General features: G+C 55.9%; 66 protein-coding genes and 1 tRNA gene (1 of these 67 cut by a window edge). 36 read left to right on the top strand and 31 right to left on the bottom strand.

Annotation, left to right across the window (positions count from 1 at the left end; translation table 11 throughout):
- The 4 genes from AC3Y7R_RS00955 to gph all read left to right on the top strand — a co-directional run.
- Positions 1–592 carry the 3' portion of a TRAP transporter small permease gene (locus AC3Y7R_RS00955; RefSeq protein ID WP_490040132.1) on the top strand. Its footprint begins 86 nt before the window's first position, so only the last 592 of its 678 coding nucleotides appear in the window; its start codon lies beyond the left edge, outside the window; the stop codon is at positions 590–592.
- Between the two features lie 3 nt (positions 593–595).
- Complete coding sequence (locus AC3Y7R_RS00950; RefSeq protein WP_490040131.1) at positions 596–1,972, top strand: TRAP transporter large permease; 1,377 nt, start codon at positions 596–598, stop codon at positions 1,970–1,972.
- 65 nt (positions 1,973–2,037) lie between these two features.
- Complete coding sequence (locus AC3Y7R_RS00945) at positions 2,038–3,069, top strand: L-idonate 5-dehydrogenase (protein ID WP_490040130.1); 1,032 nt, start codon at positions 2,038–2,040, stop codon at positions 3,067–3,069.
- The gene (gene gph, locus AC3Y7R_RS00940) at positions 3,066–3,713 is read left to right on the top strand and encodes a phosphoglycolate phosphatase (RefSeq protein ID WP_490040129.1); all 648 of its coding nucleotides are present in this window, start codon (positions 3,066–3,068) and stop codon (positions 3,711–3,713) included. The genes AC3Y7R_RS00945 and gph overlap by 4 nt, the downstream gene beginning before the upstream one ends.
- A 61-nt stretch (positions 3,714–3,774) precedes the next feature.
- Here the strand turns inward: gph and AC3Y7R_RS00935 are convergent, their stop codons facing one another.
- Positions 3,775–4,545: a transporter substrate-binding domain-containing protein gene (locus AC3Y7R_RS00935; protein ID WP_490040128.1), complete on the bottom strand. Its 771-nt coding sequence runs from the start codon at positions 4,543–4,545 to the stop codon at positions 3,775–3,777.
- A gap of 137 nt (positions 4,546–4,682) precedes the next feature.
- Here AC3Y7R_RS00935 and AC3Y7R_RS00930 point away from each other — a divergent pair, with 137 nt between their 5' ends.
- From AC3Y7R_RS00930 to AC3Y7R_RS00920, 3 genes are read left to right on the top strand one after another with little or no spacing between them, the layout of a single operon-like run.
- On the top strand, positions 4,683–5,423 hold the full coding sequence (locus tag AC3Y7R_RS00930) for an amino acid ABC transporter ATP-binding protein (RefSeq protein ID WP_490040127.1): 741 nt from the start codon (positions 4,683–4,685) through the stop codon (positions 5,421–5,423).
- 1 nt (position 5,424) lies between these two features.
- Entirely contained in the window at positions 5,425–6,183 is a 759-nt protein-coding gene (locus AC3Y7R_RS00925) for an amino acid ABC transporter permease (protein WP_490040126.1), read from the top strand.
- Between the two features lie 5 nt (positions 6,184–6,188).
- Complete coding sequence (locus AC3Y7R_RS00920) at positions 6,189–6,524, top strand: carboxymuconolactone decarboxylase family protein (protein WP_490040125.1); 336 nt, start codon at positions 6,189–6,191, stop codon at positions 6,522–6,524.
- 46 nt (positions 6,525–6,570) lie between these two features.
- On the opposite strand, the gene AC3Y7R_RS00915 is transcribed toward AC3Y7R_RS00920, so the two are convergent.
- Entirely contained in the window at positions 6,571–6,864 is a 294-nt protein-coding gene (locus AC3Y7R_RS00915; RefSeq protein ID WP_490040124.1) for a putative quinol monooxygenase, read from the bottom strand.
- A 135-nt stretch (positions 6,865–6,999) separates the two neighbouring features.
- On the opposite strand from AC3Y7R_RS00915, the gene AC3Y7R_RS00910 reads away from it, so the two are divergent.
- Entirely contained in the window at positions 7,000–7,893 is an 894-nt protein-coding gene (locus AC3Y7R_RS00910) for a LysR family transcriptional regulator (protein ID WP_490040123.1), read from the top strand.
- Positions 7,894–7,905: 12 nt separating this feature from the next.
- On the opposite strand, the gene comE is transcribed toward AC3Y7R_RS00910, so the two are convergent.
- The 4 genes from comE to AC3Y7R_RS00890 all read right to left on the bottom strand — a co-directional run bounded on the left by comE (position 7,906) and on the right by AC3Y7R_RS00890 (position 10,165).
- Positions 7,906–8,469 carry a sulfopyruvate decarboxylase subunit beta gene (comE, locus tag AC3Y7R_RS00905; protein WP_490040122.1) on the bottom strand — a complete coding sequence of 188 codons (564 nt, stop codon included), beginning with the start codon at positions 8,467–8,469 and terminating at the stop codon, positions 7,906–7,908.
- A 1-nt stretch (position 8,470) separates the two neighbouring features.
- Positions 8,471–8,968 (bottom strand): sulfopyruvate decarboxylase subunit alpha, encoded by a 498-nt coding sequence (locus AC3Y7R_RS00900; RefSeq protein WP_490040121.1) that lies wholly within the window; start codon positions 8,966–8,968, stop codon positions 8,471–8,473.
- A 72-nt stretch (positions 8,969–9,040) separates the two neighbouring features.
- Positions 9,041–9,919 (bottom strand): LysR substrate-binding domain-containing protein, encoded by an 879-nt coding sequence (locus tag AC3Y7R_RS00895; protein ID WP_490040120.1) that lies wholly within the window; start codon positions 9,917–9,919, stop codon positions 9,041–9,043.
- Positions 9,920–9,976: 57 nt separating this feature from the next.
- Positions 9,977–10,165, bottom strand: coding sequence for a hypothetical protein (locus AC3Y7R_RS00890; RefSeq protein ID WP_490040119.1), 189 nt, complete (start codon positions 10,163–10,165; stop codon positions 9,977–9,979).
- A gap of 183 nt (positions 10,166–10,348) precedes the next feature.
- Between AC3Y7R_RS00890 and AC3Y7R_RS00885 the strand changes: the two genes are divergently transcribed.
- From AC3Y7R_RS00885 to AC3Y7R_RS00870, 4 genes are all read left to right on the top strand, one after another.
- Positions 10,349–11,947, top strand: a complete 1,599-nt coding sequence (locus tag AC3Y7R_RS00885) for a tetratricopeptide repeat protein (RefSeq protein WP_490040118.1) — start codon at positions 10,349–10,351, stop codon at positions 11,945–11,947.
- 13 nt (positions 11,948–11,960) lie between these two features.
- On the top strand, positions 11,961–13,115 hold the full coding sequence (locus AC3Y7R_RS00880; protein ID WP_490040117.1) for a phosphatase PAP2 family protein: 1,155 nt from the start codon (positions 11,961–11,963) through the stop codon (positions 13,113–13,115).
- Positions 13,090–15,240, top strand: a complete 2,151-nt coding sequence (locus AC3Y7R_RS00875) for a S8/S53 family peptidase (protein WP_490040116.1) — start codon at positions 13,090–13,092, stop codon at positions 15,238–15,240. Before AC3Y7R_RS00880 ends, AC3Y7R_RS00875 begins: the two co-directional genes overlap by 26 nt.
- 239 nt (positions 15,241–15,479) lie before the next feature.
- Positions 15,480–15,845, top strand: coding sequence for a VOC family protein (locus tag AC3Y7R_RS00870; protein ID WP_490040115.1), 366 nt, complete (start codon positions 15,480–15,482; stop codon positions 15,843–15,845).
- A gap of 32 nt (positions 15,846–15,877) precedes the next feature.
- On the opposite strand, the gene AC3Y7R_RS00865 is transcribed toward AC3Y7R_RS00870, so the two are convergent.
- Positions 15,878–16,579: a M48 family metallopeptidase gene (locus AC3Y7R_RS00865; protein ID WP_490040114.1), complete on the bottom strand. Its 702-nt coding sequence runs from the start codon at positions 16,577–16,579 to the stop codon at positions 15,878–15,880.
- Positions 16,580–16,757: 178 nt separating this feature from the next.
- On the opposite strand from AC3Y7R_RS00865, the gene AC3Y7R_RS00860 reads away from it, so the two are divergent.
- The 4 genes from AC3Y7R_RS00860 to katG all read left to right on the top strand — a co-directional run bounded on the left by AC3Y7R_RS00860 (position 16,758) and on the right by katG (position 20,680).
- Entirely contained in the window at positions 16,758–17,105 is a 348-nt protein-coding gene (locus AC3Y7R_RS00860) for a TIGR02300 family protein (RefSeq protein WP_490040113.1), read from the top strand.
- A 98-nt stretch (positions 17,106–17,203) separates the two neighbouring features.
- A tRNA-Ala gene (locus AC3Y7R_RS00855) sits at positions 17,204–17,279 on the top strand.
- A gap of 227 nt (positions 17,280–17,506) precedes the next feature.
- Complete coding sequence (locus AC3Y7R_RS00850; protein WP_490040112.1) at positions 17,507–17,851, top strand: hypothetical protein; 345 nt, start codon at positions 17,507–17,509, stop codon at positions 17,849–17,851.
- 648 nt (positions 17,852–18,499) lie between these two features.
- Positions 18,500–20,680 (top strand): catalase/peroxidase HPI, encoded by a 2,181-nt coding sequence (gene katG / locus AC3Y7R_RS00845; protein WP_490040111.1) that lies wholly within the window; start codon positions 18,500–18,502, stop codon positions 20,678–20,680.
- Positions 20,681–20,869: 189 nt separating this feature from the next.
- Here the strand turns inward: katG and AC3Y7R_RS00840 are convergent, their stop codons facing one another.
- The gene (locus AC3Y7R_RS00840; protein WP_490040110.1) at positions 20,870–21,199 is read right to left on the bottom strand and encodes an ArsR/SmtB family transcription factor; all 330 of its coding nucleotides are present in this window, start codon (positions 21,197–21,199) and stop codon (positions 20,870–20,872) included.
- A gap of 106 nt (positions 21,200–21,305) precedes the next feature.
- Here AC3Y7R_RS00840 and AC3Y7R_RS00835 point away from each other — a divergent pair, with 106 nt between their 5' ends.
- From AC3Y7R_RS00835 to arsA, 6 genes are read left to right on the top strand one after another with little or no spacing between them, the layout of a single operon-like run.
- A complete protein-coding gene (locus tag AC3Y7R_RS00835) occupies positions 21,306–22,313 on the top strand; it encodes a succinylglutamate desuccinylase/aspartoacylase family protein (protein ID WP_490040109.1) in 1,008 nt (335 codons plus the stop codon).
- 8 nt (positions 22,314–22,321) lie between these two features.
- On the top strand, positions 22,322–23,302 hold the full coding sequence (locus tag AC3Y7R_RS00830; protein ID WP_490040108.1) for a threonine ammonia-lyase: 981 nt from the start codon (positions 22,322–22,324) through the stop codon (positions 23,300–23,302).
- Positions 23,292–23,957: an MIP/aquaporin family protein gene (locus AC3Y7R_RS00825; RefSeq protein WP_490040107.1), complete on the top strand. Its 666-nt coding sequence runs from the start codon at positions 23,292–23,294 to the stop codon at positions 23,955–23,957. The genes AC3Y7R_RS00830 and AC3Y7R_RS00825 overlap by 11 nt, the downstream gene beginning before the upstream one ends.
- Positions 23,950–25,155 carry a MalY/PatB family protein gene (locus tag AC3Y7R_RS00820; protein ID WP_490040106.1) on the top strand — a complete coding sequence of 402 codons (1,206 nt, stop codon included), beginning with the start codon at positions 23,950–23,952 and terminating at the stop codon, positions 25,153–25,155. Before AC3Y7R_RS00825 ends, AC3Y7R_RS00820 begins: the two co-directional genes overlap by 8 nt.
- Positions 25,152–25,550 (top strand): arsenite efflux transporter metallochaperone ArsD, encoded by a 399-nt coding sequence (gene arsD / locus AC3Y7R_RS00815; RefSeq protein WP_490040105.1) that lies wholly within the window; start codon positions 25,152–25,154, stop codon positions 25,548–25,550. The genes AC3Y7R_RS00820 and arsD overlap by 4 nt, the downstream gene beginning before the upstream one ends.
- Positions 25,551–25,586: 36 nt before the next feature.
- Positions 25,587–27,338 carry an arsenical pump-driving ATPase gene (gene arsA, locus AC3Y7R_RS00810; RefSeq protein WP_490040104.1) on the top strand — a complete coding sequence of 584 codons (1,752 nt, stop codon included), beginning with the start codon at positions 25,587–25,589 and terminating at the stop codon, positions 27,336–27,338.
- A 62-nt stretch (positions 27,339–27,400) separates the two neighbouring features.
- On the opposite strand, the gene AC3Y7R_RS00805 is transcribed toward arsA, so the two are convergent.
- Together AC3Y7R_RS00805 and AC3Y7R_RS00800 are read right to left on the bottom strand one after the other, a co-directional pair.
- Positions 27,401–27,697, bottom strand: coding sequence for a hypothetical protein (locus AC3Y7R_RS00805; RefSeq protein ID WP_490040103.1), 297 nt, complete (start codon positions 27,695–27,697; stop codon positions 27,401–27,403).
- A 258-nt stretch (positions 27,698–27,955) separates the two neighbouring features.
- Positions 27,956–28,192, bottom strand: coding sequence for a hypothetical protein (locus tag AC3Y7R_RS00800; protein ID WP_490040102.1), 237 nt, complete (start codon positions 28,190–28,192; stop codon positions 27,956–27,958).
- 166 nt (positions 28,193–28,358) lie between these two features.
- Between AC3Y7R_RS00800 and AC3Y7R_RS00795 the strand changes: the two genes are divergently transcribed.
- From AC3Y7R_RS00795 to AC3Y7R_RS00775, 5 genes are all read left to right on the top strand, one after another.
- Complete coding sequence (locus tag AC3Y7R_RS00795) at positions 28,359–29,783, top strand: circularly permuted type 2 ATP-grasp protein (protein ID WP_490040101.1); 1,425 nt, start codon at positions 28,359–28,361, stop codon at positions 29,781–29,783.
- Positions 29,784–30,725, top strand: coding sequence for an alpha-E domain-containing protein (locus AC3Y7R_RS00790; protein WP_490040100.1), 942 nt, complete (start codon positions 29,784–29,786; stop codon positions 30,723–30,725). It begins immediately after the preceding gene.
- Positions 30,726–31,523, top strand: coding sequence for a transglutaminase family protein (locus tag AC3Y7R_RS00785; protein ID WP_490040099.1), 798 nt, complete (start codon positions 30,726–30,728; stop codon positions 31,521–31,523).
- A gap of 34 nt (positions 31,524–31,557) precedes the next feature.
- Positions 31,558–32,289 carry a proteasome-type protease gene (locus AC3Y7R_RS00780; protein ID WP_490040098.1) on the top strand — a complete coding sequence of 244 codons (732 nt, stop codon included), beginning with the start codon at positions 31,558–31,560 and terminating at the stop codon, positions 32,287–32,289.
- A 182-nt stretch (positions 32,290–32,471) separates the two neighbouring features.
- Complete coding sequence (locus AC3Y7R_RS00775) at positions 32,472–32,840, top strand: hypothetical protein (RefSeq protein WP_490040097.1); 369 nt, start codon at positions 32,472–32,474, stop codon at positions 32,838–32,840.
- 16 nt (positions 32,841–32,856) lie between these two features.
- On the opposite strand, the gene AC3Y7R_RS00770 is transcribed toward AC3Y7R_RS00775, so the two are convergent.
- From AC3Y7R_RS00770 to rplS, 4 genes are all read right to left on the bottom strand, one after another.
- Positions 32,857–33,669, bottom strand: coding sequence for a division plane positioning ATPase MipZ (locus tag AC3Y7R_RS00770; RefSeq protein WP_490040096.1), 813 nt, complete (start codon positions 33,667–33,669; stop codon positions 32,857–32,859).
- Between the two features lie 114 nt (positions 33,670–33,783).
- On the bottom strand, positions 33,784–34,785 hold the full coding sequence (locus AC3Y7R_RS00765) for a hypothetical protein (protein WP_490040095.1): 1,002 nt from the start codon (positions 34,783–34,785) through the stop codon (positions 33,784–33,786).
- Positions 34,786–34,968: 183 nt separating this feature from the next.
- A complete protein-coding gene (gene rpmE, locus AC3Y7R_RS00760) occupies positions 34,969–35,190 on the bottom strand; it encodes a 50S ribosomal protein L31 (protein ID WP_490040094.1) in 222 nt (73 codons plus the stop codon).
- Positions 35,191–35,201: 11 nt separating this feature from the next.
- Positions 35,202–35,576, bottom strand: coding sequence for a 50S ribosomal protein L19 (gene rplS / locus AC3Y7R_RS00755; protein WP_490040093.1), 375 nt, complete (start codon positions 35,574–35,576; stop codon positions 35,202–35,204).
- 366 nt (positions 35,577–35,942) lie between these two features.
- On the opposite strand from rplS, the gene AC3Y7R_RS00750 reads away from it, so the two are divergent.
- On the top strand, positions 35,943–36,926 hold the full coding sequence (locus AC3Y7R_RS00750; RefSeq protein ID WP_490040092.1) for a DUF4123 domain-containing protein: 984 nt from the start codon (positions 35,943–35,945) through the stop codon (positions 36,924–36,926).
- A 2-nt stretch (positions 36,927–36,928) separates the two neighbouring features.
- On the opposite strand, the gene AC3Y7R_RS00745 is transcribed toward AC3Y7R_RS00750, so the two are convergent.
- From AC3Y7R_RS00745 to AC3Y7R_RS00675, 15 genes are all read right to left on the bottom strand, one after another.
- Positions 36,929–38,329, bottom strand: a complete 1,401-nt coding sequence (locus AC3Y7R_RS00745; RefSeq protein ID WP_490040091.1) for a T6SS phospholipase effector Tle1-like catalytic domain-containing protein — start codon at positions 38,327–38,329, stop codon at positions 36,929–36,931.
- 3 nt (positions 38,330–38,332) lie between these two features.
- Positions 38,333–38,923, bottom strand: a complete 591-nt coding sequence (locus tag AC3Y7R_RS00740) for a hypothetical protein (RefSeq protein WP_490040090.1) — start codon at positions 38,921–38,923, stop codon at positions 38,333–38,335.
- Entirely contained in the window at positions 38,920–39,642 is a 723-nt protein-coding gene (locus AC3Y7R_RS00735; protein ID WP_490040089.1) for a GAD-like domain-containing protein, read from the bottom strand. Before AC3Y7R_RS00735 ends, AC3Y7R_RS00740 begins: the two co-directional genes overlap by 4 nt.
- A gap of 103 nt (positions 39,643–39,745) precedes the next feature.
- On the bottom strand, positions 39,746–40,546 hold the full coding sequence (trmD, locus tag AC3Y7R_RS00730) for a tRNA (guanosine(37)-N1)-methyltransferase TrmD (RefSeq protein WP_490040088.1): 801 nt from the start codon (positions 40,544–40,546) through the stop codon (positions 39,746–39,748).
- A 9-nt stretch (positions 40,547–40,555) separates the two neighbouring features.
- The gene (rimM, locus tag AC3Y7R_RS00725) at positions 40,556–41,062 is read right to left on the bottom strand and encodes a ribosome maturation factor RimM (RefSeq protein ID WP_490040087.1); all 507 of its coding nucleotides are present in this window, start codon (positions 41,060–41,062) and stop codon (positions 40,556–40,558) included.
- Positions 41,059–41,208 (bottom strand): hypothetical protein, encoded by a 150-nt coding sequence (locus AC3Y7R_RS00720; RefSeq protein WP_490040086.1) that lies wholly within the window; start codon positions 41,206–41,208, stop codon positions 41,059–41,061. Before AC3Y7R_RS00720 ends, rimM begins: the two co-directional genes overlap by 4 nt.
- Positions 41,205–41,621: an EVE domain-containing protein gene (locus AC3Y7R_RS00715; RefSeq protein ID WP_490040085.1), complete on the bottom strand. Its 417-nt coding sequence runs from the start codon at positions 41,619–41,621 to the stop codon at positions 41,205–41,207. Before AC3Y7R_RS00715 ends, AC3Y7R_RS00720 begins: the two co-directional genes overlap by 4 nt.
- A gap of 8 nt (positions 41,622–41,629) precedes the next feature.
- Complete coding sequence (bluB, locus tag AC3Y7R_RS00710; protein WP_490040084.1) at positions 41,630–42,259, bottom strand: 5,6-dimethylbenzimidazole synthase; 630 nt, start codon at positions 42,257–42,259, stop codon at positions 41,630–41,632.
- 18 nt (positions 42,260–42,277) lie between these two features.
- On the bottom strand, positions 42,278–42,673 hold the full coding sequence (gene rpsP, locus AC3Y7R_RS00705; protein WP_490040083.1) for a 30S ribosomal protein S16: 396 nt from the start codon (positions 42,671–42,673) through the stop codon (positions 42,278–42,280).
- Between the two features lie 44 nt (positions 42,674–42,717).
- Positions 42,718–43,011: a chorismate mutase gene (locus tag AC3Y7R_RS00700; protein WP_490040082.1), complete on the bottom strand. Its 294-nt coding sequence runs from the start codon at positions 43,009–43,011 to the stop codon at positions 42,718–42,720.
- Positions 43,004–43,609 carry a GNAT family N-acetyltransferase gene (locus AC3Y7R_RS00695; protein WP_490040081.1) on the bottom strand — a complete coding sequence of 202 codons (606 nt, stop codon included), beginning with the start codon at positions 43,607–43,609 and terminating at the stop codon, positions 43,004–43,006. The genes AC3Y7R_RS00700 and AC3Y7R_RS00695 overlap by 8 nt, the downstream gene beginning before the upstream one ends.
- Complete coding sequence (locus AC3Y7R_RS00690; RefSeq protein WP_490040080.1) at positions 43,609–44,121, bottom strand: GNAT family N-acetyltransferase; 513 nt, start codon at positions 44,119–44,121, stop codon at positions 43,609–43,611. The genes AC3Y7R_RS00695 and AC3Y7R_RS00690 overlap by 1 nt, the downstream gene beginning before the upstream one ends.
- Positions 44,118–45,623 (bottom strand): signal recognition particle protein, encoded by a 1,506-nt coding sequence (gene ffh / locus AC3Y7R_RS00685; protein ID WP_490040079.1) that lies wholly within the window; start codon positions 45,621–45,623, stop codon positions 44,118–44,120. Before ffh ends, AC3Y7R_RS00690 begins: the two co-directional genes overlap by 4 nt.
- Positions 45,624–45,788: 165 nt before the next feature.
- Entirely contained in the window at positions 45,789–46,265 is a 477-nt protein-coding gene (locus AC3Y7R_RS00680; RefSeq protein WP_490040078.1) for a hypothetical protein, read from the bottom strand.
- Between the two features lie 51 nt (positions 46,266–46,316).
- Complete coding sequence (locus AC3Y7R_RS00675; RefSeq protein WP_490040077.1) at positions 46,317–46,868, bottom strand: FMN-dependent NADH-azoreductase; 552 nt, start codon at positions 46,866–46,868, stop codon at positions 46,317–46,319.
- Positions 46,869–46,996: 128 nt separating this feature from the next.
- Here AC3Y7R_RS00675 and AC3Y7R_RS00670 point away from each other — a divergent pair, with 128 nt between their 5' ends.
- A complete protein-coding gene (locus tag AC3Y7R_RS00670; protein WP_490040203.1) occupies positions 46,997–47,878 on the top strand; it encodes a LysR family transcriptional regulator in 882 nt (293 codons plus the stop codon).
- Between the two features lie 28 nt (positions 47,879–47,906).
- Positions 47,907–48,782 carry a DMT family transporter gene (locus AC3Y7R_RS00665; RefSeq protein ID WP_490040076.1) on the top strand — a complete coding sequence of 292 codons (876 nt, stop codon included), beginning with the start codon at positions 47,907–47,909 and terminating at the stop codon, positions 48,780–48,782.
- Here the strand turns inward: AC3Y7R_RS00665 and AC3Y7R_RS00660 are convergent.
- Together AC3Y7R_RS00660 and AC3Y7R_RS00655 are read right to left on the bottom strand one after the other, a co-directional pair.
- On the bottom strand, positions 48,779–49,102 hold the full coding sequence (locus AC3Y7R_RS00660) for an ArsR/SmtB family transcription factor (protein WP_490040075.1): 324 nt from the start codon (positions 49,100–49,102) through the stop codon (positions 48,779–48,781). The genes AC3Y7R_RS00665 and AC3Y7R_RS00660 overlap by 4 nt on opposite strands.
- Before the next feature lie 39 nt (positions 49,103–49,141).
- Positions 49,142–49,318, bottom strand: coding sequence for a hypothetical protein (locus AC3Y7R_RS00655; RefSeq protein ID WP_490040074.1), 177 nt, complete (start codon positions 49,316–49,318; stop codon positions 49,142–49,144).
- Between the two features lie 104 nt (positions 49,319–49,422).
- On the opposite strand from AC3Y7R_RS00655, the gene AC3Y7R_RS00650 reads away from it, so the two are divergent.
- The 6 genes from AC3Y7R_RS00650 to AC3Y7R_RS00625 all read left to right on the top strand — a co-directional run bounded on the left by AC3Y7R_RS00650 (position 49,423) and on the right by AC3Y7R_RS00625 (position 53,113).
- Positions 49,423–50,337: a LysR family transcriptional regulator gene (locus AC3Y7R_RS00650; protein ID WP_490040073.1), complete on the top strand. Its 915-nt coding sequence runs from the start codon at positions 49,423–49,425 to the stop codon at positions 50,335–50,337.
- Positions 50,338–50,509: 172 nt separating this feature from the next.
- A complete protein-coding gene (locus AC3Y7R_RS00645) occupies positions 50,510–50,836 on the top strand; it encodes an AtpZ/AtpI family protein (protein WP_490040072.1) in 327 nt (108 codons plus the stop codon).
- Between the two features lie 3 nt (positions 50,837–50,839).
- A complete protein-coding gene (locus AC3Y7R_RS00640) occupies positions 50,840–51,649 on the top strand; it encodes a F0F1 ATP synthase subunit A (RefSeq protein WP_490040071.1) in 810 nt (269 codons plus the stop codon).
- Positions 51,650–51,695: 46 nt separating this feature from the next.
- Entirely contained in the window at positions 51,696–51,932 is a 237-nt protein-coding gene (locus AC3Y7R_RS00635; RefSeq protein ID WP_107846743.1) for a F0F1 ATP synthase subunit C, read from the top strand.
- Positions 51,933–52,024: 92 nt separating this feature from the next.
- Positions 52,025–52,555 (top strand): F0F1 ATP synthase subunit B', encoded by a 531-nt coding sequence (locus tag AC3Y7R_RS00630; RefSeq protein ID WP_490040070.1) that lies wholly within the window; start codon positions 52,025–52,027, stop codon positions 52,553–52,555.
- Between the two features lie 3 nt (positions 52,556–52,558).
- On the top strand, positions 52,559–53,113 hold the full coding sequence (locus AC3Y7R_RS00625) for a F0F1 ATP synthase subunit B (protein ID WP_490040069.1): 555 nt from the start codon (positions 52,559–52,561) through the stop codon (positions 53,111–53,113).
- Positions 53,114–53,251 lie beyond the last annotated feature (138 nt).

Here is a 53,251-nt window from a genome sequence, read left to right as displayed (position 1 = left end):
CGCCAACGTGGTTGCGCGCTATGTGTTCAATTCGAACATTCTATGGGCGCTTGAGCTGACAGTTTTCATGTTCGCATGGCTGGTCTTGTTGGGCGCATCATATGCGGTCAAAAAAGGCTCCCACCTTGGGGTCGACGCGATTTTGAATATTGTGTCCCCTTCCACTAAGAAATTTCTGGGCATCCTTGGCTCACTCGCCTGCATCGCTTTTGCGTTTTTATTGCTGAAAGGGAGCTGGGATTATTGGGCGAACTTCGCCAATCTGCCCGCCACCGAGGGGCGCTGGTTCCCAACAGGGTTTGAAGAAAAGTTTCGGGCCAAAGGCTGGTATGAGACCAATGACCTTCCCGTGCCGGAGGTGCTGAGGTTCCTTGAAGGCATGTTCAATGACGGCGACGAATACGAGAAAATACCGCGCCTGATCCCCTATTTTGTTTTGCCGTTCTCTATGGCGCTGTTCTTGCTGCGCTCTATTCAGGCCGCCTACGCGCTGTGGACCGGAAAAATTTCAATGCTCATCGTCAGCCACGAGGCCGAAGACGATGTTGAAGAGGCCGCCGCGCGCCTTGCTGCTGATTTGAAGGAACTCTAAATCATGGAAATTATCCTTCTTTTTGGCATGGTTGTTGGCTTTATGCTGATCGGTGTGCCTATCGCAGTATCGCTGGGCTTCTCGTCTGTTTTGTTCCTTCTGTGGTTCTCTGATGCAACCATGGCCTCGGTTGCAGGCACCTTGTTCGAGGCCTTTGCTGGCCACTACACCTTGCTGGCTATCCCGTTTTTCATCCTCGCCTCGTCGTTCATGTCGACGGGCGGTGTGGCGCGACGGATCATTGATTTCTCGATTGCCTGTGTTGGGCATTTGCGCGGCGGTATGGCCATCGCGTCGGTGTTTGCGTGCATGATGTTTGCGGCGCTGTCTGGCTCTAGCCCGGCAACTGTGGTGGCGATCGGCTCCATCGTGATCGCGGCGATGCGCAAGGTCGGCTACACCAAAGAATTTGCGGCTGGCGTGATTTGTAACGCAGGCACGTTGGGCATCTTGATCCCGCCTTCCATTGTGATGGTGGTCTATGCCGCCGCTGTGGAAGTTTCCGTGGGGCGGATGTTTTTAGCGGGCGTTATTCCGGGCCTATTGGCTGGGATGATGTTGATGACGGGCATCTACGTTATGGCGCGGGTTAAAAACCTGCCGAAAGGGGAGTGGGCCGGCTGGACGCGCATCTTCGAGACAGGCAAGGAAGCTGGCTGGGGCTTGTTCCTGATCGTTATCATTCTGGGTGGCATTTATGGCGGGGCGTTCACGCCCACCGAGGCCGCCGCTGTGGCTGCGGTCTATGCCTGGATCATCGCGTGTTTCGTGTATCGCGACATGGGGCCGCTCTCGACGCCGGACGGTGAGGCTAACATCTCGCTTCTGGCTAAGCCGCAAGCGCTGTTCACTGCGTTCTTTCATAAAGACACGCAACGCACGCTGTTCGAGGCGGGCCGTTTGACGGTGACGCTGATGTTTGTGATCGCCAATGCGCTGATCTTGAAACATGTGCTGACCGACGAGCAAATCCCGCAACAAATTACGGCTTCAATGCTGGATGCGGGTTTTGGGCCGATCATGTTCTTGGTCATTGTTAACGTGATCTTGCTGATCGGTGGTCAGTTCATGGAGCCCTCGGGCTTGTTGGTTATCGTGGCGCCGCTGGTGTTCCCGATTGCCATTGAGTTAGGCATTGATCCGATCCATCTGGGCATCATCATGGTGGTTAATATGGAGATTGGTATGATCACCCCGCCCGTTGGCTTGAATCTGTTCGTGACCTCTGGCGTGGCGGGAATGCCGATGATGGCGGTTGTCCGCGCGGCGCTGCCGTTCTTGATGATCCTTGTCGTGTTCTTGATCATGATCACCTACATTCCGTTCCTGTCCACGTGGTTGCCGACGTTGATCATGGGGCCGGAGTTGATCACGAATTAGGCTGGCAGCCTGATCCAAAGCATCCTAGCTTGCGCCTAGATTTCCCAGTTGGAAAAGGCGCAAGCATGAAGTCACTTGTCATCCACGCCCCGCGCGATTTGCGCATCGAAGAGCATGAAACCGCAGCACCAAAGCACGGCGAAGTGCAAATCGCTATGGCTGCGGGCGGCATTTGCGGCTCGGACCTGCATTACTATCAACACGGTGGTTTCGGCACGATTAAGCTGCGCGAGCCGATGGTTTTGGGCCATGAGGTGTCGGGTCACATTGCCGCGTTGGGTGAAGGCGTCACGGGCTTAAGTGTGGGCCAGTTGGTTGCCGTCTCCCCGTCGCGGCCATGCGCCAGTTGCAAATTTTGCCTCGCGGGCCAGCCCAATCAATGCCTCAATATGCGCTTCTACGGCTCGGCGATGCCATTCCCCCATATCCAAGGTGCGTTTAGCCAAATGTTGAACGCGGATGCGTCCCAATGCGTGCCCGCTAACGGGTTAAGCGCAGGAGAGGCGGCGATGGCGGAGCCGCTGGCCGTTTGCTTGCACGGGGTGCGCCAAGCTGGGTCACTGCTTGGTAAATCGGTACTTGTTACCGGGTGCGGCCCTATTGGTGTGTTGACAATTCTTGCCGCGCGTCGCGCTGGTGCGGATCATATCGTGGCGACGGATATGTCCGATTTCACGCTGAAAATGGCACACGAGGCGGGTGCAGATGTGACCTTCAATGTCACCAAAGCTGATAAGCCTCTGGCACCCTACATGACCGACAAAGGCCAGTTTGATGTGCAGTTTGAATGCTCCGGCGCGGTGTCAGCGTTAACCGCAGGAATTCATGCGATGCGACCCGGTGGCATGATTGTGCAACTGGGCTTGAGCGGGGATATGAGCCTGCCGATGATGGCAGTCACAGCAAAGGAGTTGAATTTGAAAGGTTCGTTCCGCTTCCATGAAGAATTCGCCACCGGGGTGTCGTTGATGCAAAAAGGACTGATAGATGTGAAGCCGTTTATCACGAAAACCTTCCCGCTAAAGGATGCGGTGGAGGCGTTCGAGATCGCCTCGGATCGCTCGTGCGCGATGAAAACACAGATTAGTTTCGCATGAGGGCGGTTATTTTTGATTTGGACGGGACGCTGGTGCATTCCGCCCCTGATTTGCACGCCGCAGCCAATGTGATGTTGGCCAATGCAAACCGTGCGCCGGTGAGCTTGGAGCAAGTGATCGGTTTCATCGGCAACGGGATCGAGAAACTGGTGGAGCGCGCTTTGCGGGCGACCGGCGACGTGCCTGATAACCTTGCGCCGCATTACGCCGAGATGAATCGTGCCTATGCGGCTGATCTGACGACACTGACGCGGCTGTTTGGCGGAGTGCGCGAGGTGCTCGATACGCTGGATTTGCCGCTGGCAATTTGTACCAACAAGCCCGAGCGTCCGGCGCGTGACCTTTGCGATGCGTTGGATCTGACGCGTTATTTCGATGTGATTACTGGCGGCGATACCACGCCAGTCAAAAAACCGGATGCCGTGCCATTGCTCCACACCGTGGCAGCTTTGGGGGTGGGTGTTGATGAGTGTCTTTATGTCGGTGATAGTATCACTGATTTTCGCACTGCGCGTGCGGGGAACATGGCCTTTGCGTACTATACGGGCGGCTATCAACCGACGCCGATAGAGGGGCTGCGGGCGGAGGAATGCTTTGATGAGTGGCATGGAATTGATTTGGCGCGCTTCGCACGGCAGACATAAATCAGGCCGCACCAGTGATGGCGCGGCCTGATCAGATTCTAACGATTGAAAGCGGTTGGGCTTACAGGCCCCACTTCGCGGCGGTCGCGTCAAAGAAGCCACGAGCTTTCTTCACTTTGACCCAGTTGTTGACGTAGTTAATCCAAACCTGATCTGTCTGTGGCAACAGCATCGCGATGGGCGATGGCGCGCGGGGGCCAGCGCCATTTACCCGCATAATCGGGAATTTTTTATTCAGCGTGGAGCCTTCGATGTTGGATGTAATAAACACATCTGCGCGGCCCGCGATGACCTCTTGGTAGCCACGCGCAGGGGCCTCAACCACTTTGATGTCCGCGTTTGGGAACCACTCTTTGGCGAGGCTCTCAAACGTGGTGCCCAGCGTGGTGGCGACGGTAACACCTTCCTTGTTGATGCTGTCATAGCCGTCAAACTTGGCAGCGTTTTCTTTCAAGGTGAACGGAAATATTTCAACGGAAATGTAGCTCTCTGAGAAGCCCGCAACCTTCATGCGCGCAGGCGAGATCGAGGCAGATCCGGTGATGTGATAGCTGCCAGCGGTGACGCCGTTGACCAGTGTCTTCCAGTCGGTAGGGACAAATTCAACCTCGACGCCAAGGTCTTTGGCAAGCTCATTCATCACGTCGATGTCATAGCCTTTATAGCTGTTGGTGGCGGGGTCGCGCACGGACATCGGGTTCCAGTCGCCGGTGGTGCCGACTTTCAAAGTGCCGCTATCTAGGATTTCATTCAAGGCGGATTGGGCGATGGCGGCGGTGCTCATAACCGCGCCAAAAGCCAGCGCCGCGAGGGCGTTTGCAAATTGTTTCATCTTGGGACGTTCTCCACTGTTGGTGCGCGAGGCGCGCGCGCTTTATGCGCGGCAATACACATTAACGCGACTTGAAGTTAAGGGCAGTTGCGCCCTAACCTCAAGGCGATATGTAGGCGGGAACGGAAGGCGGGAGTGTGACACAAAACGCGATCGAGATGATCAATGTGGACAAGTGGTTTGGCGACTTTCAGGTTCTCAAAGGTATAGATTTAAGCGTGAAGCCCGGTGAACGGGTGGTGATTTGCGGCCCGTCGGGGTCGGGGAAGTCTACGGTTGTGCGGTGCATTAACCGGTTAGAGGAACATCAAAAAGGCGTGATCAAGATTGGTGGCGTGGTGCAAGATGGCAGTGCGGCAGCGCTGGATGCCATCCGCTCCGAGGTCGGAATGGTGTTTCAGCAGTTCAATTTGTTTCCACATCTGACGGCGCTGGAAAACTTAATTTTGGGGCCAATGAAGGCGCGGGGTATGAGCCGCAATGATGCACAAACACGCGCGATGGAATACTTAGAGCGGGTCCGTATTCCAGAACAGGCCCATAAGCGACCAAGTCAATTATCTGGTGGGCAGCAGCAACGTGTGGCGATCGCGCGCAGCCTGTGTATGGAGCCAAAAGTCATGCTGTTCGACGAGCCGACATCGGCGTTGGACCCTGAAATGATTTCTGAAGTGCTCGACGTGATTGTCGAGCTGGCCGAGGAGGGGATGACCATGGTTGTCGTCACTCACGAGATGGGATTTGCGCGTAAAGTGGCGGACAAAATGGTGTTCATGGACGAGGGCGAAATTGTCGAGACCGGCACGGCATCTGAATTTTTTGACGCGCCAAAATCTGAGCGTACTCAGAAATTTTTGCGCCAAATTTTGCAACACTGATATGCGGGTAATTTTCTCTTTAGTCGCGCTTTTGGCGCTGTCGGGATGTGGCTCGTCCGACATTTGGGGATGGTATGTGATCAACCCCACTACGGCCACTGGATGGATCAATATCAAGTTCTTGGTGAACGGCATGGGCGCCACGATTTTGCTGTCGTTGATTGCTGCGTCCATCTCGATGGCGTTGGGTCTGTTGGTGGCTTTGCCGGGTTTATCGGCGCGTCGCGGCATCCGCGCGATTAACCGAGTTTACGTCGAGATTATCCGCGCGATCCCGCTGTTGCCGATGCTGTTTTGGGTGTTCTACGGGTTACCGATCGTGTTCAAATCCATGGGCATCAAGGTCACCATTGACCCGTTTTGGGGGGCGATTATCACGCTGGCTTTGTCCGACAGCGCCTTCACAGCTGAAATTTACCGAGCGGGTATTCAAAGTATTGCCAAGGGGCAGGCCGAGGCCGCTAAAACCATCGGGCTGACCTATGCGCAAACGATGCGCTACGTGGTTTTGCCGCAAGCGATCCGGCGTATTTTGCCGCCTTTGGCGAACCAGTTTATCTATATCGTGAAGATGTCGGCGTTCGCGTCAGTCATCGGGATGCAGGAATTAACGCGTCGCGCCAATGAGTTGGTGGTGACTGAATATCGCCCGCTGGAAATCTACTCGCTGCTGATCGTGGAATACTTGGTTCTGGTGCTGATTATCAGCGCTGCCGTGCGATGGTTGGAGCGTAAAATGGGATCGGATGAAAGAGGATGAGTGAGATGGATTGGGACGCTTTCATGGAGGACACGACTGCCAATATCGGCGCCTTGTCATCGGAAATTCCGGATACGGTTGCGGGGTTCAACGCGATGGGCAAGGCTGCCAAGAAAAGCGGTGCGCTGAGCGAGAAAACCAAAGAAATCATGGCGCTGGGCATCGCGATTGCGACGCGCTGCGATAGTTGTATCGGGTTCCATGTAAAATCCCTGATCCGGCTGGGTATCACGCGCGCGGAGCTATGTGAGGCACTGGCGATGGCCACCTATATGGGCGGCGGGCCGTCTTATGCTTATTCGGCGAAGGCGTTGAAAGCCTTCGATAGTTTTACGGCTTAATGGCACGGGTGGGCGGCTTGGCGCAAAACTCCAAGCCGCTGTTTTATCATAGATCAGTCAGGGTGATACTGCTGGGCGGCTCGCGCAACATTGCCTCCAATGTGCTCCACACGCCAGCTTCAATCAGGCGCGCAATGTGAGTGGCGTGAGCGTCCTGAGAGTGCCAATCCTCAACCAATAGAAACGTTGAGGCATCGCCTATATCAGTCAAAATGCGAACGGACTTACATCCCTCCACCTTGGGTAAATCGACCTTAACGGATTGCATCATCTTGCGAAAATCGCTGAGGAGGTTGGGCTTTGCCTTAAACGTAACGGCAATAGTGTGGAGGCTCGGCATGGTGTATCTATCCTTGTTTTTGGTATTCAGAAGTCTTTTTGTGAAAGCCTTTATGTTTAGATATTGCTATAAAACCTGAGTTATTTGATTTACCTATCCTGGAATTTTGCCCTGAACGATATTAAAGATCGAAATATGACTTTCAAAAATGAAATACATAATTGGGATGACTTTCGCCTGTTTTTAGCGGTTTCCCAAGAAGGTAGTCTGGCGGCTGCGGCCTCTGTCACCGGCTCCAGCGCGCCGACGCTTAGCCGCCGGATGCGTCACCTTGAAGACGTGATAGGCCTTCAGCTTTTTGAGCGAACCCCTGCGGGCTATCTGCTGACCTCGCAGGGACGCGACCTGCTGGGTCGGGTGCAGGAAATGGCGGGGCAATCGCAAGGCATTCAGGCGTGGCGCGCGCAACTGGACCAACGCCCTGTGGTGCGGGTGACGGCTGGGTTTTGGACCAGTGTTTTCCTGTCGCGGCACTTGAGCAGTTTTGCCTCCGGCCCTGCCGCGCCCCGGATAGAGCTGCTGACGGGGGCAAATTTTCTGAACCTTACGCGGCGCGAGGCGGATATTGCGATGCGCAATAAGGCCCCAGAGCAGGGTGAGCTAAAGCGGAAACGAATTGGGCAGGTTAGTTTTGATATCTACGGCGCGCCAGAGTATTGCGCGGCGAACCCAAGCGCATTTACCGATGAGCGCTACGCGGATTGTGACTGGATCGTTCCGTCGAAATCCGGCGGCACGGGGACCTCTTCGTTTTGGATCCGGCAGCGCATCGGAGCCACGGCAAAGCTGGTCTGCGATACCCCGCAAGCGGTGCTGGAAGCGGCTTGCGCAGGGGGCGGGCTTTGCATCTTGCCGCGGTTCATCGGGGCCAATGAGCCGCGGTTGCGCGCCTGTTCAAAGGCGATCACCTCAATTGACCACACCCAATGGCTGGTGATGCACCAAGATGGCAGTGCGACGCCCCATATTCGCAAGGTTTTTCGCCGCATTGCCCAGCTTTTTGACGCGCATAAGGCGTCGTTCCATTAGCTATAAGCCGCTTTAGGCGTTGCGCGCGGCGACGGTTTTCATGAAGCGGTCACGGATCACAACGGGGTCCATGGTGATCACGGGAACCTTGATATTGCCACTGTCGCATTTGGATACGATCACGGTCATCTTGTCGCCCGCCAACGCGGCTTTGACCGCCTCTGCGGTGCCGTCAGCGGGGCACTCAACCACGTTTTTGCAGCCACAAGCACGCGCCACTTCCGATAGCGATGTCAGCTTGCCCGCATAGGTGGGCTGGTCGCCGGTGGAGCCGTAAGAGCCGTTGTCAATAATCAGCAACACGTAGTTATCAGCCACATTATTGGCGATGGTGGGCAGGGTTCCCATGTTGGTTAACACCGACCCGTCCCCGTCAATCACCAACACTTTTTCCTTTTGCGCCAAGGCCAAACCTAGACCGATGGAGGACGCCAGACCCATGGTGCCGAGCATGTAGAAGTTGGTCGGCTGGTCGTCGATCATGTGCATTTCCTGACTGGGTAGCCCGATGTTGCAGATGGTTAACGTGTCGGAAATGACCGGGATCAGTTGTTTGAGAATGTCAGAGCGGATCATTTTAGTAACCTCCCCAGAAGGATGCATCCGTCAGGATAGCGACCGGTTTGTTGCACATGAAAGTGTATTTTAAAATCTTGTCGAACTCGTCCACGTCTGTGCGGCGGTGGAAGTGGTAGGTCGGGATATTCAACTGTGCCAATAGGGCTTTGGTGTGCACGGCCATCTCGGCCTGACAGGCCACCGGCTCGCCCAATTCACCACGATACGAGATCAGCATCGGCAGGGGCATTCGGTAGTATTGGATCAAGGTCACCAGCGTGTTGATTGTCACCCCGATGGCGGTGTTTTGCATGATAATGGCCGAGCGTTTGCCACCCATATAGGCCCCCGCGCACAGGCCCATGCCCTCGTCTTCTTTGTTGGAGGGGATGTGGTAAATGTCGGGGTGGGCCTCTGCCGCCTCGATCACGCCACCAAGCTGTTTGCACGGTACGGTGGTAATAAACTCGACTTTGTTTTGCACAAAGCCGTCGATGATGGTGTCATGAACCGACATGTGGTGGCCTCCTTTTGATCGTATGTCTTGCGGATTGAACTAAAGAATAAGACAGGTCAAATCATTAAATATTTAGGGTATGTGAAGTTTATCTTTATGATCGGAGGCGGTTGCCGCGAGTTCCTCCATGAGTCGTTCAATTAATGGGATTTTGGGGCAATCAGACCGAATCAACAGGCACATATCACGACCGGGCGCGTTCAGCGGAATTCGGCGCAAACCGGTAAATGTCGGGTCGGGAACGCAAATATCAGGCACAACCGAGACACCAAGCCCATGAGAAACCACGCTGGCGACGGTCTCCAACGAGTCCAATTCCATGCTGCTTTGGACCTCGATTCTATTGCGAACCAGCCAGTTTTCAGCAACTTTTCCGGCGGCGGTGTGGCGGGTGTGGCGGATGTAGGGAAGGCTGCGCAACAGCTCTCGTGGTGGTAGGTCAGGCGCGTCGGGGGCGGTGATGAGCACCAAGGGTTCGTGGGCGATGTGATAGCTTTGATAACGCGCTGAGGGGGCGGCCAGAGACGAGGTGATCGCAGCGTCGATGGTGCCGCGATCGACTTGTTGGCTTAAGTCATGTGACAGGCCGGGCAGGACGCGCACTTGCAATGTCGGGGTGCTTTTGAGCAGCCTTTTCAAAGCCATCGGCACCAAGCCGTGCAGAGCCGAGGGCACCGCACCCAACGTCAATGTACCTGTCAGAGCGGCCTCGCCCGAGGCGTTTGTGATCAAGCTGTCATAGCTAGAGATGGCTTTGCGGGCCTTTGGAATAAGGGATAACGCCAGCGGTGTAAGGCTTGGAGGTTTGGCGCGACGGTCAAAAAGTGGCGCGCCTAGCAAATCCTCAAGGCGCCGCATTTGTTGTCCGACGGCGGCTTGCGAGACATGCACACGCTCTGATGCCGCCGCAAAGCTGCCAGTATCGGCTACGACAATGAAAGTGCGGAGCAAGGCAATGGACATGCACGAGCTTTAGCGCGGGTGCCGTTGCCCAGCAAGCGACAGATATTAGTCGCGCAGATCGGCGGGCCCGACACGGTCTGCCAGCAAGATTAACCATGACAGGGTTTCGCGCAGCTCATCGCTTAGGCTGTCGTCCCTGCTTAGGGCGTTCATTGGGCCACGCAAATTTGGCCATTGGTCGTAAAAATCAAGCAAATCAGTAATAGGCTTAGGCCCCTTTTTCAGCGGCATCATGCATGGCTCCGTAACAACAAATACTGTGGCTAAGGTAGCAACCCCTATGAGGGGCCACATGTGAAAAAAGTGTGAAGGTCTTGGCGTCATTGGCGATACCTTGTTAGGCTTACCCTCAGGGAAGGCTGGGTTTGTGTGACCAATAAACTCGACATATCATTATTCGGGACGTGCGTTGTTCGCGTGGCAGAATCCGCTGGGGTGGAGGTGAAGGGCGCCAAGCATCGGGCGTTATTCGCGCTGTTGGCGACTGCGCCGCTTGGGCGCCGCACGCGGGCATACTTGCAGCAAACGCTGTGGGGGTCTTCCTGCTACGACGGCGGGCGGCAGAATTTGCGCCGCGCTTTGTCGGATTTACGCAGCCTTTTGGGGGCTGACTTCGACAATTTTATTAAATGTACGAATAGCGACGTGGAGTTGGACCTCTCGAAAGTGAATTTCCTTGGCGCGCCGGGAGCTGGCACTTTCCTTGAGGGGATCGGCATTCGCGATAATGGCTTTGAGGAGTGGGTCGCATCGGTTCGCGCCGACGAGAGCCAGATCGCAGGTCTTTTCCGCACCACGCCACGCACCGAGTTGGGTCGGCCCTTGCCGCGCATCACCGCCCTGCCATTTCAGCGGATAATGGGTGGCGATAACCTGCGGGTTCTGGGCGACTGGATGGCTGAGGAAGTGTGCCGCTCGCTGTCGCGCTCGAACCTGTTGTCGGTCATTTCCCACCTGTCTAGTCGCGCCTTGGCGGCGCGCACAACGGATATGCATGATGTGCGTCAAGAGTTGGACGTGGATTATTTCGTTACCGGCTCCATTCGCGATATGGGTGGCCGGGTGATCGTGGATATGGACTTTGTTGATGCCCGCGACGGCAACATCTTATGGACCCGCCAAATCGCCGGGCCAATGTCGCAATTCTGGGACGAGGTGGCATCGGGGCTGGAGGGCGTGGTGAAATCCATCGGGCGCTCGATTGCGGACGAGGCCATTGCCTACATCAACGACCGCCCGGTGCCTGAACTGGAAGACCACCATCTGGTTATTGGCGGCGTGTCCCTGATGCACCGCCCGACGTTCCGCGACTTTGCCAAATCTCGCACCTTGCTGGAAGAGGCCGTGTCGCGTGCGCCATTGGTGGCCGAGACCCATGCGTGGCTGGCCAAGTGGTACGTGTTGAGCGTGTTTAACGGGTGGACGACAGACAAAGCAGGCGACACGCAAAAGGCGCTGGATTCGTCGTCGCGGGCGCTTGATATTAATCCGGACAGCTCGTTCTCGCTGGTGATAGACGGGTTCGCGCATAACAACCTGATGCAGCGGATGGATGTGGCCAGTCAGCGCTACGACACCGCCATTGATATCAACCCCAACGAGAGCCTGTCGTGGCTGTTGCGCGGCGCGCTTTTGGCGTTCCAAGACGAGGGGCCGAACGCTATCGTGGCTGCCGAGAAAGCCCGAGGCTTGTCGCCAATTGACCCGTTTGGCTACTACTATGACAGCCTGTCCAGTACGGCCTATTTGGCTGCTGAAAACTATGATCGCGCGCTGGAACTGGCCGATCGGTCGCTTGCGTATAATGATCGGCATTTGTCGACTTTGCGCGCTAAGATCATAGCATTGCATTTCTTGGATCGTGGCGACGAGGCCCGTGCGGCGGCTTCCGACCTGATGCGCCGGCAACCCGGCTTTCGATTGAATGACTATGCCAAAGCGCACCCGTCTTCGGGGCGCGTAATTGGGCAACGGGCGGTGACGGCGTTAAAGGCCGCTGGCGTTCCAGTAACATAAAGGTAGGACTGACATGGCAAGATACGGTGGCATTGGCGGGATCGGTGGTATTGGCGGCATCGGGGGGATCGGTGGCATTGGCGGTATCGGAGGAATTGGTGGCATCGGAGGGATCGGTGGCATTGGCGGCATTGGTGGCTCTGGTCTTGGCGGCTTCCTTGGGGCTGGCGCTGTCGGAGCTTACGACGGGCTGACCGCCGTTGGTCTGCAAACGACCGCCGAGGGCATCGCGCATGTGACCGCCAGCGGCGACGCGCCTGTGCCGACGCATCTGCCTGCGAACTCTACAAATAACATGTCCCGTTCTGCCGATTGGGTGCGCGGATCACTGTACCTGACGGACTTTATCAAGGACCTTGATGTCAACGTGGCAGGGGATACGACCTCGATCGGTTTTGAGGGCGGGAACTTGGTGTCAATCACGCGCCCATCCGAGGCCCTGATGGCGTCACAGGCGAAATATGTGCGCGATTACGCCGACTTACGGGCGGATCGCGGGGCTGAAATTCAGTCGCAACTGGGCTTTCCCACGGATTATTTCGCAATGATTTTGGCCATGCACCCGGCGCAACACCGCTTCACGCTGGAGCTGATTACCGTGACGCAACTGATGTCGGCCCATGTGGCGATGATGGCGAAACACGCGCTGGCCATTCGGCGGCCTGACCAAGTGGACACCCGCATTTTGCCGATGATTGCCACGCCGGGTCACGGCGCGTTCCCGTCCGCCCATGCGACCGAGGCGCATTCGGTCATGACCGTTTTGCTGGCTCTGATGGACGCTTGGGGTAGCCATGCCGACAACGCAGACCGCAAAAAACTGGTGCGCAAACTTGCCGAGCGTATCTCGGTCAATCGCACGGTGGCTGGTGTGCATTATCCGATGGATAGCTGGGCCGGGGCCGTATTGGGGCAAGCCGTTGCAGGGGCCATTTTGGGCCGCTGCGGGGTGGCGCATTCGTCTAAGCAGGTTAGCTATGCGGCGACGGATACCGACTTCTTTGGTGACGAGCTTGAGGTGTTGTTGGATGGCGATACGCCGACAACAGATTATGGCGTGAGCGTGGGCGCGGCGGTGCAATCGAGCCAGTCAGACCTGTTCAAGTGGTTGTGGGACAAAGCCTTAACCGAGAGCCACGCCAATGACGGCGCTGGGCCGACGGTTTAGCGTCATGCACGGGCGCATTGAGCAATATACTGGTCCCTACGAGCGCTGGGTGTTCGGCGACGATCTTGGTCGCCCCTTCACATTTCCCGCTATTCGGGATCGGACCTCGCGCTATTTTACGGCCCTGATGGACAGTGATGCGCCGCTGCCTGACCCGTCCAAGCTGCGCTTTCGGGCCGAGCCGGGCGCGCCGGTTGAGCGCATCGAGTTGCGGTATCCACCGTTGTGGAACCACGGCACGGCGCTGAAAACCCGCCCGTTTTGCTTTTTTGATCCAGATGCGGTGCCAGAGGTGCCATTGTCGGGCCTTGCCGCGATCATCGCACATTTGCTGGAGCTGTTTGCCCAAATGGTCGAGGATGCGCATCCAGATAATGACCGCCATCCGCGCTACCGTGTGAACTTCCCGATCAACCCCGCTGCATGGACGCAGGACTATGATGCGTCGCGCGCGGTGGAGGGGTATGTGGCCCCAACCACGCCACCCAAGGCGATTATTGCGGTGATTGACGACGGGTTGCCCTTTGCCAATCGGGCGTATTTGAACGCGGCAGGCAAGACCCGCATGAGCCATTGCTGGCTGCAATCGGCACGCAGTCCGGGCGCTGGATCAGTGCCGTTCGGGCGCGAGCTGAGCAACGGGCAGATTGATGCGTTGATTTCTGATCATGGCGCGCATGAGGATGCGCTTTACCACGCAGCCGGAGCGATTGATCGGGATTTACCAGAGCTTGGCACCTATCTGGCGCGCGGCACGACGCATGGGGCACATGTGCTGTCGATGGCGGCGGGACCGACCTTGGCAGGCGTTGAGGAACCAGCGCAAGACGACATCGAGATCATCGCGGTTCAACTGCCAAATACCATCGCGTGGGACACCTCCGGGTTTGGCAAAGAGATGTATATGCTCTCGGCGCTGCACTATATTTTCGAGCGCGCAAAACGTGTGGCTGACGCCGCAGGTGTGGCCGAGCTGCCGTTGGTGGTGAATTTTTCCTACGGCTGGTCGGGCGGGCGTCATGATGGCCAATCCGAGATGGACAGTGCCATGCAAGAGTTGCTTGAGAAGCGCCGCGCCTTGGCCCCGACCTATCTGGTTATGCCGTCTGGCAACACCTTCAAGGATGACCTGCATGCCCAGTTTGACGAGGCAAGTTTTGTTGATGATGCGGCCTCGATCGGGTGGCAAGTGCTGCCTGAGGATCGCACGTCTAGTTACTTGGAAGTCTGGCTGCCCGAGGGGTTAGAGGCCAAAGATTACACATTCGAGGTTACCCCGCCACGCGGCGTCAGTTTTGACGTAGCGCCTTCCCTGGCTTTGCGGGGCGACCCGCTCTTCCCACGCGGAGACGAGAGAGCATTCTTGGATCTTCGTGTGGGAGGTGCGGCAGTCGGCCAGATGTCTGTTGATCTGAACCGCGGCTCGCGGTGGCGCGCGATGGTGGCGCTGGCTCCGACGATGCCGTTGCGCCCCGATGATGAAACCTACCGCTGGGCCCCATCGGGCGAGTGGAAAATCACCCTGCGGCGGACCTCAACGGCGGATAGTTTGCCTGCGGACAGCTTTATTAACATCTGGGTGCAGCGTGATGATGATCCGGCAGAGCTGAAAACGGGCGGCCAACAAAGTTATCTGCGCGAGCTGGATAAACCCGCCAGCAATAAGCCGTCTTTAGAGCAGTTCAAGCATCCGCTCGCGCTGGTGCGCGGTTTTGGCAGCCTGAACGGGGTGGCCAATGCGGCGCTGACCACGCGGGTCGGCGGCTATGTGCAAAGCAACGGCAAACCCGCGGGCTATTCCTCGGGCAGCGGGCTGCGCAATGGTGGCGCTGGGCCAGAGCCGTGGGGCAGTCCAGTGGAGGTATGCGCGGTATCGGATCGTAGCCCCAATCGCCCCGGATCTGTGGGCCAAGGGGTGCGCAGCGGGTCGCGCTCATTGCTGGTGGGAACATCGGGGGCCGCACCACAGGCCGCACGCAAAATGGTGCGCGCGCTGGCGGATGGTCAAGATGCCTTTACCGCCTTGGAGCCACAGAATTTCAACACGGGTGATGGTGTTAAAGACGCTCACCTAAAGGCCCGCTTGGGAGACCATAAAACACTGCCTTTATGGGGAGGCGGGTAACGGCAGCCACGGGCCTTTGGCCCGGAGTGCCACAGAGGTTGCATCGGCTATTTTGCCGGTGTGATGAGGGACGCTTGGCTCCGGTTACCCAGTGAGCCATAACTTTAGGCGAGGTTGTGCGCACAATACTTTAGTGCGGAGCTGAGCGTCCTTTTTTATCTCATACAACTCTTTTGAAGTAGACTGTGTTTGGATGTAGGCTTGCCAGCGTAGAGGCAGACAAAAGGCAGGGCTTACACATGGGCTTTCGCATCGACCACGTTCAACTGGCAATCCCAAAGGGGCAAGACGCCGTTTGCCGCGCATTTTGGGGGGATACTCTGGGGCTAAAAGAGCTACCCAAACCCGCAGAGCTTGCCAAGCGCGGTGGTGTTTGGTTTGAGCTAGATGGGGCGGAGTTGCATCTTGGGGTTGAGCAAGATTTCTCCCCCGCGCACAAAGCGCATCCGTGTTTTTTGATCACTGGGCTTGATGGTATCGCCTCGGCTCTGGACGCCGCAGGCTACCGCGTCGAATGGGACGATTTGCTGAAGGATCGGCGGCGGTTTTTCACCACGGACCCATTTGGCAATCGGCTAGAGTTTATGGAGCTGCGAACGCCTTAAAGGGGGGGCGTCCGGCGATTACACGTATTGGTTTAAAACTGATAGCGATGCAGCCCGCCGCCGTGGGTGCGCAGCCACTTGCGCGGGGCCTCGTAGGCGGGCAACAGGCCTGCCACCTCGGCCCAAAAGGCTGCGCTGTGGTTCATTTCAGCTAAATGGGCCACCTCGTGGGCGGCAACATAGTCCAGCACCTCTTGCGGGGCGAGAATCAGGCGCCACGAATACATCAGATTGCCCTCCGAGGTGCAGGACCCCCACCGCGATCGGGTGTCGCGCAGGGTTAACTTGCCAAAGGGGCGGCCCAACTGGGTTGAATAGCGCGTACTGGCTTCGGCCAGCCGGTCACGCGCCAAATTTTTGAGGAATGCGCGCACGCGAGGTCCGGTCCGGTCTTCGCCAGCACGCTCGGTGCCGAGGGGAACCAGCAAGTGGTCGTCCATAAGTTTAACGGCGCGGGTTTTGGTCTCGGCAATCAGGCGCGGGTGGCCCTCGACAGGGATCACCGCGCCGCAACTTATCAAGGTAGCATCGGGCTGGCGGTCCAGATGGCATCTGATCCAGTCTTCTTTGGCGCGCAGAAACTCTTGTGCCTCTCGCATGGAAGCACGGCGCGGCAGGGTCAACGACACCCGCCCGTCCACGCCTGAAACCCGCAAGGACAGCCGCTGCGCCCGCGTTGAATGCTTCAACGTCACGTCAATCGGGGGGTGGCCCAGCTGAATAGTCTCGGACATGGAATATGTGCCTGCATTTTGATGCTTTGGCCCAAAGGTAGCGTGACCAAAGGGCCATTGAAAGGTACAATACAGGGAAAGCCTTTGACACGCCTTTCCCCATGTGGCAACTGGCTGCAATTCTGCTATTCAACCGCATGTGTGCCGATATTGGCTGCACCGATGAAAGAGGACGATTATGCCCAAGGAAGAATGGGGCGTTAAACGCGTTTGCCCAAGCTGCTCGATCCGGTTCTACGACCTGAAAAATGATCCCATGGTGTGCCCATCATGTGAGCATGAGTTTTCTCTGGAGAGCGTAACCGGGACCAAGTCACGTACAATGACTGCAGACAAACCCGATGCGCAAAACAAAGACACCGATAAAGACGAGGATGGCGAAGTCGTTCTCGACGATGATAGCGATGATGATGATGGCGACGCCGATCTTGGCGACGATGTGCTCGACGACGATGACGACGAGGATACCGTAAGCCTGGACGAGTTGGCCGATGCCTCCTCCGATGATGACAAAGACGACAGCTAAATCGACGAATGATAAATAGTCGGGCGCGGGTGGGTTTTTCGCTTGAACTGCCCCCCGCGCCCTTCTAGACACCACCTCGCAACCGCAAGGTTGCATACGGGGCCTTAGCTCAGCTGGGAGAGCGCCTGCATGGCATGCAGGAGGTCAGCGGTTCGATCCCGCTAGGCTCCACCAAACTCTCCGTTACTGTAAAATGCCAGATTGCTTTGGCGCTGTTCGCGCTTTTTGACATTCTTGCCAGATAGTTCTGATCTTTGGGCTGTTTTGGTAGCTTACACCAACAGCGCCCAATGGTCAGAGACAGCGAACGGCAGCTCCGAGCCCAAAGTTCCATTTTGTGGATATAGTCAAAATGCAATTGGCGGCCTTGCAAATATCCGTCATCTGCGGACTATGGTGCCATGAAAAAGCGCTCGGCACGAAGCATTCTAAGTAACGTTGGTCGGCTACTGGTATTTTGCGAAGCGGAGAGTGATTTCTGGCCTAGTTCTCGTCACTTTCTTGATATTGGAGAGGCGGAGCTCGCATTTGAAGGCTTGTTTATGTACCTGCTTTCACGAGATGATTTGTGGAAGGAGCATCACGCTCTCATCAAAACGATTCAGAACAGCCTAGCTGAAATCATAGATTTTGATGGGCTAGAATTAAGCGTCATGGATGATGGCAGATACTGTGAATGGAAAGCGACCATGGAATGGAGACAGTCGGTAGTTCGAGAGCTTAACGACAAAGAGCTTGCAGATTAAGTTTCTTGAACCACTCAACGGCAACAAAGTCCCCATAGCAGACCCTGAGTGTTCGATTGTTGGACCTTTGCTTTGCAGATGAAGCGCCTCCAAAATCAGAGCTATCAGGCAATAATTCAGTTTTAGGGCATGTTCACTATAATTTATCCAATGAAACCAATAGCGGCGCCGCCTGAAAATATTTAACCTATCTGGCGCGCCAGAGTTACTATCTCAGCCTTTAGGGGGCAGCTACGCCCGCCGTCCTCATCAGATTTTAAAACGGATTTCGCGCTTTGCCTTGGCTGCATGGGGCGCGTGGATTTCATCCGTGTCTGAGAACATGAGCAAGCTAAAAACGTAAATTCGTCACCAAGCCGTCAAGGCAGTAAGCATCCTGATTGGTCTTTGCAGGTGACAACATGAAGGAGGCATATAGGGAGGGTAAATAACGGTGATCAGAGCGGATACGTCTAGGGTTTCTTGAATTGGAATGACCTTGCCGGATTTTAACTGGCTCGCGCCTTTTATTATAACTAAAACCTATTGCGATTATTAGAAAGTGTAATTTATTCTTATTCACGAGACCTGCTAGTCTCAGCCTACAAAATCGAAGGTGATGTTCTCCTTCGATCCAAGCAATCGCCAGGCCTTAGTGGGAGAAAAATCATGGGTAATAACAACGTCGGGAAATGTCCGATCGCACATGGCGCGACAAATGTCAGTATGCGCTCAAGCAAGGATTGGTGGCCCAATCAGCTTAACCTACGGATTTTACACCAAAATACTGCCAAATCTGACCCTATGGGGGAAGATTTTGACTATGCGGAGGCCTTTAAGTCTCTCGACTATGACGCCCTCAAAGCAGACCTTACGACGTTGATGACAGACAGTCAGGATTGGTGGCCGGCCGATTATGGTCACTACGGGGGCTTGTTCATTCGTATGGCTTGGCACAGTGCGGGGACTTATCGCACCGCAGATGGTCGCGGTGGCGGCGGGACTGGCCAGCAGCGGTTTTCACCGCTTAATTCATGGCCAGACAATGGCAATCTCGACAAGGCTCGCCGTCTTTTGTGGCCCATCAAGCAAAAATACGGCGCCAAGATTTCTTGGGCAGATTTGATGATCCTTGCCGGGAATGTTGCGATAGAATCTATGGGTGGACCGACCTTTGGGTTCGCTGGTGGGCGTGCCGATGTTTGGGAACCAGAAGAAGACACGTATTGGGGGAGCGAAACCGAATGGTTGGCCCCTGACGACAACCCAAATAGCCGCTACTCTGGCGAGCGCAATCTTGAATCCCCGCTCGCCGCGGTGCAGATGGGCCTGATCTATGTAAATCCGGAAGGCCCGGATGGGCAACCTGATGCGCTTGCCTCGGGTCGTGATATCCGCGAGACATTTGCCCGTATGGCAATGAATGATGAAGAAACCGTGGCACTGGTTGCGGGAGGCCACACATTCGGGAAGGCGCATGGGGCTGGTGACCCGACGCTGGTTGGTGCCGCGCCAGAGGCGGCTTCGATTGAAGAAATGGGTCTTGGTTGGACCAACGCCCATGGGTCGGGCAAGGGTGATGATACGACAACAAGCGGTATCGAAGGGGCTTGGACCGCCAATCCAATCCAATGGGATAACGGTTATTTTGATCTGTTGTTCGGGTATGATTGGAACCTCACTAAATCGCCTGCGGGAGCTTGGATTTGGGAGCCGGTCGGAGTGACGGAAGACGACAAGGCACCGCAAGCGCATGATCCGTCCAAGAAAGTCGCTACGATGATGACTACGGCTGATATGGCGATGCGCATGGACCCGATTTATGGTCCGATCTCTAAGCGGTTCCACGAAAACCCGAAGGAATTTGCTGATGCCTTCGCCCGGGCTTGGTTCAAGCTCACACACCGCGATATGGGGCCAAAAGCGCTGTATTTGGGCAAAGAAGTCCCGAGTGAGGAGCTGATCTGGCAAGACCCTATTCCAGTGTCGCAAACCACCCTGTCTGAGGCAGATGTATCTGCACTGAAAAAAGTGGTGCTGGCATCCGGTCTCAGCGCGTCCGATCTGATTAAGACTGCTTGGGCTTCGGCTTCGACGTTCCGCGGCTCGGACAAGCGAGGCGGCGCTAACGGCGCGCGCATTCGCCTTGCGCCAATGGCCGGTTGGGAGGTTAATGAACCCGAAGAGCTTGCACGCGTTCTGCCGGCACTTGAGGCCGTGGTTGCTGATTTTTCTAAGCCGGTTTCAATGGCGGATATGATCGTCATCGGCGGGGCTGCTGCTATTGAACAATCTGCCAAAGACGCGGGTTATGAGGTCGATGTCCCCTGCACATTGGGCAGGGGTGATGCCACCATGGAGGCCTCAGATGGTGAAAGTCTTGCTTATCTGGAGCCACAAGCAGATGGTTTCCGTAACTGGCAGAAGACCGAATTTACGATCTCACCAGAAGAGCTTCTAATTGATAAGGCTCAACTTTTGACGCTCACGGCGCCTGAAATGACCGTTCTTGTTGGTGGTCTTCGTGTGTTGCAAGCCAATCACGAGGCCAGCGCCCATGGTGTGCTGACAAACCGCGCAGGTGTGCTGAGCAATGATTTCTTCGTCAATCTTCTTGATATGGATACGGTTTGGACTGTGGGCGGTGATGGTACATATGAAGGTCGCAGTCGCAGCTCGGGTGAGAGCAAATGGACCGCGACACGCGTCGATCTTGTCTTCGGGTCGAATTCACAACTACGGGCGTTGTCGGAAGTTTATGGCCAGAAGGATGCGGGCGAAAAATTCGTAACCGACTTCATTGTGGCGTGGAACAAGGTGATGAATGCGGACCGATTTGACCTGATCTGATAGGGTGCATTCGAGAATAAAAACTGGCGTCGCTTTGTGAAAACGGAGCGGCGCCTTTTTTCTGCCGAGACGATCCGGATGCGCGGCATCGCCGTAAAAAAATGCAGCTTTCATGAGCATTCCGCAGCCTGATCCGTTTGCGCAATAAACCCTATGATTGGCGTTGTGTTGCCTGTGACGTTGCGGGCGTTATTTCGTGTCCAGAAGTGATAAGATATCACCGCAATTGCTTATTTGCCCGCCGCAGCAGTCAGAGAGCAAGAATTTGATAAGCTCGTTTACGGCGGCAAGGTCGGCGGCGTAGTGGATCTCGCGTTGGTGGCGCGTAGCAGTCAAGATGCCCGAGCGTTTCAGGATCGCCAGATGCCCGGAGAGTGTCGAGGGTACAATCCCGAGGCGCCGCGAAATTTCCAAGGCAGGCAGGCCTTCGGGGCCGATTTTGACCAATAGCCGAAAAACCGAAATTCGCGTCGATTGGGCAAGGGCAGAGAAGACGTCTATTGCGTTACTTTGATCCATAATTCGTAAATGCCCGAAATAACGAAGCTTGACAAGGTGCGCGCGGGATCGTAGCTCAAAAGACAATTCGGTAATTGCCGAAATGACAGAAGGCAGGAAGGCCCGCATGACAGGAACATTGATCACGGCCGAGGTGGATTTTGCGGCAGAGGGCAAACAGACAGGCTACTTGCGCGTCCCCCATTCTGTTCACCGCTCTGCCTATGGCTGGCTGCCCGTTCCAATCACGGTGATCCGTAACGGAGAAGGCCCAACCTTGGTTTTGATGGCGGGCAATCACGGTGATGAATATGAGGGCCAGATCGCCATATCCAAGCTTGCTTGTGACCTCGAGGCCAAGCAATTGCGCGGGCGGGTGATCTTGCTTCCGATGTTGAATTTCCCGGCGGCCGATGCGGGGCTTCGGACCTCGCCGGTGGATGGGGGCAACCTGAACCGGCTCTTCCCTGGTGATCCAAAGGGCAGCCCGAGCGAGATGATCGCCCATTACGTAGAAGAAGTCATTTTGCCGATGGCAGATTATGCCGTTGACCTGCATTCCGGCGGCAATTCGCTGTTCTATCCGCCGACGTTGCTGCGTGGCCTTGGCCATAGCCCCGGGGAAACGGCGGCTTTGAAGCAGATGCAGGAAGCGTTTGATTTGCCCTATGCGTGGGTGTTCACTTCGGGCGGTGGGCGTGGCAGCACCGCGCGCACGGCAATGGGGGCCGCCAACCGCAAGGGTGTGGTTAATGTGATGGCAGAGTTGGGGGGCGCTGGCGTGGTGACGCCGGAGGTATTGCGCCAAACGACGCGTGGTCTGTACCGGATTTTACATGCGTTAGGGATGCTGCCTGATTATGTGCCCGATCCGGCGCAAGGCACCCGTGAGCTAAACGCGCGCGGCTCGGTTTATGCCTATGAGGACGGGTTGCTTGAGCCGCTAAAGGAGATTGGTGATGCGGTTGCACAGGGCGAGGTTGTGGGCTTGATCCATCACCCGAAAACGCCGCTCAAAACTCCTGATGAGGTTGTATCTCCCTATGGGGGAATAATCTTGTGCCAGCGGGCGATGGCCCCGATCGTGCGTGGTGATGCGGTTTGCCAAATCGCCGCAGATGCGCCCGAGAGTTGAGTTCAGACATGGCAAGTTTTCCCATTTCCCTCGAAGATATTCGCCGTGCTGCGCCTTTGCTGCAAGGGGTGGTTCAGCGAACACCAGTGTTGGAAAATGCTGAAGTGAACGCGATGTTGGGGGGGCGGCTGCTGCTGAAGGCAGAGAACTTCCAACGCAGCGGCGCCTTTAAAATTCGGGGTGCCTATCACCGAATGCTGCATTTGAGCGCGGCAGAAAAGGCGCGCGGTGTCGTCACTTATTCATCAGGCAACCATGCGCTCGGCGTCGCGAGGGCCGCGAAATTGCTGGATACATCGGCGCTTATCGTGATGCCTGATGATGTCCCCGAGGCCAAGTTGCAGGCGGTTCGTGATTTGGGCGCCCAGATCACAACCTTTGAGCGCGATAGTGAAAAGAGCGGGGATGTTGTGGCACGCATTCAGGCCCAGACGGGACGAGTTGAAGTGCCGCCAAGCGCCCACCCGCAGGTTCTGGCAGGGGCTGGGACTGTGGCCTTGGAACTGCTGGACGAGGCAGGGCCCCTTGATACGGTTCTTGTGCCGTGCGGCGGCGGCGGGCTGACGGCGGCAACGGCCGTTGTGATGAGCGAGGCCGCGCCTAAGACACAGGTCTTTGCCGCCGAGCCGGAGTTGTTTGATGATACGCGCCGGTCCTTGCTTGCCGGTAAGCGGCTTTCGAACCCCAAGGGGCTGCGCACTATTTGCGATGCGATCATGACCCCAATCCCGAACACCGTGACCTTTCCAATTAACCACGCGCTACTCGCGGGAGGTGTCGTCACCAGCGATGCGCAGGTGCGCCGTGCTATGCGGTTTGCGTTTGAGCATTTCAAGATTGTTGCCGAGCCGGGCGCAGTTGTGGGCCTTGCGGCGGTTCTTGCCGGGCGGGTGCCTCTTGCCGGGCGTCGCGTGGCCACCGTGATCACTGGTGGCAATATCTCAATCTCCCGCTTCATGGCGCTTTTGGAGGCTCCGCATGACACTTGAACGACGCTTGATGGCCGAATGGCTTGGTACTTTCTTTCTACTGGCCACGGTCGTCGGATCGGGCATCATGGCCGAGCGGCTTGCGGGTGGAAACACAGCCATTGCCTTGCTGGGCAACACCTTGCCGACCGGTGCCATTTTGGTGGTGTTGATCACGATCTTCGGGCCAATTTCTGGCGCTCACTTTAATCCGGCCGTGACCCTTTGCTTCGCGTTGCGCCGCGAGACGGGCTGGCGTGATGCCGGTCTATATGTTGTCGCGCAGGTTTTTGGCGGCATTATTGGCGTATTCGTGGCGCATATCATGTTTGAGCATCCGCTGATTGACCCCTCCACCACCATGCGCAGCGGAACCGGGCAATGGGTGGGCGAGTTCGTCGCGACATTCGGCCTTGTCGGGACGATTTTGGCCTGCCTGAAGGCGCGCCCGCAAGCTGTGCCCATGGCAGTTGGCCTCTATATTACGGCCGCTTACTGGTTTACCTCCTCGACCTCGTTTGCCAATCCGGCGGTGACAATCGCGCGCGGGTTCTCTGACACCTTCGCAGGGATAGCACCCGGCGATGTGGCGGCCTTTATCGCTGTGCAATTGGTTGCTGCGGTGCTGGCGACAGGGTTCTTTCACTGGCTACTGAAGGAGGCAGGGCATGACTGAATTTCGCTTCGATGAAGAGATCAACCGCCGCGAGGTTCCCGCGCTCAAAGTGCACAAAATGGTATTGGGGGCCGATGGGATGGACTTGTTTGCGGCCGGCGTCGCGGATATGGATTTTCGCGCGCCCCCGGCAGTGTTGAAGGCCCTAGAGGCCCGCGCGGCTCATGGCATTTTTGGCTATGAGACGGTGCCTGACGGGTTGCTGCCCGCCTTGATAGACTGGCTCGCCTCCCGCCATGGCTGGTCCGTGGACGAGGCCCAGATTTTGCGCGCGCCCAATGTGTTGAACAGCCTTGCGATGGCCGCGAACCTGTTCACTGATGCGGGGGATGCGATCATCGTGCAGCCTCCGGTGTTCTTTGATTTTGCGGATATCATTGCCGAGAACGGCCGCGAAATGGTGGCAAATCCGCTGGTTCTGAAGGATGGGCGCTACGAGATGAATTTTGACGGGCTGGAGCAACTCGCCCGCGCACCACGCACCAAAATGCTGTTCCTATGTAACCCGCACAACCCCGTAGGTCGGGTTTGGGCGCGTGAGGAGTTAACCCGCCTCGGAGAGATTTGCCGCGCCCATAACGTGTTGGTGGTGGCGGATGAAATCCACGGCGACATCACCTTCTCTGGCCATCATTACACGCCTTTTGCTACAGTCTCGAAAGGTGATGCGATGAATTGCATTACCTGCCTATCGCCGGCTAAAAGCTTCAATATAGCTGCCTGTTGCTCAAGTTTTACCGTGATCGCGGATGAGGCGATGCGGGCAAGATTTCAGGCCGAAAACAGCCGCCTGACCGTCAACAAAAATAATGCTTTTGCCAGCGTTGCGATGCGTGCCGCCTATCAGGAAGGCGCGGGATGGCTAGAGGGTGTGATGAGCTATTTGCAAGGCAACCTTGACCTTGTTCGCCATCACCTATCGGGGCTTCACGGGGGTGAATTGATCGAACCCGAGGGCACGTTCCTTTTGTGGCTGGACTTTCGTGCCTTGGGTCTGGCGCCTAACGAGTTGACGAAATTTCTGCGCCAAAATGCGGGCTGGGCGGTCACCCGCGGGCAATCCTTCGGTGTGGAGGGCGAAGGATTTGCGCGCCTTAATATCGCATGTCCGCGCGCACGGTTGGAGCAAGCATTGCGCCAACTCTCTGGGGCCGTAACAAAACATATGAACCTATCAAAATCAGGAGATACCCAATGACGAATATTACCGTTTATGATCCCGCAATGTGCTGCTCAACCGGCATTTGCGGGGCGGAAGTCGATCAACGGTTGGTGACATTCGCCGCCGATCTGGATTGGTTGAAGTCGCAGGGCATAGCGGTCACGCGCATTAATTTATCACAAGAACCTGCGAAATTTGCCGAAAGCAATACGGTCAAAGGGGTGTTGGAAAACTCCGGCGTCGAGGGTTTGCCGGTTGTTATGTTGGGCGCCGAGATGGCCTCCTCGGGGCGCTACCCTGCGCGTGAAGAATTGGCGAAATTCGCGGGGGTTTCCTATGTGGCAGAGCCCACCAGCGCTGCGACGAATGGCTCCAGCGCTTGCTGCGGTGGTGGCGATAGCGCGGAGAAAACTTCTTCCGGCTGCTGCTAAATTCATCCCCTCTAAACTCAGAAACGAGTACCTTTTATGTTTGAAAACTTGCCGAAATTTGTATTCTTCACCGGAAAAGGCGGGGTCGGGAAAACCTCTCTGGCCTGTGCCACGACGCTTGATCTTGCCAGCAAAGGTAAGAAAGTTTTGCTGGTGAGCACCGACCCCGCATCGAATGTCGGGCAGGTGTTTGAGACTGAAATTGGCAATAAAATCACGGAAATTACCACTGCTCCGGGCGTTGATGCGATAGAGATCAATCCAGAGGAAGCAGCGGCTGAGTATCGTGAGCGTATCGTTGGCCCGATGCGGGGTATTCTGCCCAAAGAGGCGCTGGCCAGCATCGAGGAACAACTCTCGGGGGCGTGCACGATCGAAATTGCGGCATTTGATGAGTTTACGGCGTTGCTCACCGATAATGATCTGGTGGATCGATATGATCACGTCATTTTTGACACCGCGCCAACGGGCCATACGATCCGGATGTTGAAACTGCCCGGCGCTTGGTCCGGTTTTCTGGAGGAGGGCAAGGGTGATGCTTCTTGTTTGGGACCGCTGGCAGGGCTGGAGAAGCAGCGTGATCGGTATGGCGCAGCCGTTGACCGCTTGTCGGACGGGGAAGCAACACGGTTGGTTCTGGTCGCGCGGCCCCGTCATTCGGCCTTGGCCGAGGTGGGTCGCACAAGCATCGAGTTGGCCGATATCGGTATTCGCAACCAACATTTGGCGATCAACGGGATGATGCCTGAGGATACGGCTGGTGATCCGTTGGCCTCGGCCTTGCTAACGCGCGATCAAGATGCGCTGGCGGCAATGGCTCCTGAGGTCGCCTCCCTGCCGCGCACGGTTTTTGCGCTTCGGTCGGAAAATCTGGTTGGGCTTGCCGCGCTTAAACGCTTTGCTGCGGGCGAGCGTGATGTGGTTAGTGGGGCCCAAGACGGGGATGCATCGGTGACGAATTTGCCACCGCTTGGCGCCTTAGTTGATGATCTGGAAGGCCCTGGTAAGGGCTTGATCATGTTCATGGGGAAAGGCGGGGTCGGCAAGACGACTATGGCGGCAGCGGTTGCTGTCGAGTTGGCCGCGCGCGGCCATGAGGTTTTGCTGACAACCACTGATCCGGCGGCCCATATCAACGAGACGCTTGCAGGTGATCAAGCGGGTTTGACGGTTAGCCGAATTGACCCCGCGGTGGAGACTGCAAACTATCGCACTGAGGTTATGGCCAGCAAAGGCAAGGACTTAGACGATCAAGCCCGCGCGATGCTAGAGGAAGACCTACGTTCACCCTGCACCGAGGAAATAGCTGTATTTCAGGCCTTTTCGCGGGTGATCCGTGAAAGCAGCCGAAAATTTGTGGTCATGGATACCGCCCCAACGGGCCACACGTTGCTGTTGCTGGATGCGACGGGATCTTACCATAAGGATGTTTTGCGCCACCAAGACGAGGCAAGTCGCGCGCGGCTAGTAACACCAATGATGCGCCTGCAAGACCCCGATCAGACCAAAATTGTAATCGTAACTTTGCCGGAAACCACTCCGGTTTTGGAGGCGGAACATTTGCAAAATGACCTGAGCCGCGCCGGAATCGCGCCTTGGGGTTGGATTGTGAATTCCAGCCTTGCAGCTGCCAGAACCAACCAGCCATTGCTGCAAAAACGCGCGCAGTCCGAGCATGAACAGATTGCGAAAGTGCGTAAGATATCTACCGGACGGTTCGCAGTCGTCCCGATACAGGCCGAAGAGCCCGTCGGGGCCGAGAAACTTGCGGCTTTGTGCCAAAAATAACAGGCATGAGGCCTGCCTGAACTGATTAAAGTTCCTTGGGCGGGCCTCGTCTCAGGTGTGATCTATCTCGAATAGGGCAAGGGGGTGTTCGTCTCAAAGGCGGAGAGCCAGCTGCGCCATTCGTTGAGGTTTTCGCCAAACGCCTCGCTCGAAATCCAGTGTAGCCGCTTCAAAAGCTCCTCCCGAGTGGCTTGCAGCCGTGGCTGTGCATCATCACGTGGAACCCGATCAATCCAATTGACCTGATAGATGACGCTGGGGGCGGAGGGGTTTGGGGCGTCGAGCAACTGCTTGATAATGGCGTGGGCATTCCACTTGTCCCGCAAGCGGTCTTCGTAATAAACGCTGTCTTTTGTCACTGTCCCGCCGCCCATTTGAAGTGTGCTTAATGCTTTGAATGACCCACTCAGAAACAGATACCAGTGGATGAAACTCCCAAGGTGATATCGGTTTTTGAACCCTAAGGTAACGAAATTTTGGACAAGAGTTATGGCGCCTGTGATGCTTCGCGCACCTGAGAAGGGGGGTAGAGAGATGTTTGCCGTGCGAAAGTAATCGGCGGTAAAATTCTGGGCATGAGCCTTGAGAGAAAGTCCCTTGATGATATCAGTGTTGAGCTAGCCCGAGATTGTAGCGGCTAAGGATTTTACCTCGATTGGCAGGGTGCAATTCGCCCAGAACTGGAAGTAGAACCACTTGCCGTCCGGATCGGTGATGGGCAGAAGTTTGCGGAAGTGAATGAGGCAGACGTAGTGGTAGCCCGGAGTCTTCCAGCAGGGTTGTGAGGATTGGAGCCGTGGCCGCATCCAGAATTGCATAGAGATGTAGGTGTAGCTTACCCACGTTAAAAACATTGCGCCAGTGAAGATACTGTGAATGATTTTCCTGCGAGACGCCCAGTTGGCAAAATTTAGTGCAACTATTTGAATGAATTCATGAGGTTTTTCCTGTGATTTGAGGTTTCTGGTTCGGGCACCGCAAACGGATTGCTATGCGAAGACAAACCTGTAGTGTTAATCAATGAAGTCAAAGCAGACGTACTTTTGTGAGATGCAAGCCGAGAACGGTGTGCGTGAGCCATATGTCAAATACAACGGTTGGTTTTCGGGGCAAGACAATGCCCGCTTGACGAAAAAGTCGTCAGAAGCAGAGGCATTTTTCAGACGCACTGGGATCACCTTTAACGTTTATGGCCAATCTGACGCCGAGGAGCGGTTGATCCCCTTTGACCTTGTTCCGCGCATTGTATCCAATAACGAATGGACTAAACTTTCCAGAGGCATCGACCAGCGGGTCCGCGCTATTAACGCGTTTTTGCACGATATTTATAACCGTCAGGAAATTCTGCGGGCGGGGATTATTCCTGTAGAATTGATTGCGAAAAACGATGCGTTCTTGCCGCAGATGATGGATTTTAGCCCGCCGGGGGATGTGTACACCCATATTGTCGGCACTGATATTGTGCGCACCGGGGCGGATGATTTTTTCGTTCTGGAGGATAACGCGCGCACGCCATCCGGGGTCAGCTATATGCTGGAAAACCGCGAGACGATGCTGCAAATGTTCCCCGAGTTGTTCAGCTCTATCAAAGTGCAACCTGTGAGTGATTATCCCAAGAACCTTCGCCGCTCGCTTGAGGCCTCGGCGCCTGCGACGTGCTCGGGGCGGCCATGCGTGGTGGTGTTGACGCCGGGCATTCATAACTCGGCTTATTACGAGCACAGTTTTCTTGCGGATCAGATGGGGGTTGAGCTGGTCGAGGGCCACGACCTGCGGGTTGTGGACGGACATATCGCCATGCGCACCACGCGCGGCTACAAGGTAATTGACGTGATTTACCGCCGTGTTGACGATGAATTTCTTGATCCGTTGACCTTTAATCCGAACTCCATGTTGGGGGTTCCGGGGATCATGGATGTCTACCGCGCGGGCAATATCACCATCGCCAATGCACCGGGAACGGGTGTTGCTGATGACAAAGCAATCTATAGTTATATGCCTGAAATTGTTGAATTTTATACGGGCGAGCGGGCGATTTTAAAAAATGTGTTAACGCATCGCTGCTCGGAGCCGGACACGCTGAAATATGTGCTCGATAACCTTGCTGATCTGGTGGTGAAAGAGGTGCATGGCTCTGGCGGATACGGCATGTTGATTGGCCCCGCTGCCAGCAAGAAAGAGCTGTCGGATTTCGCGGTTAAGCTAAAAGCCTTCCCGGAAAATTACATTGCTCAACCGACGCTGGCGCTGTCCACGGTCCCGATTTTTACCGAAAAAGGCTTGGCCCCGCGTCACGTAGATTTGCGCCCCTTCGCGTTGGTTTCGCCCAAAGGAGTAAGTATTACGCCGGGCGGGCTGACCCGCGTTGCGCTGCAAGAAGGCAGCCTCGTGGTCAACTCAAGTCAGGGCGGCGGCACCAAAGACACTTGGGTATTGGAAGACTAGATGCTGGGAAAAACCGCAGGTGGGCTTTACTGGATGTTTCGTTTTCTCGAGCGGGCGGAGAATACTGCGCGGCTTATCGAGGCGGGGTTTCGCATTGCGCTTACGCGCTCAACGGATGCCGAGGCTGAGTGGAAGTCGGTGATTGTTACCTCCGCGGCGCGGGCCGCCTATGAGGCCCATCACGACGGCTATGACAGCACCAAAGTGGTGGATTTTTTACTGCGAGAGCGGAGCAATCCCAGCTCTGTATTGTCGGTAATGAAATCGGCCCGCGATAATGCCCGATTGGTACGCACCGCACTGACCAGCGAGGTTTGGTCTGCGGTTAATGAAACATGGATGCTGCTCTCGGATTTGCTCAAAGAGCCAATTCCGCAAACCGAGTTGCCAGCGGTCTTGGCTTCGATCCGACAGCAATCTGCGCTTGTGCGCGGCGCGCTTCACGGCACCATGTTGCGCAATGATATTTATGATTTCTGCCGCCTTGGCACCTTCATTGAGCGCATGGACAGCACTGCGCGTATTATTGACGTCAAATACTACTCCCTGTTGCCGTCCCCGTCTTTTGTCGGGAGCCGGTTGGATAATGTGCAGTGGGAAACGATCTTGCGCTCGGTCTCTGCGCATAGGTCATTTCGCTGGGCCGTGGAGGACGATTTTACCGCGCCAAATATCGCTAACTTTCTGATATTGGACCGCCGGATGCCTCGGTCCCTGACGTTCTGTGCTGCGCAGATTGTCGCGAACCTTGGGCACTTGAGCGAAGATTACGGGGGGCATCACCCCTCACATGATTTGGCTGATGCGCTTCGCGGGCGGCTCAAAGATCGCGACATTGCCTCTATCTTTGAGGAAGGGCTGCACGAGTTCGTTGGTGATGTGATCCGCGACGCGGCCAACCTTGGGCAGCAGATTGAACAAGACTACAGGTTTATCAGTTAGATGCAGTTACAGATCAGCCATAGAACGGATTATGCCTACAGCGAGCCGGTTGATTACGCTCTGCAAAAGGTGCGCTTGCGGCCCCTGAACTCGGTCGTGCAGGAGGTCAAGCAGTGGGCTGTCGAGATTGACGGGGGAAAGCTGGAGACCAGTTACCGGGATCACTATGGCAACCATGTTGATCTGGTTAGCATCAATCCGGGCGGGCAGGCACTTTCTATTCTGGCCACTGGTGTGATCGAGACACAAGACAGTGCAGGCGTATTTGGCAAGGTTCACGGGCGCGCGCCGCTTTGGCACTTTCGCCAATCCACGACGCTAACCAAACCCGGCCCTGCAATTGAAAAAATTGCAAAAGGCATGGGGGCACAGGGCGATGTTCTGGCGAGCCTCCATGCGCTCTCGGACAGGGTCTTGAAGGCGGCTCCCTATGAGATTGGCGCCACGCATTCTGGCACGTCCGCCGAGGCCGCATTGCAGGGCGGGCGTGGGGTCTGTCAGGACCATGCTCAGATATTCGTGGCGGGGGCACGGCTTGCGGGCATTCCGGCGCGCTATGTCAGCGGCTACTTAATGATCAACGACCGCGTGGACCAAGATGCAACCCACGCATGGGCCGAGGCCTATGTTGACGGGCTTGGTTGGGTTGGGTTCGACGTCTCGAATGGGGTTTCGCCAGACGAGAAATACGTGCGGATTGCGATTGGCTGCGACGCGCGCGATGCCTCACCCATAGAGGGGCTGAGAATTGGGGCCGCAGACGAGACGTTGATTGTATCTTTACAGGTGCAGCAGTAAGCAAGCCCCGTGACGTGCACGGAAATGGAACACTATGACGTATTGTATCGGTATGCGGATGAAGCAAGGGCTGGTGTTTATGTCCGACACCCGGACAAGCGCAGGCGTTGATAACTTTGCAGTAAGCAAGAAGATGTTCACATGGTCCGTGCCCGGCGAACGGATGATCACCATCATGACGGCCGGAAATCTGGCAACAACACAGGCGATGATTAGCCTGCTGGAAGAGCGCTCCAAGGCGGCAGCGGACCGTGACCCCAGCATTTTACGCCAATCAACTATGTTTCAGGTTGCCCGTTTGGTCGGGGCGACGTTGAAAGAGGTCATCGCTGAGAGTTCCCCCACGGGGCAGACGTCTGATGACCAGTTTGGCGCCTCGATTATCGTGGGTGGCCAGATCAAAGGCGGGCAGCCGACGATCTTCATGATTTATCCGGAAGGTAATTTTATTGAGGTGACGGATGACACGCCGTTCTTTCAGATTGGCGAGACAAAATACGGAAAACCAATTTTGGTTCGGGCGTATGAACCTAGTATGAGTTTTGAGGATGCGGTGAAGCTGCTTTTGGTCTCGTTTGATTCAACGGTTAAGTCAAACCTGTCGGTGGGGTTGCCATTCGACATCCAAGTGTATGAAAAAAACTCATTTTCCCCGGATCGACATACGCGAATTGATCAAGATGATCCAATCTATCAGACTATTTCGAATGGCTGGGGGGATGCGCTTAAGGAGGCGTTTCAGTCGCTTCCTAGCTACTCTGTTTAGGCCAACTATCATTTTTTGAGCGCACCAGATGACATGATTTTGGCCGCAGTTCGTCTGCCAATAGCCTCAATCGTGTCCGATGTTCATCTTGAGTTAAGGTGAATGGGTGAGAGTATGGCCATGAAATTACTGAGCTATAAAGCACAATTGCAAGGGTGGCTCCGGCCGCTTAGGCAGGGTTGATGTCGTTGGTTTTCGAGATATTTAAACGCGTTCAGTTGTTCTTCTTTGCCTTCACTCTGGCGGCCAGCACGATGATGTATATTGGCATCGGGCTTGGCAAGATTGACCGGTTTGAACTTTACGGTGACATTGCTGATAAGCTTGCGGTGGTGGCAATGGAAAACCCTGCGCTACGTGAAAAAGCCTTGGCTCTTTATGCGCGTGCTCAGGGCGGCCGCAATATTTCAACAGTGCCGCCCCAAGACGCGGCACTCCCGGATAGTGAAGCCGGAGCAGGTGAGCAGTTTCAACGTCGAAATAATGGGTTGGATGCACTGAAAAATCGCCAAAAAATATTGCATCACATTAGCACTCAAACGCATCCATGATGCGGCTTTTCGTGGCTTAGAAATCCACCTCAACACCGGGTAGTTTCAGCGCTTTTACCAGCTCACGCACTTCTTGGCGGGCCGCGATGTTAGAGATGTTGAGGTTCTTGATCCCGATGTCGCCAAGGTCCAACAAGGTCAGGCCACGCGGGAATAACTCGCGGAAAATCACCCGCTCCGAAAATCCGGGGGCGACGCGGAACCCGATGCGTTTGGCGAGAGCCATCACAGCATCTGTGATTTTCTTTTTGTTGTGCATGCGCTGGGTGCCCACGCGGTTGCGCACCACGATCCAGTCAATCGGGGCCAGCCCCGCCTGCGCACGAAGTTGGCGAGCCTGCCACACCATTTCCGCATAGACCGAAGGGCCGATAATTTTTTGGGTTTCAGGCTCAATACGCGCCAAAAGGTCGAAATCGATGAAACTGTCGTTGAGCGGGGTCACAAGGGTATCGGCCAACGAGTGCGCAACTTGGCTCAGGCGTGTGTGCGATCCGGGGCAGTCAATCACGATGAAATCAAACCGACCTTCCATACCAGCCACGGCCTCGGTCAGGCGGCGGTCATAGATGTTTTCGCCTGCATTCAATGTAGCTGGGTCCACTTCGGGCAGTTCAACAACTTCAACCTGAGGCAGGGTTAGCCCGTTTTTCTGGGCAAAGTGCACCCGGTTTTCGCAATAGCGTGAAAAGCTGCGCTGGCGTAAATCCAAGTCCAAGGCTCCCACGGTGAAACCTGCGCGGGCAAGGGCGGTGGCCACATGCATACAATTGGTGGACTTGCCCGATCCGCCTTTCTCATTGCCAAAGACGATAATATGCGCGGCCATGTGCGGCTCCGTGTTCTGTCGTGAAATCCTGTCTGGCAGGGTTGGCGCGGTTATAGAGGTGGTCCGCTTCAAGGGGAAGGGACAGTTTGCAGCGATATGAGCCAGATTTTATGATTAGAACCTAAACGGGTCTGCCGGGAAGTGGGTTGAAAACTCCGGTTTTGATCGTGCGGTACTGACGATAGTGTGCAAAAGGTGCTCGATGCGGTCCGCGACCTCCCCCTTGATTTCGTCTACATTCAACGGCGATTGCGCAAGGCCTTCGGTCTCTGACGCGAGGAGCGCTGTACTGTCGCCATTCAGGTATTCTTCGGCAAACTGATCCAGTTGGGGAACCATCGTCGATAAGATATTGCTGCGCTTCGCAGTGCTTAACCCGTTGAATTTTCGTGTCTCAAAGGGGTGAACCGTGTCGACTAAAATTTCTGACAGCCAGGTTTTTGCGATCCTACCGGTGTGTGCCCCACGCAAAATCTGGCGCAGACTGAAGGCAGTAAGCACGCCTGTTTCGCGCAAAGATCCGTTCATTTTAGGAACAGACATATCAAGGTCTTTGGGCAAATGGGCGCTTAACCCGAAGGCCTCCATTAATCTTCGGGCGACGCTGTCATCGAAGTATTTGGGGGCGTGAACCAGTACTGTTGGGTTTAATTCTAACTTTTCCATCCGACGCAGGCGCAACGGCCAGTGACCGCGTTTGAGGTGGAAAAACTCTTTCAAATAGATGTCAAAGTCCTCGCTATCGCGAAGGGTTTTGCAGCGGTGCGCGAAGGCTGAATTGATCAGGTCAATTGGGTTGCGAACGAAAAGGGCCGTTGAGATTTCAAACTGCATCTGACGCAACCGCCGCACTGCCAAGCGCATGCTTGGCTGGGTCAGGATGAGTGAAAAGTATTCGGCAGAGATCAGCACATCCATATCCGGATTGCGTTTTAATTCGGTTTTGAATTTCGCTAAAATTGGCTGACATATTTCGGCAGCGCTACTGTCGTCAGGGTCATGTGCCAAAGCAATCGCCAAGGCCCGGCTATTGCCATTGGGCGCGCGCCCAGAACGTGGTACGAGCAGGCCGATTTTGCGCAACTCGGGGGCATTGGTTTGCAGCCAATTTTGCACGGCAGTGGTGCCAGTTTTATGGCTTCCAATATGAAGATATATGCGCCGGGACATTCTGCTTTTCGTTCGGGTCGGTCTAATTGTGCTGCTTAGATAACCTACAGCCCCTTGACGTAAAAGCCAGAACGAAAAACGCCGCTCCCAAAGAAGCGGCGTTTTCTAAACTTAAAAAGGAGTGGCGCTTTAGAAGCCCAGACCTTCGTATTTGCTCTTGAACTTGGAAACGCGACCGCCAGTGTCGAGCAGGCGTTGGTTGCCGCCGGTCCATGCAGGGTGCACGGTCGGGTCAATGTCCAAAGCGATTTGATCGCCCTCGGAACCCCAAGTGGATTTCATTTGCAATACGTCGCCATTGGTCATTTTGACATTGATGACGTGGTACTCGGGATGTGTATCTTTTTTCATAACAGGACCCCTTACGCCTTAGGCGCTTTGTAGTTGGAAACTTCTGCGATACGCGCGGATTTACCACGACGCGAGCGCAAGTAATACAGTTTGGCGCGCCGAACGCGGCCACGACGCACAACAGTGATGCTGTCGATGTTGGTCGAGTGCAGTGGGAACACACGTTCCACGCCCTCACCGAAGGAGATTTTGCGAACGCAGAAACTACCGGCAATACCTTTGCCGTTGTTACGCGCGATGCAAACGCCTTCATAATTTTGAATACGGCTACGCGTACCCTCGGTCACTTTGTAGCCAACGCGGATGGTGTCACCCGCCTTGAAATCGGGGATATCGTGCCCCAAAGCGGCGATTTGTTCCGCTTCTAGTTGTGCGATCAGGTTCATCTGAAGCGCTCCTTTTATGATCCCGGTTTGCCCGGTGAATATGTTTCGCGTCCCGATAGCTCTTAGTCTTCTTCCGGGTTCACCGAAGTGCCCGCCAGAGGTCAGGTCGACGTTGCTTTTGCGCCCCAGTTTTCACATCTGCCGTCGGCGCCGAAGAAAGCGCATCAGATGTCCAATAAAACAAAGGCTCCGGTCAGTATTCTGATTCCAGATTGGCGGGGTATAGGAGGATTTTGAGGCGCAATCAAGTGGGATCGGTAACTTAGGTGGAATAGGGCGGACATTACGGCATAGCCCCCTATCGTTGCTGTTCTAATTGCGCTTTATTAGGGGAAGCATTGTCTTACCTAGGAGCAGGCTGGCACCATGAATGATACGGCAACGATGACACAACCTTGGGTCCGCATAGACTGTTTGGAAGCCCCGGATTTGACGGATGACGTAGAGGCCTTAACCGATGCCATTTTCGGGCCGGCAGAGCGGGTCGTCGCGATTTTGGATGCCAATCGCATTCTTGGCCTGCCGGATATTCTGGAAGCCGAAGGGCATGAGAAAACCTGCCTGTTTCGCGGTGATCTGGCAAAAGATGCTGGCGATGTGTCGCCTTGGCTGGTTGTGGTGAACCGTGGTGATCGGCTGTTGAAGTATTTGCTGACCCGTGATGACCGCCAAGAGGTGGTTCCCTTCGCGCTTTGGACGCAAGAGGCAGGGGTATTTTTGCGCACGGATATGGGGTTGGAGGCGTTGCAAGGGCATTTGCGCCGCTTTCTTCGCGTCAGTGATGGCAATGGAAAAAACTTCCTGTTTCGCTATTGGGAGCCATCAATCGCGGCAGCTTATTATGCTAATATCAATGATAGGCCGGAGTTGATCGAGCGTTGGTTCCGGGCCCGTGAAGGGGGGCTAATAGATGCGATAGTGGCACCTGATGCCGCCCAAGACGGCCCATCCCTGACGGTTATAACCCCGCAGGAAATAGCCCCGTCCAGCCGTCCGCCTGTCGGGGCATTTGCGCTAAATGCGTCAGATGTGGCGTTGTTTTCGCAGGTGCGCATGGAGCGCGACGTGGAGACCCTTACCACGCGCTTGTCCGACACCTTTCCTGAGGTAGCGAAAGACCTATCCCATGATGATCTGCGCAAATTGGTGCAGCGGATGATATCGAAGATGATGTCCTTCGGGTTTTCTCAAAAGCCTATGCTGTTCACCTTGCTTGCATGGGAATTACATTACGGTCCCGACTTTGAGCGCGTGGACACCGAAGGTGAGTTGTCGCGCATTATGGTCGAGCCTCGAAGCGCGGTGGAGCGCTTCGAGTTGTTGAAGGTGCGAATGGAGAAATTTGACTGAGGCTATTTGGCCTTGCCAGAGTCGTTGGGGTAAATAATGCGCACGAAATTTGTGTCCGGTGCCATGCCAATCGAGCCGTGGTTTGCCGATACGTGGCCATAGTTGCGCAACATAGCACGCTTGGAGGCGCCTCCTGGCGTTGCTCCGCCGGTCGACATTCCGGGCGCTAATGCTTCCAGCCCCGCAGGAACGGTGTAATCGTTGCCGGTCGGGAAGCTTGTGAACGGAACTTCCGAGGCCAAGCCTTGGTCATACATGATCCGCAAAGGTATCCGCGATAGGCCTACTTCGACCCACGGTCGCACAAGGCGGGCCCCGGTGTTGTAGCTCCAGATCATGCTTCCGCCCCCCATTGCCCCGCCAATGTAGCGTGTGGTTATCGGGGTGGGAGTGTTCATTAGCCCATCGCTGGGCTCGTTTGGTAAAATCCAGCCTTCGCTAGCCCAAAAACTGGTCTGGGAGGCGCGCTCGGCACTGGCTTGGGCGTTGGAAGCGTTCCATGCAGATGCAGCTTGCGCTTGTGTGCCATAAATGTGGTTTTGGGTGCGTTGCACAACAGTTTCATCACCTTTGCCGCTATAGCCACCCCCAACGTCGGAGTGCGCGCCCGGCAATTCCCGCGTGTCACCGCCGCCGGGGATGTTGTGGTTAAGGCGGAAGTTTTTGCGGTATTCATGCTCGGCTGTCAGGTGGTAAATGCGGTCGGCCTGAGAGGTGGACAGGTGTACGTTGACATCGCCGTGGTCGTCGTTGTCGCCACGCCCGATTGCGGCAACAGTGTCAAAAATTCCAACGTACCGGATCGTGACTTCGCGCCCTTCGGGCAGGTAGGCGCGCTTTTTGTTGACGTAATAGGCATAGTACTCAACGAAGCCCTGCTTGAAGCAATTCACGAAATACCGCGCCGCTGCGGCGCCGCGTGAAAAGCCGAAAACATCGAGAATAATCTCTTTCGGCTCGACGCCGGGGGACAGGGTGTTGATGGCGTTGCCAACATCGACACAAGCCTCAAAGACCCGCGCCTCGACGCCAGTGCGCCCAGTGCCAGTACCAGCACCAACAAGGTTTCCCGGCCAGTAATCGGACTCGCCAGAGGTGGTGCCGATACCCTGTTTGTATATGGAGAAAAACTTGGTTTTTATACCACCGCAGTCGGCACGCTCATTGTATCTGGGGCCGCTTTTATACAGTGGAAAAAGTAGCGACACATTGGAGTTCGCGCTGGAATAGCTGGCGCCGCCCGTGCGGCCGCCATCGGCGGCAACATTTTCAGTGTTGTTGCCTGTGCCGTCAAAAAATACGCCGATCTCTAGCGTGACGTCTGGGCAGCTTTGTGCTGTTGCCCCGGCGGAACCTTCCATGCCAGTTGACGCGCTTTCGGATCTTTCGGTAACTTTTCCCATGATCTAGCTCCCGTTTGTGCTGCAATTGGAGGTGCCTTGCGGCGGGTAGCTGCGCTCGAGGGCCTCGAACAACCCTGGATACTCGCGCGGTTTGGCGGCGAAATCAGTGTCGCCTGTTTCATGGCGCGTGCCACAAATACGCGCCACATCGTTTTCCCGCGTGTCGCTTTGCGAGGTGGGCACCGGATCAGAGGCCACGATCATCAAGCCATTCGGCCCGAAAATCGGCATCAGCCGCACGCGGTCGGTCGGGATGGTCTCCAACGTGTCTACCGCAACGTCGACTTGCGCACGCCAAGCGCGGTCAGTCAGCAACTCGACCCATTCCGCCTCAAGGCGCAGAGTGCTCCCCCCTTTCGGGTAGCCAACAGACATCTCGCCCGTTCCCGCAAGACGCGGATGATCTTGGTCTGCGAGGCCTACTGCGACAATTGGCAATAATCCTAAATTTGTGCCGTTGAGGCTGAATTCAGTGACCACCACCGGGGTGCTGGCATAGGTGGAGAACGACACGACAACCCCCGATGGATCGCCGCCCAGCCGGCAGGCGCTCAACAGGAGCGTTGCGAACAGAATTCCTAATGCGCGCATCATTTTGGCTCATCCGTTGCAATAGCTGGTAGCTGCCCAATCGGGCGCACTCCGAAGCGTTTGGTGGAAACATCGACAAGCATAAAATCGGTGCCGTTTACTTTCTCGATCATCCAGTCCCCGGCGGGGGCGATGGCGTGGTTTTGCACGGCAATGGCCTCCCCAAAAGGAACCGGAGGTTGCATGCCGTATATTTGCAGCGATTTCAGCGGGCCGTATTGCTCTTTCGCACGGTCCAGCATTGGTGCGCCAGCGTCATCGGCTACATCCAACCCCTTGTGTGGTGAGGCCAGAACATAGTCCAAAATCAGCCGGTCAACGGGCATTTTTCGTGTCGAGTGAAATAGAAACGGAGCATCAACGATCGACAGAGCCATGCCGACAAAGACCAAGTGGTGCCGCTCGTTCCAGATGAACAGGTCGCCAAATGGACCATAGGCGATCACATGGCTTCCAATGGCCAAGTCGGGATCATTGGCAAACAACATGCTTAGGGTATCAGCAAAGGCACCGGGCAGGCAAAGCCGCAGCCGCCCTTCGGCTAGGTCGCCAACGCCGTAGTTGTCCCAGACATCCAGCAAAATGGGTGGCAGCTTGCCTTCATAGGCAGCAATAACCTCGGGCTGGACGCGTTGAACCTGCGTAAGAGGGCCGTTTTCGGCCATAAGACGGGTGATGAAAGCCTGACCACTCTGGCCATCAATCTCGCTTCGATAACTCAAATTAATTTCCTTCCGGTCTAATAGTCCGGCATGTTTAATTTGGTTAGTATGGACGCAACTTGCTGATCAGACAATAGGGGCTGTCGTTGATCCGGTGTGCGCCCTATTTATTCTTGCCAAGATGAGCCGCCCAGAGGTCTGGCCTGCGTTCACGTGTTAAGCTCTCGGATTGTTCTTGGCGCCACGTTTCAACTTTCGCGTGGTCACCAGAGGTTAAAATCTCCGGTATGCGTAAGCCCTTCCAGTCGGCGGGGCGGGTGTATTGCGGGTGCTCTAACAGCCCATCCGAGAAGCTTTCTTCTTCGGTTGAGGCGGCGTTGCCCAAAACATCGGGCAGCAGCCTGACGGTGGCGTCAATCATGGCTTGGGCCGCCAATTCACCGCCGGTTAACACGAAGTCTCCAAGCGAAACTTCCTCAATGTCATAGTGGTCGATGACACGTTGATCTACGCCCTCAAAGCGCCCGCACAGCATGGTGATGCCGTCGGCCTGCGCCCACTTGGCCGCTTTGGCTTGGGTGAACGGCTTGCCGCGTGGCGACAAATACACCAGCGGCCATTTCGCGCGCGGAGAAGTGTTGCGTCGCGCGAAATCAAGCGCTTTGCCGACGACATCGGCACGCAGCACCATGCCCGCGCCGCCGCCTGACGGCGTGTCATCCACGTTGCGGTGCTTACCGTCGCCAAAGATACGAAGATCAATGGTGTCCAAGGCCCAAAGCCCTTCTTTTAGGGCTTTACCCGTCAGCGACGCGCTTAAAACACCGGGAAATGCTTCGGGAAACAAGGTTATGATCTTGGCGTTCCACGCGTTTTTTAGGCGAGGCGTTTCATCCATCAAGGAACGTGGTTGTGCCGAGGCGGATATGGTCTTTCGGCCATGGGATTTGGTCAGTTTGGTCATATCAATTCCCTAGTCGAGCAACCCTTCGGGCGGGTCTACAATGATCCGCCCTGTGGCCAAGTCAATCGTCGGCACCGAGTCCAGCGTGAATGGCAGCAACACTGAGCCTTTCAGCGTCGGGCCGCGTAGCTCTAGAATATCGCCCGCGCCGTGGTTCAGCACGGCTGCGACCTTGCCCAGTACCGTGCCGCCAGTGTCCAGCACCTCTAGGCCCATCAAATCCGTGTGATAATATTCGCCGTCAGGCAGGGTGGGCAGTAGATCCCGATCAGCTGACAATTTCACCCCACGCAGCGCGTCGGCCTCGTCCTTGAAACGCACGCCAGACAGGCGGGCGGCGAAGCCGTTCTTGACGGTGCGGGTGATCTTGACGGTGTACTCGACGCCGTTGTCGCCCTTGAGCGGGGAATAGAGTTTAATATCCTCAGGATTGGCGCAGAAGCTTTTCAGCCGTATTTCGCCCTTCACCCCAAAAGAGCCAGCAATGGCCCCGACAACGATCTGTTCTTTACTCATTGCGATCTTGCTCCGTCACATAATCCGCGCGCATCCACCACGCCACCCGCATCGAGGCAGCGGTCTTTTTGTAAATAACGCTCTGCTTGCAATCCCCAATAGAAGGCCAGCCCCATCAATACCAGTGTGATCAAGCGCCCGATCATGACAGCGCCCCCATGGCTTGCGCAATCAAGCGGTAATCTGCCTCGGGGATGGTGAACTTCCCTGATCGAAACGACATGCCCCAATGGCTTGGGCGGGTCACAAAGGACAGCTCCTCCAGCATCGGGCGCACGGGGACGTCCCGTACATCATCGAATGAGGCGTCGCGCACCCAAGCGGGCATGCCGCTCATGTAATCCATCTGACGTGGGGCTTCGCCAGTGATTGTTGCATGACCGACAAACGCCTGCACTGGCGCGCCGTCAAATTCGGTCTTTGGGGCGTAGAAAATGACCTTGTCGCCCACATCCAGATTGCGCACAGCGGCTTCCTTGCCGTGGCTGAAGGCGACGAAACCTTGCGCCTTACCTGCCGCTACGTGGGCCGCATGAACGACGCCAATTACATATCTCATAGCGGCTCCTATACTTCGCGGATGTCCAGCGCCGCAGCACGGGCTTCCCAGCCTTCGCGGGCCAGTTCTGGCGTGTCGTTGTTGGCTTCGGGGTAGCCAAGGCAAAAATATCCGATGAGCGCCCAGTCTTTCGAGACACCTAGGTCGCGGCATAGTTTTGCCGGATCCAGTACGGATACCCAACCAAGCCCCAGCCCTTCGGCGCGTGTGGCCAGCCAGAATAGCGTCACGGCTGAAACTACCGAATAGCGGCGCATCTCGGGCATCGAGCCCGCACCTAAGCCATGGCCCTTTGTCGTGGCTTCATCGCAGAAAATCGCCAGCTGCACCGGTGCCCGGTCCATGCCTGCAAGTTTCAGTTTGGCGTAATTAACCGCCTGATCGCCATCATAGCGCGCAAGCGCCTCGGCGTTGGCGATCATGAAATTCTCGCGCGCAGCAGCACGGGCATTCGGGCTGTTCACCCGCACAATGCGCCACGGCTCCGACAGCCCCACGGATGGGGCAGATGAAAACGCGTCGAGGCACCGCATCAGCAGTGCCTCGTCCACAGGGTCGGTGCGGAAGTGGCGCACATCGCGCCTCCACCGCATCAACTCGTATAGCTCGTCCCGGAATTCCGGTTCGAAATCACGCATGTTTTGCTAAGTCGCAGATTACTCTGCGGCTTCCTCAGCAGGTGCCTCAGCAGGGGCAGCAGCAGCTTCAGCAGCGGCCGCAGCTTTGGCAGCTTTCTCTTCAACACGGTCCTGAGCTTTCTTACCAGGCTCAGCTTTTTTCATGTTGGCGCGCTCTTTTTTCTCAAGAACACCAGCAGCTTCCAAGAAGCGCGATACACGGTCGGTAGGCTGTGCGCCTTCGCTCAACCAGTACTTGATGCGCTCCATGTCCATTTGCACGCGCTCTTCGCTGTCTTTCGCGAGCAGTGGGTTATATGTGCCCAATTTTTCGATGTAGCGGCCATCGCGTGGCATACGCGAGTCAGCTGCAACAATACGGTAAAAAGGGCGTTTTTTGGACCCACCACGGGCCAGACGGATTTTCATTGCCATTGAGTAGTTCTCCTTAAAGGCGGTTGCCGGGTAGATACCCGAAATTATTGAAACGTTTTATGGTTTTGGATGACTTCCCGAATAATGAAATTCAGGAAGGATTTGGCGAAGTCGGGGTCGAGGTCAGCACGTTTTGCCAAATCCTCAAGTCGTTCTATTTGCGTTGCTTCCCGGTCGGGGTCGCTCGGCGGTAAATCGTTTTCAGCCTTCAATATGCCCACCGCTTGGGTATGCTTGAAGCGCTCGCCCAGCGTATAGACAAGGATCGCGTCCAAGCGGTCGATGCTGGAGCGGTGATCCTTCAAGATATCCGCAGCTTTGGTGACGGTATCAGTCAAGAGCAAACCCCTTCGGCTTAAAGGCAGGGTCATGGTAATGGCTGATTTCCAGCGCAATACCATGTGACAGTTGAGTGTCGTTCAATTCAGCTGGTGAGGGATGGCGGTAGACGGCATCATCATCCCCAATGGATTGCGCTTGCTTGTCTTTGACGCAGCCCATTCGTTCAGCTAGGCGCACGGAATCAAGGTTATACGGGTCAAGATAGCTAACCGCGCTGTCCCAGCCGCCATCAGTATAGAAATGGCGCCGCGCCGCATCAACGGCCTCTAATGCGTAGCCTTTGCCAGCCACTTCGGGCCAAATAATCCAAGCCAGCTCGCGCTCTGGCCACATTGCAGGTTGCCAGCCGCCAGCCATGCCAAGCGTTGCGTCGGTTTCTTTGTCGTGGATCATCCACATGCCAAAGCCGCGAATTTCCCAGTGGCCGATCTCGGCGGCATAAAGCATCCACGACTCGTACGGGTTCAGTGGGCCGCCCATATAGCGGGCGCGAAAGCTGGTAAACGTGGCTTTGAAATCTGGGTAATCTTCGGGCTGTGGTCCGCGTAGGATCAGCCGTTCAGTTTCCAAAATTGGGATGTCGCGGTGTCCCATTACAAAGCCTCCGAGTTTAGGTGTCTGTAGACGTTCATCATGCCAAACATCGGGTGATCAAGCTTGCGCTCGAATGTGGCGCCCATGCGTTGCGCCACTTTGGCCGAGCCATCATTGCCCTCTGCCACAAGGCTGATTGCGGTTTTCCAGCCCAATGTTTTGTAGGCGTAATCACGTGTCGCTAATCCAGCCTCGGTGGCGAAGCCGCGCCCCTCAAAGCCGTTCATCAAGTCCCAGCCCAGCTCTTGCTCGGGCCATGCATGTGGGAACCAAGGACCAACCATGCCGATAAATTTGCCAGTTGCGGTTTCGTCCACGCCAAAGCGGCCATAGCCGCGCAGGGTCCAATGGCCGATTTCGCAGGCTAGCGTGCGCCATGTCTCGTCGGGGCGCTTTGGGCCGCCAACATATTGCGAGCGGTCGCTGGCATAGAACTCGGCCAGCGCATCAAAATCGCCAATCGCCAATGGGCGCAGCGTCAGGCGCTCTGTATGAATGGTAGGGGGCGTCATTTCTTTTTCCCGAAACCAGACAGGCCGGGGGGCAATGCGCCGCCACCAAGACCGGGCATTCCGCCCATGCCACCCATACCGCTGGGCATCTTCGAGCCTAGCTGCTTTGCCGCGGCTTCCATCGCCGCCGGATCGCCCATATCGGGCATTCCGCCGCCTTTGCCGAACATGCCCTTCATGGCCTGTTTCAGCATTCCGCCTTTGCCCATCTTCTTCATCATGTCGCCCATTTGGCGTTGCATCTTAAGAAGCTTGTTCAGCTCGGAGACTTCCATGCCGGAGCCTTTGGCAATCCGCTTTTTGCGCGAGGCTTGCAGCAATTGCGGGTTGGCACGTTCGCGCTTGGTCATCGACTGGATCAGCGCAATTTGGCGCTTGAGCATCTTGTCATCCATGCCAGCTTCTTTAGCTTGGCCAGCCATCTTTTTCATACCGGGCATCATGCCCATAAGGCCTTCCATGCCGCCCATCTTGATCATCTGCTCAAGCTGGTTTTTCAGGTCGTTCATGTTGAACTGACCCTTCTGGAAGCGTTTCATCATCCGCTCGGCTTGCGCGGCCTCGATGGTTTCTTGGGCTTTCTCGACCAGCGATACGATATCGCCCATGCCAAGGATGCGGCCAGCAATGCGGTCTGGCTCAAACGTCTCAAGCGCGTCCATCTTTTCGCCAAGGCCTACAAACTTGATCGGCTTGCCCGTGACCGCGCGCATCGACAGGGCAGCACCACCGCGACCGTCGCCGTCCATACGGGTCAGAACCACGCCAGAGATGCCAATTTTTCCGTCAAATTCTTCAGCCACTTCCACGGCGACCTGACCGGTTAGGCCATCCACCACTAGCAACGTTTCGCGCGGGTTCACGATGTCGCGGACGTCTTCGACCTCTTGCATCAACACTTCGTCGATTTGCAGGCGGCCAGCCGTATCCAGCATATAGACGTCGTAGCCGCCCAGTGTTGCCTGTTGTTTGGCGCGTTTGGCGATTTGAACGGGTTTCTCGCCTTTAACGATCGGCAAAGTATCCACGCCGATTTGCATACCTAGAATGGCAAGTTGTTCCATCGCAGCGGGGCGGTTCACATCGAGCGAGGCCATCAGAACGCGCTTGTTGTTTTTCTCGGTCAGGCGCTTGGCCAACTTACCGGTTGTTGTGGTTTTACCAGAGCCTTGCAAGCCAACCATCAGGATCGGAGCAGGGGCGTTGTCAATTTTCAACTCGCCCGGCTCGGCATCGTCGCCTGCCAGAACATGGCGCAATTCGTCATGGACGATCTTGATGACTTGCTGGCCCGGCGTGATTGATTTGGTGACGTTTTGGCCAGTGGCTTTCTCGGCTACGGCTTTGACAAAATCACGCGCGACAGAGAGGGAAACATCGGCTTCAAGCAGAGCGACGCGAACTTCACGCAGGGCCGTTTTGACGTCATCCTCGGATAACGCGCCTTGCTTGGTGAGCTTGTCAAAGACGCCAGAGAGGCGCTCGGATAGGTTCTCAAACATGCGCTCGGCGCTCCTTTTGTCTCACATATGCCCCTACTTTATGTAGGTATGGGGCGGCTCAAAACCAAACAGAATTGCCCCCATGGGCGCAACGCGCTGATGGGGGGCGATCCCTGCACTTGGCATGGGACCGGAAGTTTGATGCTTCCGGGTGTTATGCGCGTCCTACGCTCGGGTGCGCACAGAGTCAAGCCAGCGGTTGATGGCGTCTGCAACCGCGCGGTGCTGGCCGACATTAGAGTAGCCGGTTGTAATCGGGTGCATCCCGGCACTTTGGCCGGTCATCTCCAAGGTGACACGGTAGAGCGTGCTGTTGTCAGAAGTCGTTTGCTCAAGAATAGCGCGTTTCACTTCGTTCAATGGGTGGACGACAACGGAGGCATTGCGCATGTTTTTGCGCTGCACTGTCAGGGTGGCGCTATCGGCGTTGAAAATAAGCTGAACCCGCCGTGAGAAGATATAAAGGCACGCCCCTGACAACAGGACCCCGAGCAGGAACGCCAGCCCGATAATCTCCCCCATCCAAAGCAGGCCGATTGTCAGGCTAAGGAAGACCAAGGCCATGAGCAATAATATTGCGGCAATGAATATTGGGCGGTTTTCTACGATCAGTTGGCTGGGAGTGTCGCGGGTGATTTTCATGAGGCGCAGCCTAGCCGCGCCCCATGCGATATGTCGAGCAAATACGCCTGTTTATGCCACGAGGGCTTCAATCTGAGCGGTGGTGTCTGCGGGGTCTTCGCTGGCCGTTATGATGGTGATGTCGGTGATGCCGACAAAGTTTAGGACTTGGCGCAGGTGGGTGCTTGCATAATCCACTGGTGCGCCGACTGTGACGCCCCCAGCGGCAAACGCAACAATAGCGCGTTTACCGCTGAGCAGCCCTTCGGGGCCGTTGTCAGTATAGCGGAACGTAACACCTGCGCGTGCGATCATATCCACCCAGGATTTCAGGGCCGCTGGCATGCCGAAGTTATAGACGGGCAGGCCGATGACGACGGTATCCGCCGCCGCCAATTCAGCCACGAGTGCGTCTGAATGTTTTAGCTCGTCACGTTGCGCTTCTGTGCGGTCCTCAACGGGGGTGAAGTTGGCATTGACCCAGTTCTCGGTTAAAAGCGGCTCTCCGTTTTGTAGGTCCCGGCGGATCACGTCGCTGCCCAGCTTGGCAATGATGCGGGAGGTGAGATCGCGGCTAATCGAGCCATTAATCCGTGCGGAGCTGTCGATGTGCAGAATAGTCATGTTTGATGTCCTAAAATTTACAGTTGTTTCGCTGGTGTGAAGATTGGGACTTGCAAGTTTGAACATAAGACGGATGATGGGGGAATTAATGCGCGCATACGCACAGAAAAAAGGCTTGGCTCATGGAAATTGATAATTGGGATGAATACCGCACGGCCTACCAAGTCGCCCGGTTGCGCACAGTGAGTGCCGCGGCAGAGGCTTTGGGCGTGCATCATGCCACGGTCATTCGCCACATCGACAGCCTTGAGGGCAAGCTCGGCGCCAAGTTATTTCAGCGCCACGCGCGCGGCTACACGCCGACTGAGGCCGGAGAAGACCTGTTGACTGTGGCCTCTGCCACCGAGGATCAACTAACCCAGCTTGCGGGGCGCATTCATGGGCGCGGGGCGTCGGTTTCAGGGGCTCTGATCGTGACCTGCCTGCCGCAAATGTCCTCGCTTATGGCGCGCACAATTACCAAGTATCAAATTGAGCACCCTGAAATTCGCGCCGAGTTGATCGTGGATACCCGCCCCTTGCGCCTTGAATATGGTGAGGCTCATGTGGCGATACGCGCCGGCGCGCCGGGGGATGACCTTGATAACATCGTGCAAGAGTTGGCAAAGCTGCCCGTGCGCTTGTTTGCGCATAAGGACTATATTTTTCGACATGGCCCGCTGAACGGCATTGAAGATATTCCCAATCACCGCTTTTGCCGCATGGCTACTTTGAACCCCAAAGCCCCGTTTATGCGCTGGATCGGGGAGCATGTGCCGGAAGAAAACGTGGTCTACAAATGCTCGGATACGAACTCCGTGCAAGACGCGGTGATTGCGGGGGCGGGCATTGGCTTTTTGCCTTCCTATATGGGGCACCAAAATCCTGACCTGAAAGAGGTGATGCCTGCCGACCCGAGTTGGTGGTCGACGTTTTGGTGCGTTACCCATGTTGATTTGCACCGCACGGCCAAGGTGCATTCTTTCGTGACCTTCTTGAAGGAAGAGGCGAAGGGATGGGCGGACCTCTGAGCCGCCCTGAACGCAAGGGTTTGAAAACATGACACCTGTGATGCGTGGCCATGCGGCGATGTTGCTGTTCTCGGTGCTGGTGGCGGGGTCGTTTTCGCTCGGGGCGCTGGCGGCCAATGAAATTGCGCCTGCTGCGTTGAATGCCGTGCGGTTTGCGATTGCGGGCGTGGTGATCGGGGGTGCGGCGTTCGCGACGACCGGGTTGCCGCGCTCTGCCATGGTGGCCCCTTGGCGGTACTTGCTTTTGGGCGGGTTGTTTGCGGCCTATTTCGTGTTGATGTTCGAGGGGCTGAAAACCGCCCCGCCAGTGAGTGCGGCGGCGGTGTTTACTTTAACGCCTTTACTGGCTGCGGGAGCGGGGTATCTGTTGCTGCGCCAAATCCTGACGCTACGCATGGCGCTGGCTTTGGCACTGGGCGCGGTCGGCGCGCTTTGGGTGATTTTCCGCGCGGATGTGTCTGCCTTATTGGCCTTTGAGGTCGGGCGCGGCGAGATGATCTATTTTGTCGGGGTCGTAGCGCATGCCATCTACACCCCGCTGGTGCGCAAGCTGAACCGGGGCGAGCCGCCAGTGGTGTTCTCGTTCTTTACCCTGCTGGGTGGCCTCGGGGTGCTATTGCTTTGGGGCTGGTCCGATTTGATCGCCACGGATTGGGCGGCACTGCCCGCAATTGTCTGGGTGACCATCGCCTATGTGTCGATCGCGGCGTCCTCGGTCACCTTTGTCTTGCTGCAATATGCGGCGATGCGACTGCCGTCCTCAAAGGTGATGGCCTATACCTATCTGGTACCAAGCTGGGTAATCCTAACCGAATTGGCCTTGGGTGGGACGTCTCCGCCGATGCTGGTCTTGGGCGGAGTGGTGCTGACGGTGGTGGCGTTGGCGATGCTGTTGAAAGACTAGTCGTTCAACTCGTGGTCAAGGAACTGCTCAAAGGCGTCAAAATTCAACGCCTTTAGCTGCCCAAAGCTTTCGATCCAGACGATGGCCTCGCGCATGGCCTCGGGTTCCAGCTTGCACCACTTCACCCGCCCCCGCTTTTCCTGTGTGATCAGACCTGCGCGCGTCAGAATGCCCAGATGTTTGGAAATGGCGGCAAGCGATATCTCAAACGGCTCGGCCACATCGGTCACTGCCATGTCGTCTTCAAGCAACATGGTCAGGATCGCGCGGCGGGTGCTGTCGGCAAGGGCCGCGAAAATGGTGTCGAGTGCTGGTGTCATAACAATGTCTTAACGCTGATGAGCGCGGGGGAACAGGTGTTACAGTTTCGGCCCGTGCGGGCCTTGAGAGGGCCATTGGAAGCGCAACAGCTCTATGTCGTCCTTCGACAAGCCAATATCACGGTAGAGGTGCTCCGCTAAATCCGGCGGAATATTGTGGTATTTGTGCTTTTTTGGCAAGCTTAAGAGGTCGCGCAAGCGCGTTAGTATCGACATGTGAGCTTCCTGTTTGGTTGGTTTAATTGAATATGTGCAAGATATGGGGGAGTATTCAATTTCAATTGCTTGACATATTGCGTGCTTAAAAGGCACGTATATGCATGTCTCGCCCCTTGCCTCCTCTCAATGCGTTGCGTGCCTTCGAGGCCGCTGGCCGCCATCAAAGCTTCTCTGGGGCGGCGGCGGAGTTGGGGGTTAGTCATTCGGCCATTAGCCGTCATGTGCGGGGGTTGGAGCACCGGTTGGGGGCGCAACTGTTTCGCGATTTACCGCGTGGAGTGGCGTTAACGCAGGCAGGCGCGCGCTATTTGGCGCAGGTAACTCCGGCTTTAGACGCTATTTCCGAGGCGACAGAGGTGTTCCATGATCGGCCTTCGGGGCGATTGGTCATCAACAGCGAGCCGCTATTTGCGGCGAAATTCCTGGTGCCGCGCATGGCCGACTTTCAACACCGCTATCCAGAGATCGAACTGCGGTTAGAGGCCAGTCATCACCTCGCGGATATGGCGCGTTATGAGGCAGATCTGGCGATCAGGTCTATTACCTCTGGGATGCCAGAGCAGGCCAGTGACTTGATTAGCAATGGGTGGCTTTTCGCTTATGGTGCGCCCTCTTTGGTTGGAGAGGGATTTGCTGCGCCAGAAGATGCTTTGAAGTTTCGCCGATTTCAGGACCGCCGTGGTAATCCGTGGGGCAGGTGGGCGCGGGCTGCGGGATCGAACCCTGATATGTTCGAGGCCCCCGACTGGCGGATGCGGTCGATATTGGCGATGGAGGCGGCGGTTGCGGGGCAGGGGGTGTTCTTGTGTACAGAGGATGTGATGGCAGATGCCTGCGCCAAGGGGGTGATGGTGAAGTGTTCACCCGTCGGTATACCCGCTGGCAGCTATCATTTGCTTTTTGGGGATGGGGTTCGCCGCCGCGCACCTGCTCGGGCGTTCCGAAATTGGTTGCTGGATCAGGCTGAGCCGTTTCGAATTGAAGCGGGCGACGGAAATCATCAACCAAGTGGTTGAATATCAAATTGACGCAAATGGGTCCGAGGTGTGATGGCTTGCGTAACCGGAATTGAAAAATAAGTGTTTTAAAACAATATACTGATGGTGTTTTCTTGACAACCTCGGACTGATTGACTCCATGCCCACCGCGGCTTATCCCTCCTGTAAGTGAACCCTTGGGGTGATTTTGATGTCAGACGATCTGAGACAGGCGCAACTTGACGCGCTGAGCGAGCGGATCGAGGGGCTTAAGAAAACCACACAAGCTGAAAAGCCGCGGGGGGATGAACACTATTCGGGGGCCCAGCAGGGTTGGCGCATGGTGACGGAATTGGTGGCCGGTCTGGGGATTGGCCTGAGTTTAGGATACGGTCTCGATTGGCTGTTCGGCACATTGCCGATTTTCCTGATACTCTTTACATTACTGGGCTTCGGGGCCGGAGTGAACGTTATGCTTCGCACCGCCAAAGAAGTTCAAAAGGAACAGCTGGCCGAAGCGGCCCGTGAGAAGGACTGAAGAATGTCACAAGAAGCACATAGCGAAGCCGCCCACGGTGAAGCAGCACATGGTGCCGCAAACGCAGCACATGGCGCAGAAGACGGCGCACTGACATTCCACCCGATGGATCAGTTCATCATTAAGCCGCTGTTTGGTGGCGGTGAAGTGGGCATGTTCACCATCACCAACTCAACATTGTGGATGGCTTTGACTGTCGTCGCTATCATCTTGCTGCTGGTTGTCGGCACCTCGCGCCGCGCCATTGTGCCGACGCGTTCGCAGTCCATTGCCGAGATAATATATGGCTTCGTCTATAAAATGGTCGAAGACGTAACCGGCAAAGAGGGGGTGAAGTACTTCCCCTATATCATGACGCTGTTCATGTTCATTTTGGTGTCAAACTTCCTTGGCCTCTTGCCAATGGCGTTCACCCCGACATCACACATCGCGGTCACCGCAGTGCTGGCTATGTTCGTGTTCTTGACCGTGACCATTCTGGGTTTCGTCAAAAATGGCATGGGTTTCTTGGGTCTGTTCTGGGTGTCTTCGGCACCATTGGCATTGCGCCCGGTCTTGGCCCTGATCGAGGTCATCAGCTACTTCGTGCGCCCCGTTAGCCACTCCATTCGTTTGGCAGGCAACATGATGGCGGGTCACGCGGTTATCAAAGTTTTCGCGGGCTTCGCAGCCATCGCGGCAATCTCACCACTGTCCATTCTGGCGATCACCGCCATGTATGGTCTCGAAGTTCTCGTAAGCGGAATTCAAGCTTATGTGTTCGCAATTCTGACCTGCGTGTATCTGAAAGATGCGCTGCATCCTTCACACTAAGGTCAAGATAACTAATCACCTCAATTCCATCGTAAGGAGAAAAGACATGGAAGGCGATATCGCAGAAATGGGTAAATTCATCGGCGCAGGCCTGGCATCTGTTGGCATGGGCGGCGCAGCCGTCGGTGTGGGCAACGTTGCTGGCAACTACTTGGCCGGCGCATTGCGCAACCCATCCGCAGCTGCTTCGCAGACTGCAACATTGTTCATCGGCATCGCATTCGCGGAAGCTTTGGGGATCTTCTCGTTCCTCGTAGCACTTCTGCTGATGTTCGCTGTTTAAGAACTAAGTTATACCATCCTTACGGTCGGGCGGGGCACATGTTGTCTCGTCCGATGTAAGACCTACGTAGTCAGACATATCTGGGGGCCATCATGGCAACTGAATCCCACGGGGCAGAGACAGAGAGCGCAGGCGGCATGCCGCAGCTGGATATCTCGACCTTTGACAACCAGATCTTCTGGTTGCTGATCACCTTGGTGGTCATTTATTTCGTGCTGTCGCGCATCGCGCTGCCGCGCATCGGATCGGTTCTGGCAGAACGTGCTGGCACCATCACAAACGACATTGCTGCCGCCGAGGACCTGAAACAACAGGCCGTCGATGCGGAAGCTGCCTATGAAAAAGCCTTGATCGACGCACGCGCCGAAGCAGGCCGCATCGTTGGCGAAACCAAAGCCGCCATTCAGGTGGACTTGGACAAAGCCATTGCAAAGGCTGACGCCGAAATCGCCGCACGGGCAGCCGAGGGTGAAAAAGCCATCGCAGTTATTCGTGATAGCGCGGTCGAGAATGTCGGTATCGTCGCCAAAGATATTGCTAAAGACATCGTCGCAGCTGTGGCTCCGGGCAAGATCGACGCTAAGTCGATTACTGCAGCGGTCACTGCAAAGATGAAGGGATAAGAGATGAAGAAACTCCTCACCCTTACGGCTCTGTTGCCTGCGCCCGCGCTGGCTTCTAGCGGCCCGTTCTTCTCCCTGCACAACACCAACTTTGTGGTGCTGCTCGCCTTTATCTTGTTTATCGGTGTGCTGTTCTACTTCAAAGTGCCGGGTATGCTTGGCGGTTTGTTGGATAAACGCGCCGAGGGCATCCAGTCCGAGCTAGACGAAGCAAAAGCGCTTCGTGAAGAAGCCCAAACTTTGCTGGCCTCCTACGAGCGCAAGCAAAAAGAAATGGCCGAGCAAGCTGATCGCATCGTAGCAGAAGCCAAGCGCGAAGCAGAAGCCGCCGCAGATCAAGCCAAGGAAGATCTGAAACTTTCCATCGCGCGCCGCCTGCAATCTGCCGAAGATCAAATTGCCAGTGCAGAAGCCTCTGCCGTTCGTGAAGTCCGCGACCGTGCCGTATCTGTCGCAATTGCTGCCGCCGCGAATGTTGTGGCTTCTAAAACAACTGCTGCTGATCAGAATAGCTTGATTGACGATGCTATTGCTCAAGTGAAAACTAAGCTTCACTAACGGCACTGGCTTACCAAATTGAAAAGCCCCGAAGCCTGTCGGCCTCGGGGCTTTGCTCGTTTCTGGGCATCTTCGATGCATGCACTTGTTAATGCTGGAGCATGCGAATTTCAAAGCGACCCTCCGGGGGAGGTATTT

The organism is Litoreibacter sp., from assembly GCF_058136045.1.
The sequence above is the reverse complement of the archived record's forward strand: the minus strand, read 5'-3'. Positions and strand labels throughout refer to the sequence as shown.

Coding starts and splice junctions, on each gene's coding strand:
- AC3Y7R_RS00860 (WP_490040113.1), top strand. CDS start 16,758: ATGCCCAAGGAAGAATGGGGCGTTAAACGCGTTTGCCCAAGCTGCTCG.
- AC3Y7R_RS00945 (WP_490040130.1), top strand. CDS start 2,038: ATGAAGTCACTTGTCATCCACGCCCCGCGCGATTTGCGCATCGAAGAG.
- AC3Y7R_RS00630 (WP_490040070.1), top strand. CDS start 52,025: ATGGCAACTGAATCCCACGGGGCAGAGACAGAGAGCGCAGGCGGCATG.
- ffh (WP_490040079.1), bottom strand. CDS start 45,623: ATGTTTGAGAACCTATCCGAGCGCCTCTCTGGCGTCTTTGACAAGCTC.
- AC3Y7R_RS00750 (WP_490040092.1), top strand. CDS start 35,943: ATGAATGATACGGCAACGATGACACAACCTTGGGTCCGCATAGACTGT.
- AC3Y7R_RS00875 (WP_490040116.1), top strand. CDS start 13,090: ATGACGGCGCTGGGCCGACGGTTTAGCGTCATGCACGGGCGCATTGAG.
- AC3Y7R_RS00795 (WP_490040101.1), top strand. CDS start 28,359: ATGAAGTCAAAGCAGACGTACTTTTGTGAGATGCAAGCCGAGAACGGT.
- AC3Y7R_RS00775 (WP_490040097.1), top strand. CDS start 32,472: ATGTCGTTGGTTTTCGAGATATTTAAACGCGTTCAGTTGTTCTTCTTT.
- AC3Y7R_RS00690 (WP_490040080.1), bottom strand. CDS start 44,121: ATGACGCCCCCTACCATTCATACAGAGCGCCTGACGCTGCGCCCATTG.
- AC3Y7R_RS00850 (WP_490040112.1), top strand. CDS start 17,507: ATGAAAAAGCGCTCGGCACGAAGCATTCTAAGTAACGTTGGTCGGCTA.
- AC3Y7R_RS00920 (WP_490040125.1), top strand. CDS start 6,189: ATGGATTGGGACGCTTTCATGGAGGACACGACTGCCAATATCGGCGCC.
- AC3Y7R_RS00880 (WP_490040117.1), top strand. CDS start 11,961: ATGGCAAGATACGGTGGCATTGGCGGGATCGGTGGTATTGGCGGCATC.
- arsD (WP_490040105.1), top strand. CDS start 25,152: ATGACGAATATTACCGTTTATGATCCCGCAATGTGCTGCTCAACCGGC.
- AC3Y7R_RS00840 (WP_490040110.1), bottom strand. CDS start 21,199: ATGGATCAAAGTAACGCAATAGACGTCTTCTCTGCCCTTGCCCAATCG.
- bluB (WP_490040084.1), bottom strand. CDS start 42,259: ATGCGTGATTTCGAACCGGAATTCCGGGACGAGCTATACGAGTTGATG.
- AC3Y7R_RS00910 (WP_490040123.1), top strand. CDS start 7,000: ATGACTTTCAAAAATGAAATACATAATTGGGATGACTTTCGCCTGTTT.
- trmD (WP_490040088.1), bottom strand. CDS start 40,546: ATGACCAAACTGACCAAATCCCATGGCCGAAAGACCATATCCGCCTCG.
- AC3Y7R_RS00640 (WP_490040071.1), top strand. CDS start 50,840: ATGTCACAAGAAGCACATAGCGAAGCCGCCCACGGTGAAGCAGCACAT.
- AC3Y7R_RS00925 (WP_490040126.1), top strand. CDS start 5,425: ATGCGGGTAATTTTCTCTTTAGTCGCGCTTTTGGCGCTGTCGGGATGT.
- AC3Y7R_RS00695 (WP_490040081.1), bottom strand. CDS start 43,609: ATGGGACACCGCGACATCCCAATTTTGGAAACTGAACGGCTGATCCTA.
- AC3Y7R_RS00650 (WP_490040073.1), top strand. CDS start 49,423: ATGTCTCGCCCCTTGCCTCCTCTCAATGCGTTGCGTGCCTTCGAGGCC.
- AC3Y7R_RS00825 (WP_490040107.1), top strand. CDS start 23,292: ATGACACTTGAACGACGCTTGATGGCCGAATGGCTTGGTACTTTCTTT.
- AC3Y7R_RS00740 (WP_490040090.1), bottom strand. CDS start 38,923: ATGATGCGCGCATTAGGAATTCTGTTCGCAACGCTCCTGTTGAGCGCC.
- AC3Y7R_RS00790 (WP_490040100.1), top strand. CDS start 29,784: ATGCTGGGAAAAACCGCAGGTGGGCTTTACTGGATGTTTCGTTTTCTC.
- AC3Y7R_RS00720 (WP_490040086.1), bottom strand. CDS start 41,208: ATGATCGGGCGCTTGATCACACTGGTATTGATGGGGCTGGCCTTCTAT.
- rplS (WP_490040093.1), bottom strand. CDS start 35,576: ATGAACCTGATCGCACAACTAGAAGCGGAACAAATCGCCGCTTTGGGG.
- rpsP (WP_490040083.1), bottom strand. CDS start 42,673: ATGGCAATGAAAATCCGTCTGGCCCGTGGTGGGTCCAAAAAACGCCCT.
- comE (WP_490040122.1), bottom strand. CDS start 8,469: ATGATCCGCTCTGACATTCTCAAACAACTGATCCCGGTCATTTCCGAC.
- AC3Y7R_RS00680 (WP_490040078.1), bottom strand. CDS start 46,265: ATGAAAATCACCCGCGACACTCCCAGCCAACTGATCGTAGAAAACCGC.
- AC3Y7R_RS00870 (WP_490040115.1), top strand. CDS start 15,480: ATGGGCTTTCGCATCGACCACGTTCAACTGGCAATCCCAAAGGGGCAA.
- rpmE (WP_490040094.1), bottom strand. CDS start 35,190: ATGAAAAAAGATACACATCCCGAGTACCACGTCATCAATGTCAAAATG.
- AC3Y7R_RS00935 (WP_490040128.1), bottom strand. CDS start 4,545: ATGAAACAATTTGCAAACGCCCTCGCGGCGCTGGCTTTTGGCGCGGTT.
- AC3Y7R_RS00655 (WP_490040074.1), bottom strand. CDS start 49,318: ATGTCGATACTAACGCGCTTGCGCGACCTCTTAAGCTTGCCAAAAAAG.
- AC3Y7R_RS00770 (WP_490040096.1), bottom strand. CDS start 33,669: ATGGCCGCGCATATTATCGTCTTTGGCAATGAGAAAGGCGGATCGGGC.
- AC3Y7R_RS00800 (WP_490040102.1), bottom strand. CDS start 28,192: ATGTTTTTAACGTGGGTAAGCTACACCTACATCTCTATGCAATTCTGG.
- arsA (WP_490040104.1), top strand. CDS start 25,587: ATGTTTGAAAACTTGCCGAAATTTGTATTCTTCACCGGAAAAGGCGGG.
- AC3Y7R_RS00830 (WP_490040108.1), top strand. CDS start 22,322: ATGGCAAGTTTTCCCATTTCCCTCGAAGATATTCGCCGTGCTGCGCCT.
- rimM (WP_490040087.1), bottom strand. CDS start 41,062: ATGAGTAAAGAACAGATCGTTGTCGGGGCCATTGCTGGCTCTTTTGGG.
- AC3Y7R_RS00785 (WP_490040099.1), top strand. CDS start 30,726: ATGCAGTTACAGATCAGCCATAGAACGGATTATGCCTACAGCGAGCCG.
- gph (WP_490040129.1), top strand. CDS start 3,066: ATGAGGGCGGTTATTTTTGATTTGGACGGGACGCTGGTGCATTCCGCC.
- AC3Y7R_RS00645 (WP_490040072.1), top strand. CDS start 50,510: ATGTCAGACGATCTGAGACAGGCGCAACTTGACGCGCTGAGCGAGCGG.
- AC3Y7R_RS00675 (WP_490040077.1), bottom strand. CDS start 46,868: ATGACTATTCTGCACATCGACAGCTCCGCACGGATTAATGGCTCGATT.
- AC3Y7R_RS00915 (WP_490040124.1), bottom strand. CDS start 6,864: ATGCCGAGCCTCCACACTATTGCCGTTACGTTTAAGGCAAAGCCCAAC.
- AC3Y7R_RS00900 (WP_490040121.1), bottom strand. CDS start 8,968: ATGTCGGTTCATGACACCATCATCGACGGCTTTGTGCAAAACAAAGTC.
- AC3Y7R_RS00835 (WP_490040109.1), top strand. CDS start 21,306: ATGACAGGAACATTGATCACGGCCGAGGTGGATTTTGCGGCAGAGGGC.
- AC3Y7R_RS00820 (WP_490040106.1), top strand. CDS start 23,950: ATGACTGAATTTCGCTTCGATGAAGAGATCAACCGCCGCGAGGTTCCC.
- AC3Y7R_RS00780 (WP_490040098.1), top strand. CDS start 31,558: ATGACGTATTGTATCGGTATGCGGATGAAGCAAGGGCTGGTGTTTATG.
- AC3Y7R_RS00715 (WP_490040085.1), bottom strand. CDS start 41,621: ATGAGATATGTAATTGGCGTCGTTCATGCGGCCCACGTAGCGGCAGGT.
- AC3Y7R_RS00660 (WP_490040075.1), bottom strand. CDS start 49,102: ATGACACCAGCACTCGACACCATTTTCGCGGCCCTTGCCGACAGCACC.
- AC3Y7R_RS00635 (WP_107846743.1), top strand. CDS start 51,696: ATGGAAGGCGATATCGCAGAAATGGGTAAATTCATCGGCGCAGGCCTG.
- AC3Y7R_RS00865 (WP_490040114.1), bottom strand. CDS start 16,579: ATGTCCGAGACTATTCAGCTGGGCCACCCCCCGATTGACGTGACGTTG.
- AC3Y7R_RS00950 (WP_490040131.1), top strand. CDS start 596: ATGGAAATTATCCTTCTTTTTGGCATGGTTGTTGGCTTTATGCTGATC.
- katG (WP_490040111.1), top strand. CDS start 18,500: ATGGGTAATAACAACGTCGGGAAATGTCCGATCGCACATGGCGCGACA.
- AC3Y7R_RS00745 (WP_490040091.1), bottom strand. CDS start 38,329: ATGGGAAAAGTTACCGAAAGATCCGAAAGCGCGTCAACTGGCATGGAA.
- AC3Y7R_RS00665 (WP_490040076.1), top strand. CDS start 47,907: ATGACACCTGTGATGCGTGGCCATGCGGCGATGTTGCTGTTCTCGGTG.
- AC3Y7R_RS00890 (WP_490040119.1), bottom strand. CDS start 10,165: ATGATGCCGCTGAAAAAGGGGCCTAAGCCTATTACTGATTTGCTTGAT.
- AC3Y7R_RS00625 (WP_490040069.1), top strand. CDS start 52,559: ATGAAGAAACTCCTCACCCTTACGGCTCTGTTGCCTGCGCCCGCGCTG.